Origin of the sequence: Microbacterium sp. NPDC087591, assembly GCF_044743625.1 — a bacterium.
GTDB lineage: Bacteria > Actinomycetota > Actinomycetes > Actinomycetales > Microbacteriaceae > Microbacterium.
Map to the genome: position 1 here is coordinate 338,143 of NZ_JBIUWU010000003.1, position 54,777 is coordinate 392,919.

The 54,777-nt window shown below is 68.6% G+C and carries 57 protein-coding genes and 1 tRNA gene (2 of these 58 cut by a window edge); 29 read left to right on the plus strand and 29 right to left on the minus strand.

The window, feature by feature from the left end:
• Positions 1-990: the 3' portion of a helicase-associated domain-containing protein gene (locus ACIOVG_RS16085; protein ID WP_400875629.1), read on the plus strand. 720 nt of this gene lie to the left of the window's left edge; 990 of the gene's 1,710 nt are visible here — the last part of the coding sequence; its start codon lies beyond the left edge, outside the window; it ends in the stop codon at positions 988-990.
• Between the two features lie 37 nt (positions 991-1,027).
• Positions 1,028-2,668 carry a DNA repair helicase XPB gene (locus tag ACIOVG_RS16090; protein WP_400875632.1) on the plus strand — a complete coding sequence of 547 codons (1,641 nt, stop codon included), beginning with the start codon at positions 1,028-1,030 and terminating at the stop codon, positions 2,666-2,668.
• A gap of 19 nt (positions 2,669-2,687) precedes the next feature.
• Here the strand turns inward: ACIOVG_RS16090 and ACIOVG_RS16095 are convergent, their stop codons facing one another.
• The gene (locus tag ACIOVG_RS16095) at positions 2,688-3,710 is read right to left on the minus strand and encodes a lysostaphin resistance A-like protein (RefSeq protein WP_400875635.1); all 1,023 of its coding nucleotides are present in this window, start codon (positions 3,708-3,710) and stop codon (positions 2,688-2,690) included.
• Between the two features lie 152 nt (positions 3,711-3,862).
• Between ACIOVG_RS16095 and ACIOVG_RS16100 the strand changes: the two genes are divergently transcribed.
• The 3 genes from ACIOVG_RS16100 (at position 3,863) to ACIOVG_RS16110 (ending at position 6,701) form a co-directional block, all read left to right on the plus strand.
• On the plus strand, positions 3,863-4,555 hold the full coding sequence (locus ACIOVG_RS16100; protein ID WP_141871123.1) for a response regulator transcription factor: 693 nt from the start codon (positions 3,863-3,865) through the stop codon (positions 4,553-4,555).
• A gap of 40 nt (positions 4,556-4,595) precedes the next feature.
• Positions 4,596-6,287 carry an ATP-binding protein gene (locus ACIOVG_RS16105; RefSeq protein WP_400875639.1) on the plus strand — a complete coding sequence of 564 codons (1,692 nt, stop codon included), beginning with the start codon at positions 4,596-4,598 and terminating at the stop codon, positions 6,285-6,287.
• Between the two features lie 126 nt (positions 6,288-6,413).
• Positions 6,414-6,701, plus strand: coding sequence for a WXG100 family type VII secretion target (locus tag ACIOVG_RS16110; RefSeq protein ID WP_400875642.1), 288 nt, complete (start codon positions 6,414-6,416; stop codon positions 6,699-6,701).
• A 76-nt stretch (positions 6,702-6,777) separates the two neighbouring features.
• Here ACIOVG_RS16110 and groL read toward each other — a convergent pair whose 3' ends face one another.
• The 4 genes from groL to ACIOVG_RS16130 form a co-directional block, all read right to left on the minus strand.
• A complete protein-coding gene (gene groL / locus ACIOVG_RS16115; protein ID WP_116635883.1) occupies positions 6,778-8,397 on the minus strand; it encodes a chaperonin GroEL in 1,620 nt (539 codons plus the stop codon).
• Positions 8,398-8,521: 124 nt separating this feature from the next.
• Positions 8,522-9,100 (minus strand): LytR C-terminal domain-containing protein, encoded by a 579-nt coding sequence (locus ACIOVG_RS16120; protein WP_400875645.1) that lies wholly within the window; start codon positions 9,098-9,100, stop codon positions 8,522-8,524.
• 69 nt (positions 9,101-9,169) lie between these two features.
• The gene (locus ACIOVG_RS16125; protein WP_400875648.1) at positions 9,170-9,427 is read right to left on the minus strand and encodes a DUF3263 domain-containing protein; all 258 of its coding nucleotides are present in this window, start codon (positions 9,425-9,427) and stop codon (positions 9,170-9,172) included.
• 9 nt (positions 9,428-9,436) lie between these two features.
• Positions 9,437-10,429, minus strand: a complete 993-nt coding sequence (locus ACIOVG_RS16130) for a DUF2332 family protein (RefSeq protein WP_400875651.1) — start codon at positions 10,427-10,429, stop codon at positions 9,437-9,439.
• Between the two features lie 71 nt (positions 10,430-10,500).
• Here ACIOVG_RS16130 and msrB point away from each other — a divergent pair, with 71 nt between their 5' ends.
• The gene (gene msrB, locus ACIOVG_RS16135) at positions 10,501-10,905 is read left to right on the plus strand and encodes a peptide-methionine (R)-S-oxide reductase MsrB (RefSeq protein WP_400875654.1); all 405 of its coding nucleotides are present in this window, start codon (positions 10,501-10,503) and stop codon (positions 10,903-10,905) included.
• A complete protein-coding gene (locus tag ACIOVG_RS16140; RefSeq protein WP_400875657.1) occupies positions 10,902-11,456 on the plus strand; it encodes a nitroreductase family protein in 555 nt (184 codons plus the stop codon). Before msrB ends, ACIOVG_RS16140 begins: the two co-directional genes overlap by 4 nt.
• 3 nt (positions 11,457-11,459) lie before the next feature.
• Here the strand turns inward: ACIOVG_RS16140 and ACIOVG_RS16145 are convergent, their stop codons facing one another.
• Positions 11,460-12,404, minus strand: a complete 945-nt coding sequence (locus ACIOVG_RS16145; protein WP_400875660.1) for a DMT family transporter — start codon at positions 12,402-12,404, stop codon at positions 11,460-11,462.
• Positions 12,405-12,479: 75 nt separating this feature from the next.
• Here ACIOVG_RS16145 and ACIOVG_RS16150 point away from each other — a divergent pair, with 75 nt between their 5' ends.
• Complete coding sequence (locus ACIOVG_RS16150) at positions 12,480-13,133, plus strand: SOS response-associated peptidase family protein (RefSeq protein ID WP_400875663.1); 654 nt, start codon at positions 12,480-12,482, stop codon at positions 13,131-13,133.
• 3 nt (positions 13,134-13,136) lie between these two features.
• Positions 13,137-13,520 carry an MmcQ/YjbR family DNA-binding protein gene (locus tag ACIOVG_RS16155; RefSeq protein WP_400875666.1) on the plus strand — a complete coding sequence of 128 codons (384 nt, stop codon included), beginning with the start codon at positions 13,137-13,139 and terminating at the stop codon, positions 13,518-13,520.
• 21 nt (positions 13,521-13,541) lie between these two features.
• On the opposite strand, the gene ACIOVG_RS16160 is transcribed toward ACIOVG_RS16155, so the two are convergent.
• Genes ACIOVG_RS16160 through ACIOVG_RS16175 form a run of 4 tightly spaced genes read right to left on the minus strand, consistent with a single transcriptional unit; the run spans position 13,542 to position 16,959 of the window.
• Positions 13,542-14,156: a response regulator gene (locus ACIOVG_RS16160; protein ID WP_400875668.1), complete on the minus strand. Its 615-nt coding sequence runs from the start codon at positions 14,154-14,156 to the stop codon at positions 13,542-13,544.
• The gene (locus ACIOVG_RS16165) at positions 14,153-15,244 is read right to left on the minus strand and encodes a sensor histidine kinase (RefSeq protein ID WP_400875671.1); all 1,092 of its coding nucleotides are present in this window, start codon (positions 15,242-15,244) and stop codon (positions 14,153-14,155) included. The genes ACIOVG_RS16160 and ACIOVG_RS16165 overlap by 4 nt, the downstream gene beginning before the upstream one ends.
• Before the next feature lie 9 nt (positions 15,245-15,253).
• Positions 15,254-16,015, minus strand: a complete 762-nt coding sequence (locus ACIOVG_RS16170) for an ABC transporter permease (protein ID WP_400875674.1) — start codon at positions 16,013-16,015, stop codon at positions 15,254-15,256.
• Positions 16,012-16,959, minus strand: coding sequence for an ABC transporter ATP-binding protein (locus ACIOVG_RS16175; protein ID WP_400875677.1), 948 nt, complete (start codon positions 16,957-16,959; stop codon positions 16,012-16,014). The genes ACIOVG_RS16170 and ACIOVG_RS16175 overlap by 4 nt, the downstream gene beginning before the upstream one ends.
• A gap of 177 nt (positions 16,960-17,136) precedes the next feature.
• Here ACIOVG_RS16175 and ACIOVG_RS16180 point away from each other — a divergent pair, with 177 nt between their 5' ends.
• The 6 genes from ACIOVG_RS16180 (at position 17,137) to ACIOVG_RS16205 (ending at position 23,398) form a co-directional block, all read left to right on the plus strand.
• Complete coding sequence (locus ACIOVG_RS16180; protein ID WP_400875680.1) at positions 17,137-18,048, plus strand: ABC transporter ATP-binding protein; 912 nt, start codon at positions 17,137-17,139, stop codon at positions 18,046-18,048.
• Entirely contained in the window at positions 18,045-18,857 is an 813-nt protein-coding gene (locus ACIOVG_RS16185; RefSeq protein WP_400875683.1) for an ABC transporter permease, read from the plus strand. Before ACIOVG_RS16180 ends, ACIOVG_RS16185 begins: the two co-directional genes overlap by 4 nt.
• 10 nt (positions 18,858-18,867) lie before the next feature.
• On the plus strand, positions 18,868-20,112 hold the full coding sequence (locus tag ACIOVG_RS16190) for a sensor histidine kinase (RefSeq protein WP_400875686.1): 1,245 nt from the start codon (positions 18,868-18,870) through the stop codon (positions 20,110-20,112).
• On the plus strand, positions 20,109-20,801 hold the full coding sequence (locus ACIOVG_RS16195) for a response regulator (protein WP_400875689.1): 693 nt from the start codon (positions 20,109-20,111) through the stop codon (positions 20,799-20,801). Before ACIOVG_RS16190 ends, ACIOVG_RS16195 begins: the two co-directional genes overlap by 4 nt.
• A 99-nt stretch (positions 20,802-20,900) precedes the next feature.
• Complete coding sequence (cycA, locus tag ACIOVG_RS16200; RefSeq protein ID WP_400875692.1) at positions 20,901-22,403, plus strand: D-serine/D-alanine/glycine transporter; 1,503 nt, start codon at positions 20,901-20,903, stop codon at positions 22,401-22,403.
• The gene (locus ACIOVG_RS16205) at positions 22,400-23,398 is read left to right on the plus strand and encodes a SecDF P1 head subdomain-containing protein (RefSeq protein ID WP_400875695.1); all 999 of its coding nucleotides are present in this window, start codon (positions 22,400-22,402) and stop codon (positions 23,396-23,398) included. Before cycA ends, ACIOVG_RS16205 begins: the two co-directional genes overlap by 4 nt.
• A gap of 53 nt (positions 23,399-23,451) precedes the next feature.
• Here ACIOVG_RS16205 and ACIOVG_RS16210 read toward each other — a convergent pair whose 3' ends face one another.
• The 4 genes from ACIOVG_RS16210 to ACIOVG_RS16225 form a co-directional block, all read right to left on the minus strand.
• Complete coding sequence (locus tag ACIOVG_RS16210) at positions 23,452-24,405, minus strand: aldo/keto reductase (protein ID WP_400875698.1); 954 nt, start codon at positions 24,403-24,405, stop codon at positions 23,452-23,454.
• Between the two features lie 62 nt (positions 24,406-24,467).
• Positions 24,468-24,740: a hypothetical protein gene (locus tag ACIOVG_RS16215; protein WP_400875701.1), complete on the minus strand. Its 273-nt coding sequence runs from the start codon at positions 24,738-24,740 to the stop codon at positions 24,468-24,470.
• A gap of 64 nt (positions 24,741-24,804) precedes the next feature.
• Positions 24,805-24,877: transfer RNA gene (locus tag ACIOVG_RS16220), tRNA-Thr, on the minus strand.
• Positions 24,878-24,920: 43 nt separating this feature from the next.
• Positions 24,921-25,880: a DsbA family protein gene (locus ACIOVG_RS16225; protein ID WP_400875703.1), complete on the minus strand. Its 960-nt coding sequence runs from the start codon at positions 25,878-25,880 to the stop codon at positions 24,921-24,923.
• Between the two features lie 228 nt (positions 25,881-26,108).
• Between ACIOVG_RS16225 and ACIOVG_RS16230 the strand changes: the two genes are divergently transcribed.
• Both ACIOVG_RS16230 and ACIOVG_RS16235 read left to right on the plus strand, forming a co-directional pair.
• The gene (locus ACIOVG_RS16230) at positions 26,109-27,212 is read left to right on the plus strand and encodes an ABC transporter ATP-binding protein (protein ID WP_247630947.1); all 1,104 of its coding nucleotides are present in this window, start codon (positions 26,109-26,111) and stop codon (positions 27,210-27,212) included.
• Positions 27,213-27,294: 82 nt separating this feature from the next.
• Positions 27,295-28,602, plus strand: a complete 1,308-nt coding sequence (locus ACIOVG_RS16235; RefSeq protein WP_400875707.1) for a DUF4032 domain-containing protein — start codon at positions 27,295-27,297, stop codon at positions 28,600-28,602.
• A 155-nt stretch (positions 28,603-28,757) separates the two neighbouring features.
• Here the strand turns inward: ACIOVG_RS16235 and ACIOVG_RS16240 are convergent, their stop codons facing one another.
• The 5 genes from ACIOVG_RS16240 to ACIOVG_RS16260 all read right to left on the minus strand — a co-directional run bounded on the left by ACIOVG_RS16240 (position 28,758) and on the right by ACIOVG_RS16260 (position 33,838).
• The gene (locus ACIOVG_RS16240; protein WP_400875710.1) at positions 28,758-29,399 is read right to left on the minus strand and encodes an NAD(P)-dependent oxidoreductase; all 642 of its coding nucleotides are present in this window, start codon (positions 29,397-29,399) and stop codon (positions 28,758-28,760) included.
• A 117-nt stretch (positions 29,400-29,516) separates the two neighbouring features.
• Positions 29,517-30,524 (minus strand): 23S rRNA (guanosine(2251)-2'-O)-methyltransferase RlmB, encoded by a 1,008-nt coding sequence (gene rlmB / locus ACIOVG_RS16245; protein ID WP_247630950.1) that lies wholly within the window; start codon positions 30,522-30,524, stop codon positions 29,517-29,519.
• The gene (cysS, locus tag ACIOVG_RS16250) at positions 30,517-31,920 is read right to left on the minus strand and encodes a cysteine--tRNA ligase (protein WP_400875713.1); all 1,404 of its coding nucleotides are present in this window, start codon (positions 31,918-31,920) and stop codon (positions 30,517-30,519) included. The genes rlmB and cysS overlap by 8 nt, the downstream gene beginning before the upstream one ends.
• 103 nt (positions 31,921-32,023) lie before the next feature.
• Positions 32,024-33,244 carry a 2-C-methyl-D-erythritol 4-phosphate cytidylyltransferase gene (gene ispD / locus ACIOVG_RS16255; protein ID WP_400876429.1) on the minus strand — a complete coding sequence of 407 codons (1,221 nt, stop codon included), beginning with the start codon at positions 33,242-33,244 and terminating at the stop codon, positions 32,024-32,026.
• A 111-nt stretch (positions 33,245-33,355) separates the two neighbouring features.
• Positions 33,356-33,838 carry a CarD family transcriptional regulator gene (locus tag ACIOVG_RS16260; RefSeq protein ID WP_017201416.1) on the minus strand — a complete coding sequence of 161 codons (483 nt, stop codon included), beginning with the start codon at positions 33,836-33,838 and terminating at the stop codon, positions 33,356-33,358.
• A gap of 135 nt (positions 33,839-33,973) precedes the next feature.
• Between ACIOVG_RS16260 and ACIOVG_RS16265 the strand changes: the two genes are divergently transcribed.
• Positions 33,974-34,444 carry a DNA modification methylase gene (locus ACIOVG_RS16265; RefSeq protein WP_400875716.1) on the plus strand — a complete coding sequence of 157 codons (471 nt, stop codon included), beginning with the start codon at positions 33,974-33,976 and terminating at the stop codon, positions 34,442-34,444.
• A 76-nt stretch (positions 34,445-34,520) separates the two neighbouring features.
• On the opposite strand, the gene ACIOVG_RS16270 is transcribed toward ACIOVG_RS16265, so the two are convergent.
• Positions 34,521-35,204, minus strand: coding sequence for a response regulator transcription factor (locus ACIOVG_RS16270; protein ID WP_247630954.1), 684 nt, complete (start codon positions 35,202-35,204; stop codon positions 34,521-34,523).
• Entirely contained in the window at positions 35,201-36,421 is a 1,221-nt protein-coding gene (locus tag ACIOVG_RS16275; RefSeq protein ID WP_400875720.1) for a sensor histidine kinase, read from the minus strand. Before ACIOVG_RS16275 ends, ACIOVG_RS16270 begins: the two co-directional genes overlap by 4 nt.
• A gap of 218 nt (positions 36,422-36,639) precedes the next feature.
• On the opposite strand from ACIOVG_RS16275, the gene phoU reads away from it, so the two are divergent.
• Positions 36,640-37,338: a phosphate signaling complex protein PhoU gene (gene phoU, locus ACIOVG_RS16280; RefSeq protein WP_247630956.1), complete on the plus strand. Its 699-nt coding sequence runs from the start codon at positions 36,640-36,642 to the stop codon at positions 37,336-37,338.
• A gap of 102 nt (positions 37,339-37,440) precedes the next feature.
• Here phoU and ACIOVG_RS16285 read toward each other — a convergent pair whose 3' ends face one another.
• Positions 37,441-38,190: a phosphoglyceromutase gene (locus ACIOVG_RS16285; RefSeq protein ID WP_400875724.1), complete on the minus strand. Its 750-nt coding sequence runs from the start codon at positions 38,188-38,190 to the stop codon at positions 37,441-37,443.
• 57 nt (positions 38,191-38,247) lie between these two features.
• Here ACIOVG_RS16285 and ACIOVG_RS16290 point away from each other — a divergent pair, with 57 nt between their 5' ends.
• On the plus strand, positions 38,248-39,072 hold the full coding sequence (locus ACIOVG_RS16290) for a class I SAM-dependent methyltransferase (protein ID WP_400875726.1): 825 nt from the start codon (positions 38,248-38,250) through the stop codon (positions 39,070-39,072).
• A 15-nt stretch (positions 39,073-39,087) separates the two neighbouring features.
• Here ACIOVG_RS16290 and ACIOVG_RS16295 read toward each other — a convergent pair whose 3' ends face one another.
• The 3 genes from ACIOVG_RS16295 to ACIOVG_RS16305 all read right to left on the minus strand — a co-directional run bounded on the left by ACIOVG_RS16295 (position 39,088) and on the right by ACIOVG_RS16305 (position 41,284).
• The gene (locus ACIOVG_RS16295; protein WP_400875729.1) at positions 39,088-40,218 is read right to left on the minus strand and encodes a YgfZ/GcvT domain-containing protein; all 1,131 of its coding nucleotides are present in this window, start codon (positions 40,216-40,218) and stop codon (positions 39,088-39,090) included.
• 1 nt (position 40,219) lies between these two features.
• Complete coding sequence (locus tag ACIOVG_RS16300; protein WP_400875731.1) at positions 40,220-40,822, minus strand: FABP family protein; 603 nt, start codon at positions 40,820-40,822, stop codon at positions 40,220-40,222.
• 171 nt (positions 40,823-40,993) lie between these two features.
• Complete coding sequence (locus ACIOVG_RS16305; RefSeq protein WP_400875734.1) at positions 40,994-41,284, minus strand: hypothetical protein; 291 nt, start codon at positions 41,282-41,284, stop codon at positions 40,994-40,996.
• Positions 41,285-41,357: 73 nt separating this feature from the next.
• On the opposite strand from ACIOVG_RS16305, the gene ACIOVG_RS16310 reads away from it, so the two are divergent.
• The 8 genes from ACIOVG_RS16310 to ACIOVG_RS16345 all read left to right on the plus strand — a co-directional run bounded on the left by ACIOVG_RS16310 (position 41,358) and on the right by ACIOVG_RS16345 (position 50,606).
• Positions 41,358-42,041 (plus strand): winged-helix domain-containing protein, encoded by a 684-nt coding sequence (locus ACIOVG_RS16310; protein WP_400875737.1) that lies wholly within the window; start codon positions 41,358-41,360, stop codon positions 42,039-42,041.
• Between the two features lie 52 nt (positions 42,042-42,093).
• The gene (locus ACIOVG_RS16315; protein ID WP_400875739.1) at positions 42,094-44,259 is read left to right on the plus strand and encodes an RNA degradosome polyphosphate kinase; all 2,166 of its coding nucleotides are present in this window, start codon (positions 42,094-42,096) and stop codon (positions 44,257-44,259) included.
• Positions 44,256-45,233, plus strand: a complete 978-nt coding sequence (locus tag ACIOVG_RS16320) for an NUDIX domain-containing protein (protein WP_400875742.1) — start codon at positions 44,256-44,258, stop codon at positions 45,231-45,233. The genes ACIOVG_RS16315 and ACIOVG_RS16320 overlap by 4 nt, the downstream gene beginning before the upstream one ends.
• Before the next feature lie 203 nt (positions 45,234-45,436).
• Positions 45,437-46,543: a phosphate ABC transporter substrate-binding protein PstS gene (gene pstS / locus ACIOVG_RS16325; protein WP_400875745.1), complete on the plus strand. Its 1,107-nt coding sequence runs from the start codon at positions 45,437-45,439 to the stop codon at positions 46,541-46,543.
• A gap of 90 nt (positions 46,544-46,633) precedes the next feature.
• Positions 46,634-47,584, plus strand: a complete 951-nt coding sequence (gene pstC, locus ACIOVG_RS16330; protein ID WP_400875748.1) for a phosphate ABC transporter permease subunit PstC — start codon at positions 46,634-46,636, stop codon at positions 47,582-47,584.
• Between the two features lies 1 nt (position 47,585).
• Positions 47,586-48,689, plus strand: a complete 1,104-nt coding sequence (pstA, locus tag ACIOVG_RS16335) for a phosphate ABC transporter permease PstA (RefSeq protein WP_400875751.1) — start codon at positions 47,586-47,588, stop codon at positions 48,687-48,689.
• A 30-nt stretch (positions 48,690-48,719) separates the two neighbouring features.
• Entirely contained in the window at positions 48,720-49,499 is a 780-nt protein-coding gene (pstB, locus tag ACIOVG_RS16340; protein ID WP_247630968.1) for a phosphate ABC transporter ATP-binding protein PstB, read from the plus strand.
• A gap of 276 nt (positions 49,500-49,775) precedes the next feature.
• Positions 49,776-50,606, plus strand: a complete 831-nt coding sequence (locus ACIOVG_RS16345) for a DUF559 domain-containing protein (RefSeq protein WP_400875754.1) — start codon at positions 49,776-49,778, stop codon at positions 50,604-50,606.
• Positions 50,607-50,773: 167 nt separating this feature from the next.
• Here ACIOVG_RS16345 and ACIOVG_RS16350 read toward each other — a convergent pair whose 3' ends face one another.
• From ACIOVG_RS16350 to sigK, 4 genes are all read right to left on the minus strand, one after another.
• Positions 50,774-51,658 carry an aminodeoxychorismate lyase gene (locus ACIOVG_RS16350; RefSeq protein ID WP_400875756.1) on the minus strand — a complete coding sequence of 295 codons (885 nt, stop codon included), beginning with the start codon at positions 51,656-51,658 and terminating at the stop codon, positions 50,774-50,776.
• Positions 51,659-51,828: 170 nt separating this feature from the next.
• Positions 51,829-52,458, minus strand: coding sequence for a DNA-directed RNA polymerase subunit beta (locus tag ACIOVG_RS16355; RefSeq protein WP_400875759.1), 630 nt, complete (start codon positions 52,456-52,458; stop codon positions 51,829-51,831).
• A gap of 29 nt (positions 52,459-52,487) precedes the next feature.
• The gene (locus ACIOVG_RS16360) at positions 52,488-53,288 is read right to left on the minus strand and encodes an anti-sigma factor domain-containing protein (protein ID WP_400875762.1); all 801 of its coding nucleotides are present in this window, start codon (positions 53,286-53,288) and stop codon (positions 52,488-52,490) included.
• Entirely contained in the window at positions 53,285-53,884 is a 600-nt protein-coding gene (gene sigK, locus ACIOVG_RS16365; RefSeq protein WP_188895256.1) for an ECF RNA polymerase sigma factor SigK, read from the minus strand. The genes ACIOVG_RS16360 and sigK overlap by 4 nt, the downstream gene beginning before the upstream one ends.
• A 250-nt stretch (positions 53,885-54,134) precedes the next feature.
• On the opposite strand from sigK, the gene ACIOVG_RS16370 reads away from it, so the two are divergent.
• Positions 54,135-54,777: the 5' portion of a fasciclin domain-containing protein gene (locus ACIOVG_RS16370; RefSeq protein ID WP_400875766.1), read on the plus strand. 14 nt of this gene lie beyond the right edge of the window; the window shows 643 of its 657 coding nt (coding positions 1-643); it begins with the start codon at positions 54,135-54,137; its stop codon lies off the right edge, out of view.

A 54,777-nucleotide genomic window follows, 5' to 3' on the forward strand; every position in this document is an offset into this window, starting at 1 on the left:
GACTGGCCGCACGCGCATCCGTGGGATCCCGCGTGGGCGGAGCGCAGCCGCGTGCTGCTCCAGGCCGCCACGCTGCTCGGGGTCATCGCCGAGGGCGGAACGGAGCCGGTGTGGTCGATCCCGTTGCGGAAGGGCGAGCCCGCTGACGCGACGGAGCTCGCGCGGCTGCTGCCTGCGGAGGTCGACAAGATCTTCCTCCAGAACGACCTCACCGCGATCGCCCCCGGCCCCCTCGCGCCCGCGCTCGATGTGCGGCTCCGCACGATCGCCGCACGAGAGTCCGCCGCGCAGGCGTCGTCGTACCGGTTCACGACAGAGTCGATCGCCCGCGCGTTCGGCGCGGGCGAGAGCGCGCAGTCGATCCTGGAGTTCCTGGGCGGGATCTCCCTCACCGGCATCCCCCAGCCTCTCAGCTATCTGGTGGCGCAGACGGCGCAACGGCACGGCCTGGTACGCGTGTCCACCGATGACGAGACCGGACGCACGCGCATCGAGAGCACCGATCCGCATCTGATCGAGGCGATGGCGATCGATCAGAGCCTGCGCCCCCTCGCACTGACGAAGCACGTCGACTCGTTGACGACGCGCGTCGGCCGCGACACCGTGTACTGGGCACTCACCGACGCCCGCTACCCGGCGACCCTGGTCGGAGCCGACGGTTCCGCGCTGGTACGTGAACGGCACCCGGCCGCGCCGACCGAGGCCGACACCGCACCGTCGAGCGACCTGCTGCCGCTGGTCGCGCGTCTGCGCTCTCAGCAGGGTCCCGACGCCGATGCCGCGTGGCTCGACCGCGAACTCGAGGCCGCCGTCCGCGCCAGAGCGGTGCTGCGCGTGACCGTCGGCATGCCGGACGGCTCGACCAGGGAGCTGCTGCTCGAAGCGACCGGACTCGGCGGAGGACGACTGCGCGGGCGCGATCGCGCCGCCGACGTCGAACGCACCCTGCCCGTATCGAGCATCCGCGCGGCCAGCGTCGTCGCCCCCTAGCGCCCTCGCCCTCCTGCGCCCGGTAAACTGGACAGCTATGTCTGATGGCCCCCTGATCGTCCAGAGCGATCGCACCGTCCTGCTCGAAGTCGCGCACGCCGATGCGGAGAGCGCCCGTCACGAGCTGGCGATCTTCGCCGAGCTGGAACGCGCGCCCGAGCACATCCACACGTACCGGATCACCCGTCTGGGACTGTGGAACGCCCGTGCCGCTGGCCACACCGCCGAAGACATGCTCGAGACCCTCGACCGCTGGTCCCGCTTCCCCGTACCTCCGTCGGTCGCCGTGGACCTGCGCGAGACCGTCAACCGGTACGGACGCCTGGTGATCGAGCGCGACGACGAGGGGACGCTGATCCTGCGCTCCTCCGACCCCGCCGTTTTGACCCAGGTCGCGAACAACAAGCGCATCCAGCCGCTGCTGATCGGCCACCCCTCGCCGACGACCTTCGTGGTCGACGCCTGGGCGCGCGGACAGATCAAGCAGGAGCTGCTCAAGATCGGCTGGCCGGCGGAGGACCTCGCCGGATACACCCCCGGCACCCCGCACGAGATCGAACTGGCCGAGGACGGCTGGCAGATCCGCCCCTACCAGCAGGACGCCGTCGACGCCTTCTCGAAGGACGGCTCCGGAGTGGTCGTGCTCCCCTGCGGCGCCGGAAAGACCATCGTCGGCGCGGGCGCCATGGCCGCCACCAAGACCACGACGCTGATCCTCGTGACGAACACCGTGTCGGCACGGCAGTGGCGCGATGAGCTGCTCAAGCGCACGAGCCTCACGCCCGAGGAGATCGGCGAGTACTCCGGCCAGGCCAAGGAGGTCAAGCCGGTCACCATCGCGACCTACCAGATCCTCACGGCGAAGCGGAAGGGCGAGTACGCCCACCTCGCCCTGCTCGACGCGCTCGACTGGGGTCTGATCGTGTACGACGAGGTCCACCTGCTCCCCGCCCCCGTGTTCAAGCTCACGGCCGACCTGCAGGCTCGCCGCCGCATCGGTCTCACGGCCACGCTCGTGCGCGAGGACGGTCGCGAGGGCGATGTGTTCAGCCTGATCGGTCCCAAGCGGTTCGACGCCCCCTGGAAGCAGATCGAGGCGCAGGGCTTCATCTCCCCCGCCGCCTGCTACGAGGTGCGCGTCGACCTCCCGCCGGACGACCGGCTGGAGTACGCCGCCGCGACCGACGACGAGCGGTACCGCCTCGCGGCATCCGCTCCGGCCAAGATCGACACCGTGAAGGAGCTCATCGCGAAGCACCCCGACGAGCGGATCCTGGTGATCGGACAGTACCTCGATCAGCTCGAGACGCTGTCGGAGGCGCTGAACGCACCGCAGATCACCGGAGCCACCCCGGTGGATGAGCGCGAAGAGCTGTACCGCCAGTTCCGCGAAGGCGAGATCTCGCTGCTCGTGGTCTCGAAGGTCGCGAACTTCTCGATCGATCTGCCGGAGGCATCCGTGGCGATCCAGGTGTCCGGCTCCTTCGGCTCCCGCCAGGAGGAGGCCCAGCGTCTGGGCCGTCTGCTGCGCCCGAAGCAGTCGGGGCACACCGCGAGCTTCTACACGCTGATCGCCCGAGACACGATCGATCAGGACTACGCGCAGAACCGCCAGCGCTTCCTCGCCGAGCAGGGGTACAGCTACACGATCCTCGACGCCGACGCCCTGGCGGCCTGAACGCGCCGATGCCGCGGACTCAGCCCCGCAGCACTGGATCCAGGTGATGTGTTCCGCTGGGGGCAGATGCGGCGGCGGGGATGCGAATGGTGCGGGTGCGAATGACGCCGATCCGACGCGCCCACCGGTCGGCCAGCAGCGCGAAGACGACCATCGCCACGGCCGAGGCGATCAGATCCACCGGCGTGCCCGACGTGGCGTTCGCGTCGACGACCGCAACGGACCCCAGCAGGAAGATCAGCACGTTGTTGACGATGTGCAGCGAGATCGCGGCTTCGAGTCCCCCCGTGCGCCACGTGAGCCAGGCAGCCACGACAGCGAACACCCCGACACTCGCCGCGCCCGACACGTCGTAGCCGTGCCCCAGGATGAACAACGGCACCGGCAGCAGGATGGCGAACGCCGGGTGACGCAACCAGCTCCCCACCAGCTGCATCAGATAGCCCCGGAAGACGTACTCCTCAGCAGCCGCCTGGAGCGGGATCAGCAGCAGCACGAGTGCGACCATCACCCAGAGGCCCGGAGAGGCGAAGTCCGGCGACACGGCCTCCCCCATCGCCGCGGACCATCCCAGCATCACGGCGAAATACACGACGAACACCGCGAGCGCGAGCACGAGGCTCCTGCCCAGCCACCCCAGACGCAACCGTCCGACCACCGACGAGAGGAGTCCGACGCCGCGCCCCTGCACGATGCGTGAGGCGGCGAACAGCGCAGGGATCATCAGGATCAACGGGAGCACAAGGGCGACCAGCAACCAGGGCCGCTCCAGATCGAAGTACTGCACCGTCGTGAACAGCGCGTCCAGCTCGGCGCCCCACGCGGGCACGATCATGGCGGCGATCGCGAGCGGCACGACGAACAGCAGGATGATGATCAGGTAGAAGGCGATGCCCAGGACTCCGGTCAACAGCAGCGACCACCAGCGATATCTCTGGCGCTCGCGTGCGAGACGATGGAACGGGATCTGCGCGGGGTCAGGGGCCGCGTCACGCGCGATGACGGATGCGGGGGCGGGGACGGCGTCCTCGGGCGAACTCATGAATCGATCCTCTCGGATCAGGCCAGTGCATCCGTTCTCCGCGGCGCGATCCCCCATAACTAGCCCCGATCCCGGGCTCGTCGCATGGTCAACACCGCGCCATTCCGAGCGATCATCAGCATCATCATCGACGAAGTCACCATAATGGGGTCATGACTGCTGCGCGCATCCTGGTCGTCGACGACGAACCCAACATCCGTGACCTGCTCTCCACCGGTCTCAGCTTCGCCGGGTTCCAGGTGAAGACGGTCGCCAACGGAGCCGCGACCATCTCCGCGGTCCTGGAGGAGGAGCCCGACCTCATCATCCTCGATGTGATGCTGCCCGACATGAACGGATTCAGCGTCACCAAGCGCCTCCGCGGAGCAGGCTTCACCGCCCCGATCCTCTTCCTCACGGCGAAGGACGGCACGGAGGACAAGATCGAGGGACTCAACGCCGGAGGCGACGACTACGTCACGAAGCCGTTCAGCCTCGACGAGATCGTCGCCAGGGCTCAGGCCATCCTCCGCCGCACGATGCAGGCCGACGAGGAGTCGATCATCCGCGCCGGCGAGCTGGCGATGGACCAGGACACCCACGACGTTCACGTCGGCAAGGAGCCGATCGAGCTGAGCCCCACCGAGTTCAAGCTGCTGCGCTACCTCATGCTGAACCCGAACCGGGTGCTCTCGAAGGCGCAGATCCTCGACCACGTCTGGGAGTACGACTTCAACGGCGACGCCGGCATCGTCGAGAGTTACATCTCGTACCTCCGCCGCAAGATCGACCCGCACACCGAGGAATCGCTCATCCAGACCAAGCGCGGTTTCGGCTACATGCTGAAGGTCGGCAAGTCGGCCTGATCGCCGCCTGTACCGTACGACGCCGAACCGGGAGGACCGCATGGCGCACAAGCCGGATGCGGTCACCAGCTGGTGGCGGCGCATCAGCCTTCGCGCGAAGGTCACCGGTGTCACGGTCGGCGTCCTCGCGCTGGGCCTGCTGATCGCCGGCCTCGGCACCGTCCCGATCCTGCGCACGGCTCTGGTCACGAACATCGAGACGCAACTTCCGGCGCTCGTCTCCTCCGGCGACCTCATCGATCGCTACTTCGACACCACCATGGTCGACGGCGACCCCGTCTACACCCGCAAACCCGAGCAACCCCGTGACTTCTTCTTCGCGATCTACGATTCCGAAGGTGTGCTGCAGGCGACGGCCGGCAACTCCTCTGCAGAGGCGCCGGAGTTCCGAGAGGTGTTCCCGCTCGCCGAGGCGAAGAGCAGCGAAGACACCGTGATGCCGCTGGTCGGCGAAGACGGCGCGCAGTTCAGCTCATCGGTCGCCGTCCTGACCTCGGAGGGCGGGGCTCTGCGCAGCCAGGTCGTGGCGGTTCCGCTCGCGCCGGCGGATCGGATCGTCGGACAGTATTTCAGCATCTACATCACGATCGCGTTCATCACGATCTTCATCGCCGCCCTCCTGACCCGCTTCCTGGTGACGCTGACCTTCCGTCGCCTCGGACAGGTGGAATCGACCGCGATGGCCATCGCCGCCGGCGACTTCAGCCAACGTCTGACGGACCTGGAGCCCACCACCGAGGTCGGCCGCCTGAACTCCGCCATCAACACGATGCTGGACCGCGTCGACGGCTCGCTTGCGCAGCGCGATCGCACCGTGCAGCACATGCGACGGTTCATCGGCGATGCCAGCCATGAGCTGCGCACGCCCCTGGTCAGCGTGCGCGGCTACGCCGAGCTCTACCGCATGGGCGCGATCAAGGGCGATGAGGACACCGCCAGGGCGATGGAGCGCATCGAGAAGGAGGCGATCCGGATGGGCGTGCTCGTCGAGGATCTGCTCGCGCTCGCCCGGCTGGACGAGGAGCGCGAGCCCGAGATCGTGGCGCTCGACCTGCGTCCGATCGCCCGCGACGCCGCCCTCGACGTGCGTGCGGCCGCTCCCGGTCGCACCGTGACCATGATCGACCTCACGATCGAGAGCGTCACCGCCCCCACACGCAGCATCCCGAAGCAGGAGCCGGAGCAGCCCGCTCCCCGTGGCCTCTCGCGCGCCGCGCTGTCGCGCCTGCGCCGTCGCCCCCGCGCGACGCCGGAGGATGAGACGCCCGCATTCGACTTCTCCGAGGCGCCGGACACCCCGGTACGCACGCCTCCGATCGTGCTCGGCGAGGAGAACAAGGTCCGCCAGGTCGTGACGAACCTGCTCGGCAATGCGCGCCGATTCTCCTCCGAGGACAGCCCGATCGAGATCGTGGTCGACTCGGACCGCGTGCGCGGTACCGGCAGTATCGCGATCGTCGACCACGGCGAGGGCATCCCCCCGCAGATCCGCGAGCAGATCTTCGAGCGGTTCTGGCGGGCAGACACCTCCCGTGCACGCGAGACCGGCGGTTCGGGACTCGGCCTGGCGATCGTCTCATCGATCCTGAAGGCTCTGCACGGCTCGGTCGCCGTCTCCGAGACGCCGGGCGGTGGGGCGACGTTCACCGTCACTCTCCCCCTCGCGCCGTCCCGGGCGACCCCGGCACATCTGCTCGAGGAGACCCAGCCGATCGAGCCGCTGGATCTCTGAGGATCGTCCCTGCACGAGACCGGGATTCACCGCGTTGTGCACACGCCACGCGACCGGGTCCGCTGCAGCCGCCCGCCTCGGACCGCCCCCTCCTAGCCTCGGAACTCCATCACAGAAGGAGTTCCCATGTCTGTCTTCACCGTCGACACCGAAGCCGTCCAGGCCGCGCACGGAGCCGCCCGCGCCACCATGGAGCGCCTGCAGAGCGAGTCTGCGGCCCTCAGCGCGCAGCTGACGCAGCTGCAGTCCTCGTGGGTCGGCGCCGCGTCGAGCGCCTTCCAGAGCTGCGCTGAACAGTGGCACGGCGCTCAGCTGCACGTCGAGCAGGTGCTCGAATCGATCGGCACAGCCCTCGGATCCGCCGCCGCCCAGTACGCGGACGCCGACCAGTACTCCGCGAGCCTGTTCCGCTGAGCCGTCCGCAGCCCGCCCGCAACGCAGAAACGCCCCGGCCGAAGCCGGGGCGTTTCTGTTCAGCCTGTGGAGTGGATCAGAAGTCCATGCCACCAGACGGGTCACCCATCGGAGCCGCAGCCTTCTCGGGCTTGTCGGCGACGACGACCTCGGTCGTGAGGAAGAGAGCCGCGATCGAAGCGGCGTTCTGCAGCGCCGACCGGGTCACCTTGGCGGGGTCGATGATGCCTGCGGCGAACATGTCCACGTACTCTCCCGTGGCCGCGTTCAGGCCCTGGCCCGAAGGAAGCTCGGAGACCTTGTTCGCGACGACACCGGGCTCGAGACCGGCGTTCAGCGCGATCTGCTTGAGCGGAGCCTCGATCGCGACGCGCACGATGTTCGCACCGGTCGCCTCATCACCCGTGAGGCTGAGGGCGTCGAGAGCCTTCGTGCCCGACTGGATGAGCGCGACGCCACCACCGGGGACGATGCCCTCCTCGACGGCTGCCTTCGCGTTGCGGACGGCGTCCTCGATGCGGTGCTTGCGCTCCTTGAGCTCGACCTCGGTCGCAGCGCCCGCCTTGATGACGGCGACGCCACCGGCGAGCTTCGCCAGGCGCTCCTGCAGCTTCTCACGGTCGTAGTCGCTGTCGGTGTTCTCGATCTCGCGACGGATCTGCGTGACGCGACCCTCGATCTGGTCGGCCTCGCCGGCACCCTCGACGATCGTGGTCTCGTCCTTGGTGACGATGACCTTGCGGGCACGACCCAGCAGGTCGAGCGTGGCGTTCTCGAGCTTCAGGCCGACCTCTTCGGTGATGACCTGACCACCGGTGAGGATCGCGATGTCCTGCAGCTGCGCCTTGCGGCGGTCGCCGAAGCCGGGAGCCTTGACGGCGACCGACTTGAAGATGCCCTTGAGCTTGTTCAGCACCAGCGTCGCAAGGGCTTCGCCCTCGACGTCCTCGGCGATGATGACGAGCTCCTTGCCGTCCTGGATCACCTTGTCGACGATGGGCAGAAGGTCCTTGATGTTGGAGATCTTCTGGTTCGCGATCAGGATGTAGGCGTCCTCGAAGACGGCTTCCTGGCGGTCGGGGTCCGTGACGAAGTACGGGTTCAGGTAGCCCTTGTCGAAGCGCATGCCCTCGGTGAGCTCGAGTTCGGTGCCGAAGGTCTGGGACTCCTCGACGGTGACCACACCCTCCTTGCCGACCTTGTCGATCGCCTCGGCGATGAGCTCGCCGATGGCCGGGTCAGCGGCGGAGATGGACGCGGTCGCGGCGATCTGCTCCTTGGAGTCGATCTCCTTGGCGCTGGCGAGCAGCTCCTCGGTGATCGCGGCGACGGCCTTCTCGATGCCGCGCTTCAGCGAGATCGGGTCGGCGCCGGCTGCGACGTTGCGCAGGCCCTCGCGCACGAGCGCCTGAGCCAGGACCGTCGCGGTCGTGGTGCCGTCACCGGCGACGTCGTCGGTCTTCTTGGCGACCTCCTTGACGAGCTCCGCGCCGATCTTCTCGTACGGGTCGTCGAGCTCGATCTCCTTGGCGATGGAGACACCGTCGTTCGTGATCGTGGGGGCGCCCCACTTCTTCTCGAGCACGACGTTGCGGCCGCGCGGGCCGAGGGTCACCTTGACCGCGTCGGCGAGGATGTTGAGGCCGCGCTCGAGGCCGCGGCGGGCCTCCTCATCGAAAGCAATGATCTTTGCCATGAGTTTTTTCGTCCCTCCTGGACGTAGACGTTGGGTTTAGCACTCAGAGTATGAGAGTGCTAACGCCATTCTGGCACTCGACCCCTCCGAGTGCAAGCTGCCGGAGCGGGCTGCCGATCGTGCGTCAGGAGGCGGGATCGTCGGTGGGCGTCGCGGGAGCCGTGGTGGAGCGGTCGAGGCCGATCACGACGGTGAGCTGCTCCCCGTCGGTGCGGTTGAGGCCCGCGTAGACATCGCTCTGCTGCACATCGGCGCCGCCGATGAGGTTCGCCAGACCAATGGCCGCGAGCTCGTCGTCATCCTCGACGTAATAGACGGTCGTCGTGGCGAAGTCCGTGCTGTCGCTGTCGCTCGCATAGACCGTGTCGGCGCTCCAGCCCTTGTTGATCAGGAGGTCGCGCATCTGCTCGTCGAGACCCTCGTCCGGCGTCGCGTTGAGGATCATCACCGAGAACGCGGTGTCGACCACCCCGGTCTCCTCCGGCGTCGGTGCGGCGCTCGGCGCGGATTCGGGGAACAGATCGATACGCCCCATGACCACGAGCGATCCGAAGATGCCGGCGATGATCAGCACGAGCGCGGCGACGAAGGACCACAGCAGCACCACCCAGCCGTTCATTCCGGGGGCTTCTGCGCGGTGCGCCCCGACGCGGCCGGAGGTGCGAGGGACATCATCGAAGCGATCGCGGGTGGGCTTTGACACCCCTCGATGCTAGCGGCACACGCCTGGCAATCCGCATCCGCATCCGCAGACGCGCGGAACGGCGGGCTCTCAGCCGACGAAGCCCGGGGTGCGCATGGCGCGATGGGAGGCGCGGGAATCGCGAAGTCGGCGCAGACGGCGCACCAGCATCGGGTCGTACTCCAGCGCCGCCTCCGACTCCACCAGGCGGCCGAGCAGCTGGTAGTACCGCGCGGCGCTCATGCCGAGCTGAGCGCGGATGATCTCCTCCTTCGCCCCGCTGTGGCGTGGCCAGGCCGCCTCCAGGTGGAGGACAGCGCGATCGCGCTCCGTGAGGTCTCCGAGCATGGCTCCAGGTTAGGACTCGTGCGCCTCGGAGGCGCCGCGCCACTCCCAATGACGCCCGAGTGGATCCGCCGATGCGCGGACCTCGCCGTCCAGGGCGACGACGAAGCCCGGCCCCGTCTCGACATCGACCGCGGGTGTCCAGATGTCGAGCAGGCCGGGAGGGTCGATCGTGACCCATCGGGCGGACATGGCCCTGATGCGCTCGACCAACGCCGTGCGATCCGCGCGTGGGATGTGCACGAGCACACCCGGCGTCGTGATCACGAGGGTCGCGTCCGCCGGGGCCTGGGCGGCGAGCGCGTCCAGCTGTGCCAGCGCGTCGCCGGCGACGAGCAGGGGCGGCTCGGCGGCGACGATGGACGCGGCGGCCTCGATGCGCTCCTCTCGCCCCGACTCCCCCGGCCAGACGAGACCGCGCAGCCAGCGTCGGTCGCGCTCGTCCGCGACATCCAGGGGTGCGAGGTCGATTCCCGCGCGCCACACCACCTCCGGCAGGCGCACCCGCGGCAGCGTGCCGGTCACCCGACTTGTCAGCACGACGGTCGACTCCCCCGAGACCGGATCGAGCCCGGCGCGGAGGTGTCCGTCTTCGCCGACGAACCGATACGAGTACCGATCGGGGTACAGGCACAGCCCGCCGGCGGCGCCGAGCTCGAGCAGCGCGAGGGGCCCGTCGATCTCCGACAGCACCGGCAGCAGAGCGGCGAGCCGCAGCGGCTCGTTGGTCTGGAGCGAGCGGATCGCGCACTCCGCGACGACGTCATCCGCGTGACGGAGCACGAAGTCGCGCCAGTGCGGGTATCCGTCGAGCGGCGCACCGAGCAGACGGGTCACGGCGAACACCAGCGGAGGCTGACGGCGGTTCTCCGGGATGCGGGCGAGGACCTCCCGGATCTCGGCGTCGTCGGCGACACCGTGCGCCCACGCCTCGTACAGGGCGCTGCGGCCGGGAGCCTCCTCCGCGGCGAAGCGGGCGTAGCGCAGCTGCACGGCATCCGTCATACGCCCATTGTCGCCCGACGCAGCCGTCGGCCCGTCGAAGGAGGGAGAATGGAGAAGACCCAGGAGGACGCATGGCCTACAGCGTGGACAAGACCGAAGACGAATGGCGCGAGGAACTCGGCGCTGAGCAGTACGCCGTGCTGCGTCAGGCGGCGACCGAGCGCGCCTGGACCGGAGAGCTGCTCGACGAAGGCCGCGCCGGCCTCTACACCTGCGGCGCCTGCGGGGCAGAGCTCTTCCAGAGCGGCACCAAGTTCGACTCCGGATGCGGATGGCCGAGCTTCTACGAGTCGATCCGCCCCGAAGCGGTCGAGCTCATCGAGGACACGACCCTGGGCATGGTGCGCACCGAGGTGCGGTGCGCGAGCTGCGGCTCTCACCTCGGCCACGTCTTCCCCGACGGCTTCGGCACACCGACCGGCGACCGCTACTGCATGAACTCGATCGCGCTGAACTTCACCCCCGAAGCGTCGTGACCGCGCTCGACGCCGTCCGCGCGCGCCAGTCCTGGTCCAAGGTCGACGACACCGCACCCTCGCACGAAGAGCTGCTCACCCTCGTCGCCGCGGCAGGACGCGTCGCCGATCACTCCTCGCTGCGCCCGTGGCGGCTGATCGAGCTGCGGGGATCCGACCGCGAGGTCCTGGGCGCCGCGATCTCGAAGGCTCAGGGAGACAAGTCACCGTCGACGAAGCCGCTGCGCGCCCCGCTGCTGATCGCCGTGGTGGCCAGCTACCGCAAGAGCGACAAGGTTCCGCGCTGGGAGCAGGAGGCGGTCGCCTCGGGCGTCGCGCACATGCTGAGCCTGCTGCTCGACGACGCCGGGTGGGGCGTGCTCTGGCGTACGGGGCACTACACGCGGGCGAAGGCCGTCGCGAAGGCGCATGGACTCGACAAGAACGAAGAGCTCCTCGGCTGGCTCTACGTCGGCGGCAAGCCTGCGGGCAAGAAGCCGGGACGACGCAAAGCCGTCGACGCGCGCAAGCTCGTCAGCCGCATGCCGAAGCCGAAGCCGAAGAAGAAGTAGCCCTCAGGCTCGGCGACGACGACGCGGCAGAGCCACGGCGACGGATGCCGCGGCCACGACCACCATCCCGATGATCTGCCAGGCGGCGGGGCCGGATGCCGGGGGCCAGAGCAGGTCGATCACGACGGACGTCGTCAGCTGTCCGAGCACGGATCCGAGTCCCATCAGCAGCACACCGGTCTGGCCGACGATGAACGCACCGAGCAGGATGTAGGCGAAGCCGAGGAACCCGCCGAGATACAGCCAGGGTTCGGTCGGGAGGGCGTTCGGAGCACCGCGCAGGGCGATGCTCACCCCGGCAGCGAGCAGCAGCACGACGGTCCCGGCGATGAAGCTCATGAGCGTCGCGACGATCGGCGACTGCACCCGCTGCGCGAGGCGGCCGTTCGTCGCGGCCTGCCAGGCGATTCCGACACCGGCGGCGAACGGCAGCAGCAGCATCCACAGCGGCGCCGTCGCCAGCACGTCTCCGCTGAGCGAGATGCCGACCGCGGCGAGCGCGAGCAGTCCGCCGAGCACGCGTCCCGGCGTGACCGCGACCATCCCGGCCGGACCGAATCCGATGCGATCGAGCACGAGACCGTGCAGCGTCTGCCCCGCGACCACTCCGACCGTGAAGAGGGAGACGCCCAGCACACCGGCGGTGAGGCCCTGGGTCGATACGGTGAGCGCGCCGCACGCCCCGCCCAGCAGCATCCACACCGGGATCGTGCGGGCTCGGACGCCGCGCTGCAGCCGCCCGACGCCTCGTCGGCCGGAGGGAAGCGCGGCGACCACGACCACGAGCGCGAGCAGTCCGACGCTGAAGGACACGAAGCCGGCGACGATGCCGTCGTCGAGACGGACTCCGAGGACGCCGTTGATGCGCGCCTGGATCGCCGTCATCACCCCGATCGCGACCGCTCCCCCGAGTGCGACCGGAGCGGGGAGCACGCGGGTCTGGGTCACCTGTCGAGCCTACCGGCGCGGATGGTGCGGCCCGGCGGCCGCCCGGATGTCGGCGACCGGGGCTACGCTGACGGCATGTGCGCGAGCTATGGACTCGATCCCCGTTTCTCCGATGCGGAGCTCCTCGCCGCGGCCGATGAGTCCGTGCTCGAGGGCCTCCGCCTCTGGGCGCAGGAGAATGCGGGCGAGACCGTGCGTCCCACCGGCAAGAACCTGCGCAATCTGAACCCGATCGTGGTGCAGCCCGAAGAGGCGCCGACGCTCGAGCCCGCCTGGTGGGGATTCCTGGTCGGAGGGGAACCGGCGAAGTTCCCCTCGATCAACACCCGTTCCGAACGCCTGCAGGAGCGACCGGGCGGTCTGCGCTCCCGCGCGCTCGTGCCCGCGACCAGCTGGTACGAGATGCAGAAGCCGTCCCGCCAGTGGCACCAGTTCCTCGTCGACGACGGCGCTCTGTTCGGCATGGCGGCCGTGACGCAGCGAGGCAAGACCACCGACGGCACCTGGTTCACCTGCTACTCGATCGTGATGCGCCAGGCACCCGCGCATCTCGCCGGCATCCACGACCGCATGCCGGTGCTCATCCCCACCACGTTCGCGCAGGAGTGGCTGACCGCGGAGGGGGGCCGCGACGTGATCGACGACGCCCTCCTCGCGGCCGCGAGCCTCGACGATCGCGTCGCCGCGGTGCCACGCGGCGACGATAAGAATGCAGATCGGCTGTTCTGACGCATGAACTCGAAAGAGCTGACCTCGACCGCGGCGGCGCGCGCCGAAGAGCTGCCCGGTTCCGAACGTGAGAACCCGTTCGGCCCGGAGTGGGACGTGTACAAGGTGCGCGGCCGCGTGTTCCTGCTGTTGCCGGTCGACGGCACCGGCCGTGTCACGCTGAAGTCGCATCCCGACGACGCCGTCGCACTGCGCGAGACGTTCGCCGACATCGTGCCCGGCTATCACATGAACAAGAAGCACTGGATCACGCTGAACCCCGGCCCCTCGCTGGAAGAGGGGCTGGTGACCGAGCTCGTCACCGAGTCGTATCTGCTCGTGGTCGAGAAGCTCCCCCGGGCACGACGCCCTGTCGACCCCGCCCTGTTCGGTCGCCGGGAGGAATGAGCGGAGCGGAGCGGCGACAGCTCAGATCCACCCCTTGTCCCGCGCCATCCGCGCCGCCTGCGCGCGGTTCTCCGTCGCCGTCTTGCCGATGGCCGACGACAGATGGTTGCGCACCGTCCCCGCAGAGAGGAAGACCTCGGCCGCGATCCGCGAGATGGGCCGCCCATCGGCCGACAGCCGGAGGACCTGCTGCTCCCGCTCGCTCAGCGGATTCGCTCCCTCGAAGAGCGACGCCTCGGCGAGTGCGGGATCGACCACGCGCAGTCCCTGGTGCACGCGGCGCACGGCATGCGCGAGATCGGCGGCGGGCGTGTCCTTGGCGATGAAGCCGCTCGCGCCCGCGTCCAACGCCTGCCGCAGATATCCGGGTCGGGCGAACGTCGTCACGACGAGCACTCGGGTCCCGGGGCTCACCTCGCGCACGAGACGGGTCGCAGCGATCCCGTCGGCTCCGGGCATCTGGATGTCCATGAGGCAGACGTCAGGGCGCTCCTCACATGCGCGTTCCGCGGCCTGCGCCCCGTCGCCGGCCTCGGCGACGACCGTGAGATCATGCTCGAGCTCGAGCAGGGCGCCCATGGCACCGCGCACCAGCGCCTGGTCGTCGACGAGCAGCAGTCGGATCGGATCGGTCACCAGGTCACACTCACTCTCGTGCCGCCACTTGCGGTCTCCTCCACGGCCAGAACGGCACCCGCCGCGGCCGCCCGCTCCGACATCCCTCGCAGACCGCTGCCTGCCGGCCCCCGCACACCACGCCCGTCGTCTTCGATCGCCACCTCGCCCGGCGCCATCGTGATGCGTACGTGCTGGGCGCGGGAATGCCGGAGGATGTTCGTGGTCGACTCCCGCACGATCCATCCCGCCGGCAGCGACTGGGCGGGCGACAGCGCCGACGGGTCGCCCTCGACCTTCACCTGGAGACCGGCGGATTCCAGCGCGACCGTGCTCGCCTGGACCTGCTCCGACAGGGCAGCCGCCCTGATCCCGGTCACGGTGCTGCGCACGCCGGCGATCGCCTCGCCCGTGAGGTGCACGATCTGCGCGAGCTCGGCCTTCGCACGATCCGGATCGACGTCGACCAGGCGCTCGGCGAGCTCCGCCTTCAGCTTCACCGCCGTCAGGGTGTGTCCGAGCAGGTCGTGGACGTCACGCGCGATCGACGCCCGTTCATCGCTGGTGGCGAGTTCCATGCGCACCTTGTCGGCGTCGACCGAGCGACTGATCAGCCACGTGTTGACCGTGTTCACCACCGCGATCAGCACCACCACGACCAGCAGTTGAAGATGCCCCTCCAGGCGCCCGCTGAACAGCACGACGGCGGCGGCCAGCGCGACGCCGCTGATCGTCGTCGCCCAGTGCCACCTCCCGCGCAGGCCGTAGCTGGCGTACGACATCAGGTACGGAAGGAAGCTGAGCGCCTGCGTCTCGATCGCCGGGATCGTCGCGATGGCACACGCGATCTGCACCCAGAACAGCGTGCGCACCACAGGGCGCGGCTTCCCCCAGGACGACCGCATCCCGATCACGAAGCCGATGACGTAGACGACGGCGAAGGCGACCAGCGCCGTCCACCCGAGCACGATCCAGCCTGGCGCGGCATCCGACCGCAGTAGCGACAGCACCGGGTAGACCAGGAAGACCATCCATACGACCGCCATCAGCCATCCCCAGCGCTCCCAGGGCCCTGTGTGCGCCTCGGCCTCCGGCCGCTCGGTCGTCATCCGCTCAGCCTAACGACGCCGACGCGAGCGCATCACGCCCAGTCGCACGAGAGCCGCGAACAGGATCGCCCAGACGACGACGTTCAGGAGCACGGCCCACAGGGGATCCGCGCCGCCGGCGACCAGCGTCCCGTCCGTGGCCGGCCAGCGCACAAGGGCGACGTAGCCGTACATGGGAGTCCACTTCGCGATGTCGAGCATCGCGCCGCTGAGCGGGATGAAGACGTTGCCGAAGAACCCGAAGAACGTGATCGAGATCGAGGCGAGCGCGGCAGCGGAATCCGAGTTGAAGGCCAGACCGACACCGAGACCGAACAGGCCGAAGACGAGACCGAGCCCGAGCGTGATCCCGGCGGCGGCGAACCAGCGCCACGCGTCCTCCGCCTCGGCACCGGTGGCGAGACCCGCCACGTACACGAACACCACGGCGAGCGCGGCGAACGACACCGCGGCGAGCACTTTGGTCACCGCGTATCCCAGAGTCGTCAGCGGGGTGAGAGCAAGCTGCCGCCCCCATCCCTGACCGACCTCGGACGCCGCGAGAGAGCAGAGCGAGCTCATCGCGGTCGCGGTGCCGAACGCCCCCATCGAGACCATGACGTAGAACGAGACGTTCGCATGACCGACGCTCTGCGTCGCGTACGACATGCTCGCCCCGAACAGCAGGTACATGGCCACCGGCATCGCGAGGGTGAACGCGAGCGTGTACGGGTTGCGGATCTGCCGCACGAGCTCCGTGCGGTACAGCGCGGGGGCGACGAGCGTGGTCATGACTGGTCCTCCGTGAGTGAGGTGAATGCGGATTCGAGAGTCGGCGCGACGATCTCCAGGTCAGTCGCACCGAAAGCCAGGAGTCGTCCGGCGAGGACGTCGGATGCCGCGGTGCGGACCATGAGCCGGTCGGCATCCGCCGACACCTCGCCTACCGCCGGATCCGTGCGGAGTTCGTCGACGAGCGCAGCGATGTCGGCGGGAGGCACCGTCGCCGAGACGGTGCGTCCGCCGAGCGAGGCGCGCAGACGCGCGGTGGCGCCGTCCGCCACGACCCGTCCGTGATTCATCACGACGGTGCGCCGGGCGAACTGCTCCGCCTCCTCGAGGTAGTGCGTGGCGAACAGGATCGTGCGACCGGCGTCGGCGTCGGCCCGCATCGCCTCCCAGAATCGGCGACGTGCTGTGACGTCCATCCCCGCGGTCGGCTCGTCGAGCACCAGCACATCGGGATCGGGCAGCAACGCGAGCGCGAACTTCACCCTCTGCTTCTCGCCGCCCGAGCACTTCCCGACGCGGCGACGGGCGATCGCACCGAGGTCTGCGCGTTCGATCACCTCGGCGATGCGGCCGCTCGCGCCGTGCAGACCCGCCACGACCGACACAGTCTCGCGCACGGTGAGGTCGGAGAGCAGACCACCCGTCTGCAGCACCGCGGCCAGTCGCCCGGCGGCCACAGCCTGGTGCGGGTCCGTTCCCAGCACCTGCGCGGTTCCCTCGTCGGGCGCGGAGAGCCCGAGCAGCACGTCGACCGTGGTCGTCTTCCCTGCACCGTTCGGCCCGAGCAGCGCGACGACCTCTCCCCGCTCGATGCGCAGGTCGACGCCGTCGACGGCGACCACGCGGTTCGCGCCGTGTCCGAACCGGCGGACGATGCCGGTCAGCTCGACGGCGGGGGTGTCGGGGTGTGGATGTACGGTGACGGCGATCGCGGGTCGGCTCATGCATCCAGCCAACCGTGCGCCGGTCGGTGACGCCGGAGGCGGATGTCACAGACTCGGGATGACATCCGTCATGTCCACTGTCGTTCTCGGAGTCCGTCGGCAGGATGACACCCGAGGACGAGGAACGGTACCCGGGGAGGACGCGCCGCTGCGGACCCGCTCCGTAACGTTGTCCACATGATCACAGCAGAGGGCCTCACGAAGAGGTTTGGAGACAAGACAGCCGTCCAGGACGTGTCGTTCACGATCCAGCCGGGAACCGTCACCGGCTTCCTCGGGCCGAACGGTGCCGGGAAGTCCACCACGATGCGGATGATCGTCGGCCTCGACCGGCCGACGTCCGGTCGCGCGACCGTCGCGGGCCGGGAGTACCGCAAGCTGCGCGCTCCGCTCAGCGAGGTCGGCGTGCTGCTCGACGCCAAAGCCGTGCACACCGGTCGCACCGCCCGCAGTCACCTGCGCGCCATGGCTGCGACCCACGGCATCCCGGCGTCGCGTGTGGACGAGGTCATCGATCTCGCGGGGATCACCTCCGTGGCCCGCAAACGTGCGGGTAAGTTCTCGCTCGGGATGGGTCAGCGTCTCGGCATCGCCTCGGCGCTGCTCGGCGACCCGCACACGCTGATCCTCGACGAGCCGGTCAACGGCCTCGACCCCGAGGGTGTGCGCTGGGTGCGTCAGTTCGTACGTCATGCCGCCTCGGAGGGCCGCACGGTGCTGCTGTCCAGCCACCTGATGAGCGAGATGGCGCAGACCGCCGATCACGTGATCGTGATGGGCCGCGGTCAGGTGCTGGCGGATGCCCCACTCGACGAACTCGTGCGGGCCTGGACGCGCAACACCGTACGCGTGCGCACTCCCCGCGCCGCCGACCTCGCGGCAGCCGTCGGAGGGCCCGAGATCGAGATCGTGAGCACCGCGCCCGATCTCCTCGACATCGTGGGGCTGCCGGCCGCACGCATCGGAGACCTCGCCGCCGATCGCGGCATCCCGCTGCACGAACTCACCCCGACCACCGGTTCCCTCGAAGATGCGTATCTCGCGCTCACGGGCGATTCGGTCGAGTACCGGACCAAGGAGATCTCATGACCACCCAGGCCCCGCCTCTCACGCGCGCCCGCGTCGACTCTTCGCAGCGCCTCACATTCATCCGCGCCGTGCGCAGCGAGTGGATCAAGCTCGCCACCGTCCGCTCCACCTGGTGGTCGATCGGCATCACCGCTCTGCTGACAGTCGGCATCGCCGTGCTGATCGCCCAGGCCGTCGACATGCCCGGGTTCGAGCCGATCCAGGCGGTCGTCTCCCCGATCCAGTTCACGATGCTCCTCGCGGGCATCCTCGGCGCGATCGCCGTCACAGGCGAGTACTCGACCGGGATGATCCGTTCCACGCTCGCCGCCGACCCGGTACGCGGCTCGGTCCTCACGGCCAAGGCACTCGTGCTCGCCCTGTTCATGTTCGTCTCCTCGCTGGTGATCTTCTTCAGCGCCGCACTCGCGGTGTCGCTGGTGGTCGCCGGGCGTGATCAGAGCATCGACTGGTCGGATCCTGCCGCATCCTTCCTGCCGATCCTCGTGGCGTCGTTCGCGATGGCCGTCTTCGCCATCATCGGCGTCGCATTCGGTTTCATCCTGCGCTCCGGTGCGGGAGCGATCGCCGCCACCGTCGGCCTGCTGTTCGTGCTGCCGATCATGACCAACTTCTTCTCCTTCGCCGGAGAGAGCTGGAAGTGGGTCATCGAGATGGCCTCCTACCTGCCGTCCTCCGCCGCGCAGAGCATCATCCTGCCCAGTGAGGGCGCGATCGTCGACGGCCCCACCGGCTACCTCACGCTCGGATGCTGGGCCGTGGGCACCCTGCTCGCGGCGTGGGCCGTGCTGCGCACGCGCGACGCGTAGAGTCAGCCAGGTGATCAGAACGCGAAGCCGCAGCACCTCGGTCCGTGAGGACGAGGAGCTGCGGCTTCCGCGTCCCCCCGGGGTGTTCCGTCGCTTCTGGGCGCGGCATCCGCGCGTCGCGGACGTGCTGATCGCCCTCGTGTGCCTGTTCCTGTCACTCACTCCCGCGACGCGGATCAACCCTGCCCTTCCCACTCCCGTCTCGATGATCCTGGCCGTGCTGCTGCCCGCCGCCGTGGTCGGCGCGTGCGTGACGCTGTTCTGGAGACGGCGCGCACCGCTCGTCCCCTTCGTGGCCTCCTTCTCCATCGAGGCCGCCTTCCTCTTCATCGAGATGCCGGTCGGCACGCCGCTCGTCCTCGCCACGTGTTATTCCCTCGCCGTGTACGGGTCGAGCGCCGCCGCATGGAAGGGCTTCGCGATCGCGCTGGCCTCCCTGACCGCGTTCGCCGGACTCCTCACCGTGACCGGCGTGATCAGTCTGCAGATCGCCGCGAACTCCGTCATCAGCTCGCTCGCGCTCGGCCTGATCGGCACCCTGATCGGGGTCAACGTCGGCGGGCGCAAGCGGTATCTCGCCGCGGTGATCGACCGCTCCCGGCAGCTGCTGGTCGAGCGCGACCAACAGGCGCAGCTCGCAGCGGCAGCCGAGCGGGCACGCATCGCCCGTGAGATGCACGACATCGTGTCGCACTCGCTCACCGTGATCGTGGCTCTCTCCGAGGGCGCCGCCGCCACCTCCGACCCGGCGCAGGCTCGCGCCGCATCGACGGCATCCGCCGAGACCGCGCGCAGCGCCCTCACCGAGATGCGATCCATGCTCGGCGTGCTCCGCGCCGACGACGACTCCCTGCCCCTCGCCCCGCTGGGAGCGCCGTCACCACACGAGACCGTCGCGACGGCACAGCGTGCGGGCTTTCCGGTGTCGCTCACGGTGACCGGGTCGGCCGATCTGCCCGTGGCCGTCGCCCATGCCGTCTCGCGAACCGTGCAGGAAGGAGTCACGAACGCCATGCGTCATGCGCCGTCTCTGACATCCATCGCCGTGCAGCTCGTCCACGAGAGAGACGGCGTGACCGTCGAGGTGACCAACGACGGCGTGACCGCATCGACCGAGACACCCGGGTTCGGGTTGCGCGGACTCTCGGAGCGAGTCGCGCATGTGAACGGAAGCATCGCGTACGGCCCCTCCGATGGTGGACGCTGGTCGCTGCGTGCCCAGATCCCGACCGATGAGAGGGTGGAGAGACCATGACGACCGAACCGATCCGAGTACTGCTCGTCGACGACCAGCAGCTCATCCGTCTCGGCTTCCGGATGGTCCTCGAGGCCGAGGATGACATCCTCGTGATCGGCGAGGCGTCCGACGGCCGCGAAGCCATCACCCAGGCGGCCGTCCTCCGCCCGGACCTGGTGCTGATGGACATCCGGATGCCGGGACTGGACGGCATCGCCGCCACCGAGGCGATCGTGCGCGCGCACCCGGCGACCCGGGTGCTCGTCCTCACGACCTTCGACCTCGACGAGTACGCCTTCGGAGCGATCCGCGCCGGAGCCAGCGGCTTCCTGTTGAAAGACGTGCAGCGCCACGAGATGCTCTCCGCGCTGCGGGCCGTGCACCGGGGCGACGCCGCGCTGTCTCCGCGGATCACGCGCTTGCTGCTGGAGCATGTGACGTCGTCGCTGCCGTCGTCGGAACCGAGTGCCCACGCCGACCTCGCCGCCGAGCTGACCGATCGCGAACGTGACGTCTTCCTGGCGATCGGCCGCGGTCTCACCAACGCCGAGATCGCGCAGAGCCTTTTCGTGAGCGAGTCGACGGTGAAGACGCACGTGGGGCGGGTGCTGGCGAAGCTCGGCGCGCGGGACCGCATCCACGCCGTCATCCTCGCGCATCGCCTCGGTCTCGTGGACGACGACGGGCCGTTGCCGACCGAGGCGTGACGGCCGCCGGAGTCCTCGACCCGCGGTCGTCGGTTCCGACCTCGACGTCGTCGTCGACTAGCCTGCATCAGCACGCTGCAACGACCGGAGGGGGCCGCAGTGACGAGCCAGGAACAGGAAAGCCGCGATACGACCGCCGCACAGTCGGCCGCCCATGAAGGCGCAGCGGGCGGCGACGAACAGCAGCTCCGACGGGCGTTGAGCAACCGTCACATCCAGCTGCTCGCGATCGGCGGGGCGATCGGTACCGGTCTGTTCATGGGGAGCGGCAAGACCATCTCGGTCGCCGGCCCCTCGGTCATCTTCGTGTACATGATCATCGGCTTCATGCTGTTCTTCGTCATGCGGGCGATGGGCGAGCTGCTGCTGTCGAACCTGAAGTACAAGTCGTTCAGCGACTTCGCGAGCGACCTGCTCGGGCCCTGGGCGGGCTTCTTCACCGGCTGGACGTACTGGTTCTGCTGGGTGGTCACCGGCGTCGCCGATGTCATCGCGATCGCGGGCTACACGAACACGTTGATCCCGGGGATTCCGCTGTGGATCCCGGGTCTCGCGGTCATCCTGATCCTGCTCGCGTTGAATCTGCCCAGCGTCGCCGCGTTCGGCGAGATGGAGTTCTGGTTCGCGCTGATCAAGATCGTGGCCATCGTCGCGCTCATCATCACGGGTCTCGTGATGATCTTCACGGGATTCCAGCACGATGCCGGAACGGCCAGCTTCGCGAACCTGTGGAACCACGGCGGGATGTTCCCGCACGGCTTCATGGGGTTCGTCGCCGGATTCCAGATCGCGGTCTTCGCGTTCGTGGGCATCGAGCTCGTCGGCACCGCGGCCGCCGAGACCAAGGATCCGACGCGCAACCTCCCCAAGGCGATCAATGCGATCCCGATCCGCATCCTGCTGTTCTACGTAGGCGCGCTGGTCGTGCTGATGGCGGTCACCCCGTGGACGGAGTACGTCGCCGGCGAAAGCCCCTTCATCGCGATGTTCGCGTTGGCCGGCCTCGGCATCGCCGCGACGGTCGTGAACCTGGTGGTCCTCACCTCCGCCATGTCGAGCGCGAACTCCGGCATCTACTCGACCTCTCGCATGGTCTTCGGCCTTGCGCAGGACGGCGACGCCCCACAGCTGTTCGGCCGGCTGTCGAGGCGCCGTGTGCCGCAGAACGCCCTGTTCCTCTCCTGCATCCTGCTGCTCTCCGGAGTCGTTCTCCTCTATGCGGGCAAGGACATCGGAACCGCCTTCGACATGGTCACCACCGTCTCGGCCGTGTGCTTCATGTTCGTGTGGACGATCTTCCTGCTCAGCTACGTCGTGTACCGCCGGAAGCGTCGAGAGGAGGCAGCGCGCTCGACCTTCCGGATGCCGGGTGGCGTCGTGATGGTCTACGTGGTGCTCGCGTTCTTCGTGTTCATCCTGTGGGCGCTGACCACGCAGCCCGACACGCTCACCGCGCTGCTGGTGACGCCGATCTGGTTCGCCGTGCTGTGCGGGGCCTGGCTGTTCGTCCGGCGCTCGACCAACCACCTCGCCCGGCATGCGGCGCACATCGCGTATCTGCGCGACGACTCCGCGGCAGCAGACGAAACGGAAACGGCATGAGCTACCAGCGACCCGGTACCGCGCAGCGCACGAGCGGACTGTCCATCGTCTCCCTCGTGCTGGCCGTGCTGGTCCCCGTGGCAGGGTTGATACTCGGCATCGTGGCGCGTGTGCAGGCGAGACGCACCGGAGCTCCGACCGCGATCGCCACCGTCGCCGTGGTCGTCGGCGCTGTTCTCAGCGCGATCTGGACGATCTGCATCGCATTGGTGGTCTGGGGCGGCCTGACGCTGTATTACACAGACGAGACTTCCTCCGGCGAAGCTGTGGAGATCGCCGTCCCCGACTCCGCGAAGTCCGTTGTGCTGGAGCTGACGGCCGAGGACGATCTGGATGCCGAGACGCTGGCAGCCGCGCGCGCCGTCGTCGAACAGCACGCGACGCAGGCGGGCATGGCGGTGCTGGCGGTCAACGCATCGGACGAGGACTCCCTGGTCGTGTCGTTCGATGAGGACACGGCGGATGAGCTCATCGCCCAGTTCGGGCAGTCGCTCGCCTCGCCGCCGGCGAACGGGTTCTCACAGGTCCTCGCGGTGGTGCCCGGAGACGGCGGACAGGTCGACAGTATCGATGAGATGTCGCCGTCGTGCGTGGACCTGCCCTTCGGCAGCGCGCGGTGGAACGAGCTCACGGTGGTGTGCGATGACACCGATGAGACGCAGTACCTCTTCGCGGACGGACCGCGGGTACCGGGCTCCGACATCACCGAGGTCATCGTCTCCGGCGACATCCTGGCAGTCACGCTCTCCCCGGATGCAGCCGCGGAGTTCGAGGAGTGGACCGGACAGCTCGCCGCGCAAGCGGATGGAGGCCGGATCGCCATCGTGGACGCCAACGGCGTGTTGAGCGCACCGGTCGTGCAGGCCGCCATCGCCGGGGGCGAGTTCCAGATCTCCGGCGGCGGTCCGGACTTCGACGCGCAAGTGACCGCAGACCGGCTCCGGGTGCTCAGCGCCGGCGTCGCGTTCAGTGTGGCGGGGGCGAAGGCGGGCTGAGCGAGGAGTGGGCCCGGGCGCGATGCCGGGCCCACTCGACTCGGTTCTTCGTCTCAGGCCTGAGCGGGAGTCCACTCCGAGACGCGGTTCAGCGCCTGCACCTCATCGGACGTCAGCTCGAGCCGGGCGCCGGCGAGCAGATCCGGCACCTGCTCCACCGTGCGCGCGCTCGCGATCGGCGCGGCGACCGTGGGCTGCGCGCGGAGCCAGGCCAACGACGTCGCCGCGATCGACGCGCCATGGGCCTCGCCGATCTCCTCCAGTGCGTCGATGATGCGGAGTCCGGCATCCGTCGCGTACTTGGCGGCGCCCTGCGCGCGCGGCGACGACTGGCCCGCGGCATCCGTGGAGCGATACTTGCCCGTCAGGAACCCGCTCGCGAGCGAGTAGTAGGGAACGAGTCCGAGGCCGAACTCCTCCGCCACCGGGATGATCGTCTCCTCGACCTCGTTGCGGTGCACGAGGTTGTAGTGCGGCTGCACCGCGACCGGCACCGCGACTCCGGTCCGCTGCGCGATCTCGATCCACTCGCGGATGCGCGCGGTCGAGTAGTTCGACACGGCGACGTGGCGCACGAGGCCATCGGTCACGAGCTGTCCGAACGCCGCCACGGTCTCCTCGAGCGGAACCGTCTCGTCGTCGAAGTGCGCGTAGTACAGGTCGATCGCGTCGACGCCCAGGCGCGCGAGCGACGCTTCGGCGGCCTTGCGCACGTTCGCACCGGCGAGTCCGCGGAAGTCGGGGTGCTGGCTCACCTTGGTCGCGACGACGACGTTCTCGGGCTTCCGGGATGCCAGCCACTCCCCGATGATCGTCTCGCTCTCACCACCCGAGTTGCCCGGCACCCACGCGCTGTAGGAGTCGGCGGTGTCGATGAAGTCGCCCCCGCCTGCCACGAAGGCGTCGAGGACGGCGAAGGAGGTGTCGCGGTCGGCCGTCCAACCGAACACGTTGCCGCCGAGCGAGAGCGGGAAGACGTCAAGATCACTGGTTCCGATACGAGTCATGATCGTGACAACGGGGAGCCGCGAGGCCGCATTCCCCGATGACGGCGTGTTGCAGGGAACCCCTAGAGCTTCCACAGCGAGAGCATCCGCCAGCCCTCCGGGACCTTCGCCTCGAGTCCTGCCATGTCATCCGCCTGGATCTCGGTCACGCCATCGCGGCGCTCGAACTTGCCCTCGACGATGCGGATGCCGCCGGGCTTCATCTCGACGTGGGCCGAGACCATGTCCCAGCCCTCGGGGACCTCGCTCATGAGCTCCGCGCGCAGCTCCGGGATCTCGAGTCCCTCGACGGTGGCCGTACGCGATTCAACAGGACGGATCAGAGCAGCGAGCATGACCCCAGCCTAGGAGTGTTCCCGGCTGGGTGGCGCCAAGACGGAGTGAGCATGATGACGTGAGAGCCGACTACGGGACTCGAACCCGTAACCCCCGTATTACAAGTACGGTGCGCTACCAATTGCGCCAAGTCGGCGGGTGCCACCAGCTTAGCGATGGTGGCGGCACTGCTCGAAACCCTACTTCGCGGGAGTCTCGGTCGGCGTGGCCGTGGGGGCAGGGGTCGGCGTGGCCGTCTCCTGGTAGTACGCGTCGCTGGCGACGGTGAGCACGAACTGCGAGAACTCGGACGGGTCGTCGAGCGCTCCGACGTAAGCCTCGCCGTTGGCGACGATCATCGGGGCCGACGTGAGCACGAGGTCGTCGGAGCCGGCGAGCGGTCCGTCCAGCGCGCGGGTCGTGGCCTCCTTGGCCCAGGTCACGAAGTCCGCGTCCTCGATGCAGGAGCGCACGGCCTTGGTGTTGTCCACCCCGACCGCTCCGGCGACATCAGCCAGCTCGACGTCCGAGAGGCCGTCGCTGCCGACCTTGGGCTGGTCGTCGAGGAGATCGTGGTTGAAGGCGTAGAACTGGTCCGGCGAGTGGGTGGCCACGCACGCGGCGGCAGCGGCTGCGCGCAGGGAGTACTTGGTGCCGTTGGAGCTGGCGGTGAGGAGCGCCACCGGGTGGTAGCTGACGGTGACGGCGCCCTCGTTGATCCAGTTCGCGAGCTGACGCGCGTTCGCGCGCTCGAACTCTCCGGCATCCGGCGAGAGGTAGTCGACGTAGATGTGGATGTCGACGCGCTCGGAGGCGGTGGGCTCCGGGGTCGGCGTCTCTTCGGCGCCGGCATCCGAGGCGTCCGGAGTCGGGGTCGCGAGCGTGTCGCCGTTGGTCGCGCTGGGAACGAGGTTGGTGACGATCACTCCGTCGCCGTCCATGCCGGTGGGCGAGAGCTGGGGCTTGGACACCTGAGCCGAGACCGCAAGGGTCACGGCCGTGCCGATGGCACCCACGGCGACGACCGCGATCGCGCCGATGATGATTCGTCGCATGAGGCGCGCCCTGGACTGCTGGGCGTGGACCTGCTGTGCCTTCTCCCGCACAGCCTCGCGGGAATTGCGAGGCGTGGGGACGTTCGGCGTTTCGTCGCTCGACATCGTTCCTCTTGAGTCTCAGGGGGGCAGGGTGGCCCCGATCATCGCTGCGACGACGATCGCCGCATCAAGCGGCCGTGTTCGATGTTAACCAGTGAGGCTGAGAAATACCCAGGTGCCGCTGTTCGTGTCATACTGATTCCGACCCAGAGTCGGGTCACGGCGGGTCACTCCGCCGCTTCCATCACAACGGATCGTCCGGCACGTACCTGCCGGTGAAGGAGAAACACCATGGCATCTGTCACTTTCGATGACGCCACCCGTCTGTACCCCGGCGGAACCCGCCCGGCCGTCGACAAGCTGAACCTCGAGGTCGGAGACGGCGAATTCCTCGTCCTCGTCGGACCTTCCGGTTGCGGTAAGTCCACGTCGCTGCGCATGCTCGCCGGCCTCGAAGAGGTCAACGCCGGCCGCATCCTCATCGGCGACCGCGACGTCACCGACGTCCCGCCGAAGGACCGCGACATCGCGATGGTCTTCCAGAACTACGCGCTGTACCCGCACATGACCGTCGCCGAGAACATGGGCTTCGCGCTCAAGATCGCCGGCGTCGGCAAGGAGGAGCGCGCCGCTCGCGTCCTCGAGGCCGCCAAGCTCCTCGACCTCGAGCCCTACCTGACCCGCAAGCCGAAGGCCCTCTCGGGTGGTCAGCGTCAGCGTGTCGCCATGGGCCGCGCGATCGTGCGTCAGCCGCAGGTCTTCCTCATGGATGAGCCGCTGTCGAACCTCGACGCCAAGCTCCGCGTCCAGACCCGTACGCAGATCGCGTCGCTGCAGCGTCGTCTCGGTGTCACCACGGTCTACGTGACCCACGACCAGACCGAGGCTCTGACCATGGGCGACCGCATCGCGGTTCTCAAGGACGGTCTGCTCCAGCAGGTCGGCTCGCCGCGCGACCTGTACGAGAAGCCGAACAACGTGTTCGTGGCCGGCTTCATCGGCTCGCCCGCCATGAACCTGTTCCCCGCCGACCTCGCCGACGGCGGCATCCGGTTCGGCTCTGAGATCGTTCCGCTCGACCGCGACACGGTCGGTCGCGCGAACGGCAGCCAGGTCACGGTCGGCGTGCGCCCCGAGGACATCACGGTCGGACCGGCCGACGGCAAGGGCCTCGCGGTCACCGTCGACCTGGTCGAGGAGCTCGGCGCCGACGGTTACCTCTACGGTCACACCGAGATCAACGGCAAGCGCAGCGACATCGTCGCCCGCGTCGACGGTCGCAACCACCCGAACGCCGGCGAGACGGTCACCCTCGCGGCGAACCCGGGCCACGTGCACGCGTTCGACATCGAGTCCGGCGCACGTCTGAACGACAAGCCGGTCGTCTCCGCCTGATCGGATCCACAGACGCGGCGCAGGCTGACCTCGGTCACCTGCGCCGCGTCTCTTTTTCGCCCACTCACCCTTCGGGAGCGCCATGCAGGATTCGCTGCGGATCACCGCCAGCAAGATCGACCCCGGGCTGCTCTCCCTTCCCTGGTCCACGACGCTCGCGAAATGGCCGTCCGAGCACATCGTGTCGCTCCCCAAAGGCCTCTCCCGTCACCTGGTGCGGTTCGCGGACCTCTCCGGTCGCGTGATCGCCGTGAAGGAGACCACGGCCGAGATGGCGCAACGCGAGTACGACATGCTCGGCAACCTCGCCCGTCTCGACGTGCCCTGCGTCGACCGCGTCGCGGTGATCGCCGGACGCACGGATGCCGACGGCGAACCGCTCCCCGCCGCCCTGGTGACCTCGCACCTGCGCTTCTCGATGCCGTACCGCGCGCTTTTCACCCGTGTGCTGCGCCCCGACACCGCCAACCGGCTCGTCGACGCCCTCGCCCTGCTGCTCGTGCGCCTGCACAACGTGGGCTTCTATTGGGGCGACGTCTCGCTGTCGAACACCCTGTTCCGGCGTGACGCGGGCGCCTTCGCCGCCTATCTGGTGGATGCCGAGACCGGCGAGCTGCACGAGGAGGGGCTGACCGACGGGCAGCGCGCCTACGACCTCGACCTCGCCCGCACGAACATCGCCGGCGAGATCATGGACCTCGCCGCCGGCGGACGACTGGAGCATGGCGTCGACGCGATCGCGATCGCCGACGGCATCGTCTCGTCCTACCGCTCGCTGTGGGCCGAGCTCACCGCCCAGGAGTCGTTCTCGTCCGCCGAGACCTGGCGGATCACCGAGCGCGTCGAGCGTCTCAACGCCCTGGGTTTCGACATCGACGAGATGTCGATGTCGACCACGGCCGACGGTACCGTCGTCGAGATCCAGCCCAAGGTCGTGGATGCCGGCCACCACCAGCGACGCCTCATCCGTCTGACGGGACTGGATGTCGAGGAGAACCAGGCCCGGCGTCTGCTGAACGACCTCGACGAGTTCCGCGCGCGCTCGACGAAGCAGTGGGCCGACGAGGAGATGTACGCGCACGAGTGGCTCACGCGCGTGTTCGAGCCGGTGGTCCGCGCCATCCCCTACGAGCTGCGGGCCAAGCTGGAGCCGGCGGAGGTCTTCCACCAGGTACTGGAGCACCGGTGGTACCTGTCACAGGCGCATGGGCGCTCGGTGCCGCTCGCCGAGGTGCTCACGAGCTACATCAACGAGGTGCTGCGCCATCGCCGCGACGAGGCCACCATCATGGGACCGCCGACCGAGACCATGAGCCTGCCCGTGATCACCGGTGCGACACCGGTCGCGGATGACGACGATGACGAGGTCGACTGGCGCGACCTCGTCTGAGCGGGGCTGCACACTGCGCGCCGCCGGGCGGGCGCTGGGCGGCGAGTGCACGGGTTTCCGCCGAGTGCACGGCATCCGTGCGTCGGCAACCCGTGCACTCGGCACGATCCCGTGCGGTGGGCGTCCGACGGAACGCGCGCCCACTGCAGCGAGGCTCAGTAGCCGACGGTGAAACGCTCGCGGTGGTGGTTGCCCTGCTCGATCTCGTCGACGACCGCGACCGCGAAGTCGGCACCGGAGATGTACGACTTGCCCTCGTCGTCACGCACGAGCACGTCGCCGCCATCGCGGTAGTGCCCGGTGCGCTCTCCCTCGGCCCACGGACCGAACACCTCAGCCGGGTGCACGAAGAACCAGTCGAGACCGGCATCCGTGCCCTCGAGCAGCGCGAGCGAGTCGATACCCACCTGCGCCTCGTGCTTGTACTCCTCGGGGAAGTCCTGGTCGAACAGACGCGGGCCGCCAGGAGCGACGAGGCTGCCGCCGGCGCCGCCGATCACTCCGAGACGCGTCTGCGTGCCGGTGAGCCGGTCGGCGAGATCGCCCAGCGCCTCGAGCACCCTGTCCTCCATGTCGCCACGGGGCGACAGTGCAGAGACGACGGCGTCGGCCCCCTCGAACGCCTGCGCGAGCGAGTCGAGATCCAGTGCCGAGCCCTGGAGGTAGACGGCTCCGGCGACCGGATCCTTCGGCTCGGATCGGGAGAGCGCGATCACCCCATGACCGCGCGACACCGCCTCCGAGACGATGTGACGACCGGCGTAGCCGGTTCCTCCGAGGACGACGATGCGAGCCATGCGGTTTCTCCTCTGTTCAGACGTTCAGACGTTCAGTGTTGCGGACGTGCGCTGGTGCTACTTCGCGGCGCGGAGCGTCACGACGTTCTACTTCGCGGCGCGGAGCGTCGCCACGTTCTACTTCGCGGCGCGGAGCGTCGCAACCTGGTACAGCGCCACGGAGGTGGCGATACCCGCGTTCAGCGACTCGGTCGCTGCGGAGATCGGGATCGAGACGATCTGATCGCAGGTCTCGGCGACCAGACGCGACAGCCCCTTGCCTTCGGAACCGACGACGATCACGACCGGACGGTCGGCCAGCTGCAGCGCGGGGAGTGCGATGTCTCCGTCGCCGTCGAGGCCGAGCACGAACACGCCCTGCTTCTTGAACTCCTTGAGCTGCGTGGTGAGGTTCGTCGCGAGGGCCACGGGCGTCCGCGCGACCGCGCCTGCGCTGGTCTTCCAGGCGGCGGAGTTCACCCCGGCCGAACGACGCTGCGGCAGGATGATGCCGTGGCCGCCGAACGCCGCAGTGGAGCGGATGATCGCACCGAGGTTGCGGGGGTCGGTGATGCCGTCGAGCGCCACGAACAGCGGCACCTGGCCGCGGTCGATCACCTGTTCGAGCAGGTCCTGCGGGTGCGCGTACTCGTACGGCGGCACCTTGATCGCGACGCCCTGGTGCACGCCGTCGAAGCCGGCCATGCGGTCGAGCTCCGGACGCGTGACCTCCATCACCGGGATGCCCCGGTGCGTGGCGATCGACAGCATCTCCTTCACGCGGTCGTCCATCTCGACGCGCTGCGCGATGTAGAACGCGGTCGCCGGAATCTTCGCGCGCAGGGCTTCGAGCACCGAGTTGCGACCCGTGACGTTCTCGGTGTCATCCCCCGCCTTGGCCTTGGGCGCACGGTTGCCACCGCCACCGGAGCCGGGGCGGCTGCCGCCGGGACGACCCTTGCCCCCCGTCGCGGCGGCGTAGCGCTCGGCTGCAGCCTTGCGCTTGCCTGCGGGGTGCCAGGCGCGGTCCTCCGCCTTCGGGGTGGGTCCGCGGCCCTCGAGCGCCTTGCGTCCGAGTCCGCCGGTGCCCTTGGTGGGGCCCTTCTTCTTGCCGTTGCTTGCGCCGGGGCGCCCTGGCTTAACCATCAATACTCCAATGAGTTCCGTCTGCGGTGTCTTCGAGGACGATGCCGGCCGCCGCGATGGCATCGCGGATCCGATCGGCGGTCGTCCAGTCCTTGTCGGCTCGCGCCTGCGCGCGCTGGCCGATCATCGTCTGGACGAGAGCGTCCAGGGTCCTGTGCTCGGCGAGATCTCCGCCGCTGCTCATGAGCGCGTCGAGGCCGAGCACACGCACCATCGCGTCCACCTCGACGAACGCGGCCCATGCCTGTTCCTGTTCACCGGCGTCGATCGCCGAGTTGCCACGACGCACGGTCTCGTGCACGACCGCGAGAGCCTGCGGGACCCCGAGGTCGTCATCCATCGCCGTGGCGAACGCCTCGGGCACCACGCCGATGCCCTGCTCCTCGGGAGCTCCGGGAAGGGTTCGGCGTACACGGGCGATGAACGTGCCGATGCGGCCGAGCGCGGCATCCGCCTCATCCCACGACGACGCGGTCAGGTCGAGGCTGGATCGGTAGTGCGCCGCGGCGAGGGCGTAGCGCACCACGAGGGGATCCCGCTCCGAGAGCACGTCGACGGCGAGGGTGAAGTTGCCCCGCGACTTCGACATCTTCTGGCCGTTCACTGTCACGAGGCCGTTGTGCACCCAGTACTGGGCGAATCCGTCGCCGGCCGCGGTCGACTGCGCGAGTTCGTTCTCGTGGTGCGGGAAGCGCAGATCGAGCCCTCCCCCATGGATGTCGAACGCGCTGCCCAGGTAGCGCTTCGCCATCGCCGAGCACTCGATGTGCCAGCCGGGGCGACCGGCGCCCCACGGCGACGCCCAGGTCGCATCGGCGGGCTCATCGGTCTTGGCCCCCTTCCAGAGGGCGAAGTCCTGCGGGTTACGCTTGCCGCGGGGGTCCGCGTCCTCGGCAGCTTCCATGGCGTCGACCGACTGATGGGTGAGCGCACCGTACTCGCTCCACGAGCGCACGTCGAAGTAGACGTCCCCCGATCCATCCGCGGCGGGATACGCGTGGCCGCGCTCGATGAGCGTGCCGATCAACTCCTGCATCTGCGGGATCGACGCCGTCGCACGGGGTTCGTAGGTCGGCGGGAGGATGCCGATGCCGGCATACGCCGCGGTGAACTCCTGCTCGATCCGGTAGGCCAGCGCCCACCACGGCTCGGTCGCGGTGGCGTTCGCGAGCACCTTGTCGTCGATGTCGGTCACGTTGCGCACGAAGGTGACGCGGCCGTAGCGGTACTCCAGCCACCGGCGCAGCAGATCGAAGCTCAACGCCGCCCTGACGTGTCCGATGTGCGGGCCCGACTGCACCGTCGGACCGCAGACGTACATGGTGACGTTCTCGGGGTCGAGCGGCACGAAGTCGCGCAGTTGCTGCGCGCGGGTGTCGTGGAGGCGGAGTGTCACCGCTCAAGCTTACTGGGGGACGGCTGAGCAGCAGCCGTCAGGCGACGAATCCCGGACCGTGTGACGAATCCCGGACGGATCGGGGGAAAAGTTCTGCGATCCGTCACACGTTCCGTGAATCGTCCGGCACCACCGTCGCTATCGCCGTGACCGAGATCCCCTCGCCGCGACCGGGGAAGCCGAGCCCGTCCGTCGTGGTGGCCGTGAGGGAGACGGGGGCTCCCCCGAGCGCCGCGGACAACACCCCTTCGGCCTCGGCCCGGCGCGCGCTGAACCGCGGACGATTGCCCTGGAACTGCGCCGACACGTTGCCGATCACGAAACCCGCCTCCGCGAGCAGCTGCCGGGTGCGGGCGAGGAACACCTCGGCGTGCGCCCCCGCGTACTCCGGATGCGCGGTGCCGAAGTGCTGGCCGATGTCGCCGAGTCCGGCGGCGCCGAGCAGCGCATCCACGATCGCGTGCGCGACGGCGTCACCATCCGAGTGACCCGACAGCGCGGGCTCCCCCGGCCATTCGAGTCCGGCGAGCCAGAGGTTCCCCTCGCCGCCGAACGCGTGCACGTCGGTGCCGATGCCGACCAGGGGCAGGCCGCCGCGCGCGTGATGGGTCGGAGCGGAATGCACCTCGCCTGCCCCCACCAGCAGGTGACGGGCACGCTCGAGGTCGGAGGGGGTCGTGATCTTGAACGCACGGGCCGCGCCGTCGATGTGACGCACGAGATGACCGGCGGCGGCGAACAGGGCCGCATCATCGGTGTACTCGACGCCGGATGACAGCGCAGCCGCGTACGCCGACTCGAGAAGCGCGCGCGGGAACCCCTGCGGGGTCTGGGCGGCCGCGAGCTCCGACCGGTCGACGGCGCCGACCACTGTGCCGCCGTCGACGCGCTTCAGCGTGTCCACCACCGGCAGCGCGGGGATCACACCGACCTCGGCTGTCACGGCGGCCACGACGGCGTCGATCTGCGCGGGCGGCGTGAGCGCGCGGGCGGCATCGTGCACCAGCACGGTGGTGACGTCTCCCCACAGCGCGGCCAGCCCGGCCGAGACGGACTGCTGGCGGGTCGATCCGCCGGTCACGACGCGCACGAGATCGACGCGGTCACCGGCCGCCTCGCGCGCCTCGGTCTCGACATCGCCTTCGAAGCCGGCAGGGGCCACGACGATCACCTGCGCGGGAGCCGCGGCGAAGACACCGTCGAGGGCATGCCGCAGGATGGAACGGCTGTCGATGCCGACAAGGGCCTTGGGCGCTCCGGCTTCGAGACGGGTGCCGGAGCCGGCGGCGACGACGATGATCGCGGTGTCCGGAACGGGGAGCATGGTCACCCCCTCACGCTACCGTCTCGCGGGAACGAGAAAGGGGCGGATGCCGTCAGCATCCGCCCCTTCGTCTCGACCCGTCGTTCATCACGACCGGGGCCGATAACAGATTCAGGAAGCCAGGACCTCGTCGAGCAGAGCGCCCGCTTTGTCCTCGTCGGTCTTCTCAGCGAGCGCGAGCTCGGAGATGAGGATCTGGCGAGCCTTCGCCAGCATCCGCTTCTCTCCCGCGGACAGACCGCGGTCCTGATCACGACGCCACAGGTCGCGGACGACCTCGCTGACCTTGATGACATCGCCCGAGGCGAGCTTCTCAAGGTTCGCCTTGTAGCGACGAGACCAGTTGGTGGGCTCCTCGGTGAACGGCGCACGCAGTACCTCGAACACGTGGTCGAGGCCCTCCTTGCCGATCACGTCGCGAACGCCGACCAGGTCGACGTTCTCCGCAGGAACCTCGATGATCAGATCACCCTGGGTGACGTTGAGCTTCAGGTACTTCTTCGCCTCACCCTTGATGATGCGCTCCTTGACCTCGATGATGGTCGCAGCGCCATGGTGGGGATAGACGACTGTTTCGCCAACCTCAAAAAGCATAAAAACGTGTCCTTTCGGCAACCTCAAGGATACCACAGGCAGGATGCGCTAAGGTTCGCGCCCCCGCGTCTCCGATGCGCCCGGCGCATACCCGTAGAATGGATGCCGATACCCCGTCGGACCTCAGGAGGACCCGTGAAATCGCGCCTTGTTGCGTCTGCCGCCATCAGCGCCCTCGTTCTTCTCGGCGCGACCGGTTGCACGTTCATCACGCCGCAGTCGACGAAGATCGAATACTCCGGCTCTGACGGCGTGAACATCTCCGACGAGGACGGCCCCCTCGCGGTGCGCAACGCCTTCATCGTCGCGAACGAGGACGGCACCGTCGGCAACTTCATCGGCGCGGTCGTCAACCCCACCGACGAGCGGGCGACGCTGACCATCGTCGTCGGCAACAACGACTTCACCGTCACGGTGCCCGCCGGCGACCGCGTGAGCTTCGGCGCCGACGCCGAGCCGCTGCGCATCGTCGACCTGAACGCGAAGCCCGGCTCCACGATCGAGATGCACTTCCAGTCGGGAGACTCCCTCGGGGTCAAGACGCAGGTGCCCGTGCTCGACGGCGCACTGCCCTACTACGCAGATCTCGTCCCCACCGGTTCCTGATCCGCACCACGACCGCAACGGCTGAGGCCGGGCATCCCCTGGGGGCGCCCGGCCTCAGCCGTCCGTGCGTCGGTGCTCAGCCCTCGAACCGATAACCCAGTCCGCGCACGGTCACGAGCATGACCGGTTCGCCGGGGTTCTCCTCGATCCGCGAGCGGATGCGCTTGATGTGCACGTCGAGCGTCTTCGTGTCGCCGAAGTAGTCGCTCCCCCACACCCGGTCGATCAGCTGGCCCCGCGTGAGCACACGGCCCGAGTTGCGCATCAGCACCTCGAGGAGCTCGAACTCCTTCAGCGGCATGTTGATCACCGACCCCGCGACCGAGACGGTGTGGCGATCGATGTCGAGCGACACCCGTCCGCCGTCCAGCACCCGCTCGTCGAGCTCGCTGTCTGCCTGCACGACTCGCCGCAGCACCGCTCGCATGCGGGCCAACAGCTCGCGTGAGGAATAGGGCTTCGTGATGTAGTCGTCGGCGCCGAGCTCGAGCCCCACCACGATGTCGACCTCGGAGTCCTTGGCCGTGAGCATGATGATCGGCACGGCGGAGGTCGATCGGATCTGCCGGCACACCTCGGTACCGGGCATCCCCGGCAGCATCAGGTCGAGCAGCACGATGTCGGCTCCGCGCTCGCGGAACGCCGAGAGCGCCCCCGGACCGTCTTCGGCGATCTCGACCTCGTACCCCTCGCGGCGCAGCAGATAGGCCAGCGGGTCGGCGAGATCGGGCTCGTCTTCGACGAGAAGGATGCGGGTCATGCTTTCTCTCCGTTTCGTACGCGCGCACCCGCGGACTTCTCCGCTTTGCGCGCGCGCTTCTTCTTGCGCTTCTTGCCCGCGTCCTCGACCGGCGGGGCGTCGATCTGCGGGAGGCGGACCGTGAAGGTGGAGCCGCGGCCGGGCCGCGACCACAGCCGCACCTCGCCGCCGTGGCGTTGGGTGGCGTGCTTGACGATCGAGAGGCCGAGCCCCGTGCCGCCGGTGCGGCGGGAGCGTGCCTCATCGGCGCGGTAGAACCGTTCGAAGATGCGCTCGCGATCGGCCTCGGAGATCCCGATGCCCTGATCCGAGACCGCGATCTCGACGACACCGTCAGCCGCCTTCACGCCGACGCCCACACGGGATCCTCGCGGGGAGTAGACGATCGCGTTGGCGACGAGGTTGCCGATCGCCTCGATCAGGATCTGGGCGTCGCCGCGCACCCAGGCGCCGCGGTCTCCCCCACGCGTGAGATCGACACCGGCGGAATCGGCCTGGACGACGTGGGCCTCGATGGATGCCGCGATCACCTCGTCGATCGAGACGGGGTCCACATCGGTGAGCCCGTCGTCGGCCTGGAGCCGCGACAGGCTCATGATGCGCCCCGTGAGCTGACCGAGACGCCCGGCCTCCGCAGAGATGCGGGCGGCGAAGATCCGCACCTGGGCGGGGTCGTCGGCGGCGGATTCGATGGCCTCGGCGAGCAGGCTCACCGCACCGACCGGCGTCTTGAGCTCGTGACTCGTGTTGGCGACGAAGTCACGGCGCATCTGATCGAGGCGCTCCTGCTCGGTGATGTCGCGGATGATGACGAGCGCCATCCGCGCACCGATCACACTCGCCCGCGCCGAGACGAGGCGGGGATCGAGGCTGAGTCCGCCGCGCGTGATGCGCAGGGTCTCGGTCTTCGTTCCGCCCACCGCCCTGACGCTGCGCACGAGCTGGCGCAGCTCAGGATTCTCGAGGGTCGCGCCGACCTCGATCCCGAAACGCGTGGCCGCGTGCGATCCGGCCAGGACCAGTCCGGAGGAGTCGACGACGCAGGCGGCGTCGTCCATGCTGTCGAGGACATCCGTCATCCCGTCGGGAACGATGGTCGACGTCTCCAGCTCGACCTTCGCCCTCGCCCGGTAGGCCCAGACGATCAGGAGCGAGAGCCCGACACCGATCAGCACGCCCACGGCGAGTGCGATCAGCGCGATCTGCGGCAGGGTCATGACACCAGCGTAGAGTGCGTTCACCTGCGCTCCGGCGGGTTCGCCCGCCCTCGCGGCGAGGAGAGAAGTACTATTCACGTGCTGGGCACCGTTCGTTAACCTTCGGAGCACACAATCGCATCGGGCCTGTGCGGGAGTGCAGACCTGCTCTCGTGCGGACGACCCGCCGTCTCGCGCTGACACACAGTCGAGATTCCAATGAAAGGTTGCGCCCCAACATGCGCGAAGTCTTCCACCAGTCCCTCGAGGACCTGCAGAACCGCCTCGTGGAGATCGCCGACCTCGTCACGGTCTCGATCGACAAGGCCACCCGCGCCTTCGCGACGAGCGACGTCGCACTGGCCGAAGAGGTGATCGCCGACGACGCGAAGATCGACGAGCTGGCCGTCGCCCTCGACGAGCAGGCGATCGAGATCCTCGCCCGCCAGCAGCCGGTCGCGCGTGACCTGCGCATCGTCGTCAGCGCGCTGCGCGTGAGTGCGTCCCTCGAGCGCATGGGCGACATGTCCGAGCACATCGCACAGCTCGCGCGACTCCGCTTCCCCGAGCGCGCCATCCCGAAGGGCCTCAAGAGCACCTTCAAGCGCATGGGCGAGCTGGACGTCGAGATCGCCCGCACGCTCAGCGAGCTGCTGCGCACGCAGGATCTGCGTCTGGCGGACGCCATCCGCAACTCCGATGACGATGTCGACGAGCTCCACGTGAACGTCTTCGACAAGGTGCTCAGCGACAACTGGAAGGGCGAGGCGACCGCGACCGTCGACGCGACCCTGGCCAGCCGCTACCACGAGCGTTTCGCCGACCACGCCGTCGCCGTCGCCAAGAAGGTCGTGTACCTCGCGACCGGAGACTGGCAGGTCGACGAGGAGGACATCGCCCTCGCCGTCGAGCAGCAGCAGGAGCTCGGGCACGCCTGACCCCTCCACGGCCGCTCCCTCTGCATGACGAAGCCCCTCCTGATCCAGACGGATCAGGAGGGGCTTCCTCTGTGAGCGGGGTGTCGGCCGAGCCGACGCTGCCTACTTCTTGCCCTGGGCGGCGACCGCGGCCGCGCCCGCGGCTGCGGCCTCGGGGTCGAGGTAGCGGCCGGGGCCGGTGGGCACGTTGTTCTCGTCGAGCTCGTAGACGAGCGGGATGCCGGTGGGGATGTTGAGCTCGGCGATGTCGTCGTCGCTGATGCCCTCGAGGTGCTTCACGAGGCCGCGCAGCGAATTGCCGTGGGCGGTGACGAGCACGGTCTTGCCGGCTTCGAGGTCGGGAACGATCGCGCTGTCCCAGTAGGGCAGGAGGCGGTCGATGACCAGCTTGAGGGACTCGGTGCGCGGCACCTCGCCGTCGATGCCGGCATAGCGGACGTCGTGGACCTGGCTGAACTCGCTCTCGTCGTCGAGCACGGGCGGCGGCACGTCGAACGAGCGGCGCCACAGCTGGAACTGCTCCGGGCCGAACTCCTCGAGCGTCTGCGCCTTGTCCTTGCCCTGCAGGGCGCCGTAGTGGCGCTCGTTCAGACGCCAGGAGCGCGTCACGGGGATCCACAGCCGGTCGGCCGCGTCGAGGGCGATGTTCGCGGTCTGGATGGCGCGGCTGAGCAGCGAGGTGTGCAGCACGTCGGGCAGGATGCCGGCCTCGGCCAGCAGCTCCCCGCCACGACGGGCCTCGTTCCTGCCCTGCTCGTTGAGGCGGACATCCACCCAGCCGGTGAAGAGGTTCAGTTCGTTCCACTCGCTCCGGCCGTGGCGGAGCAGGATGAGGGTGCGCGTCGCAGTCATGCCGCCAGTTTATCCGGGGCGGTCCTGCGCTCGCTCCCGGACTGGAAGGATTGACGCATGGCGTCATCTCCCCTGGGTCGTCCGACGCGCGGCACGACCGGGACCAACCGGCTGCGGCGCAACGATCGGTGGATCGCCGCGAGCGATGCGTTCCGACGCGCCGCCGACCCGCTGGTCATCGACCTCGGCTACGGCGCGAGCGGCGTGACGGCGTTCGAACTCGCGACCCGGCTGCGCGCCGTGCGTCCGGACGCCGAGGTGCGCGGGCTCGAGATCGATCCCGCCCGCGTCGCCACGGCCACCGCGCAGCTGGAGGAGGTGCGTGCCGGCAGGACGCCGTTCGCCCGCGACCTGCCCGTCTCCTTCGCGCGCGGCGGATTCGAGGTACCACTGCCGGCCGGTCGACGTGCCGCTGTCATCCGCGCCATGAACGTGCTGCGCCAGTACGACGAAGCGGATGTGGCCGAGGCCTGGCGGACGGTCGCGGCCCGACTGGCTCCGGGTGGGCTGCTCATCGAAGGCACGTGCGACGAGATCGGGCGGGTGTCGAGCTGGGTCGACGTGCGGCCGGACGGCACCCCGGCGCGCTTCACGCTCTCGCTGCGGCTCGCCGGACTCGAACAGCCGAGCATCGTCGCCGAGCGCCTGCCGAAGGCGCTGATCCACCGCAACGTCGCCGGTGAGCGCATCCACGCCCTGCTCGTCGATCTCGACCGCGAGTGGGATCGGGCGGCGTCGCTGTCGACGTTCGGCGCGACGCAGCGGTTCCTCGCCGCGGTGACGGCGCTGCGCGGGCAGGGCTGGCCGGTGCTCGGCGGTCGCACACGCTGGCGTCTGGGCGAGCTCACGCTGCCGTGGGACGCGGTGGCACCTCTCCCCTGACCGGACCGGAACCTCTCAGAGACCGCCGCTCGCGGTGCGGGGGTCCGGTGCCGCCGGACGTCGCGAGAGCCGGGTGAGCCGGGGGATGTCCGCGGTGGCACCGGCATCCGCCGGCACGATGACCTGCTGAGCCGCAGCGATATCGATGCCGTCGGCCCGCACCGTGAGGTCGCCCACCGGTGCACGGCGCGAGAGGATCGCCAGCGCGATCGGGCCGTCCTCGTGGTGTCGCGCGGCGGATGTGATGTGCCCGACCTCGTCGTCGCCGGCGAACACGGGTGATCCGGCCGGCGGGAGCACCGCATCGCTGCCGTCGAGCTGCAGCGCGGCGAGGCGGCGAGGCGGGTGTCCGAGGTTGTGCACCTTGGCGACCGTCTCCTGTCCTCGGTAGCAGCCCTTGTTCAGATGCACCGCACTGCGGAGCCAGTCGGATTCGTGCGGTAGGGAGCGCTCATCGACCTCGGCGGCCCACCGCGGACGCCAGGCGGCGATGCGCAGCGCCTCGGCGGCGAGCAGCCCGGCCGCGTCCCCCGGATCGAGCGAGTCCGCCAAGGCGGCCGCCGCATCGTTCGTGAGGATGCCGACCCGCCAGGCGAGCGCTGCCCCCGGATGCTGGGAGATCTCGGCGTACTGATGGCCGCCGGCGGTGACGTGCTGCCACGGATCCGCCCAGATGAGCGGAGTCCCCTCGGAGGCGAGCGCGGCCGCCGCGACCGTCGCTGCGGCCGAGGCGCCGTCGACGAATCCGACCAGCGTCAGGTCCGTGCGGCGTTCGACCGTCGCCTGCGTGCGGAACTTCATCCGCGTCAGCCATGAGGCCAGGGCATCGGCGTCACCTGCGTCGGCGATCAGCCAGGTCGATGATCCGTCGTCCACCACCCCGGCGGCGTGCTCGACTCGGCCCTGAGGATCGAGCACCAGGAGCTCGGTGCTCTCACCGGGGGCCAGGCGGCCCACCGACTGCGACGTGATGGAGTCGAGCCAGCTCAATCGCTCCGGACCGGCCACCTCGATCACCGCACGGTCGTCGAGCGGCGCGATGGCGGTGCCGGCTGCGAGACGGCGCTGCTCCCGGAACGGATCTCCGAAGTGCGAGATGCCCGTGTCGTCGGAGACAGCGCCAGGGATGCCGGAGAAGGCGCTCATGTCAGACCTTCGCCAGGCGTGCGGACGCGTGCGACCGCAGCGGCGTCCCCAGGGCGGCGATGTCCCACGCCCACAGCAGGTGACCGTCGACGAGACCGTAGAGGCGGGTGGCGGCGCCGTAGTCCTTGCCACCGGCTCCGCGCACGATCGCATCGGAGGCCAGGTCGATGCGAGGCCCCTTGATCTCACCCAGGTAGAGCTCGAGCATCCCGTCGGAGTGTGCGAGCGAGACCTCGATGGGGAAGGCTCCGTTGTCGCCGCGCAGCTCTTCCACGTCATCGACCGTGCGCGGTGCGGCCTCCGCCTGCGGAGGAAGCAGCGCCGGACCCGCGTCGGCATCGCCGGCGGGACGGGAGAGACGCCAGAAGCCGATCTCGGAGACCAGTGGCAGCGACTGCTCGCCGTCATCGCCGAGGAGCGTTGCGGTGCTGGAGTAGTTCAGGAAGGAACCGCCGTCATGGCTGAAGCTCACGCGGTGCGCGAACTCCCCCTGCAGTCGCTCTTCACCGACGGGGAAATCGATGACACCCGTTCCCTCCCACACTCCGATCAGCCACGAGAGCGGGGCGAGATCTGCGGGGAGGTCGGTCGGCAGCTCGAGCACGATGCGATCAGCGCTGGCCGCGGAAGAGGTTGCGCAGAACCACGGCTGAGACGAAGACGATCGCGAGGCTCGCCAGGCCCAACAGGCCGATGAAGAAGAATTCGAGCGCGATGAGGTCCATGACCTCCACATTACCGCTCTCCGGCGATGATGTCAGCGGAGCGGCGGAGGTCAGGCGGGGATCAGCGCCGCGATCCCGAAACCCACCGAGATCAGGCCCATCAGCATCAGCGCCCCGGTGACGCTGCCTGCGACCCGGAAGATGAAGCCCTGCGTGCGTCCGTACCAGAGCTGCACGGCGAAGGAGGCGAGCACCACTCCTCCGAATGCGGCCAGCATCCACGGGACGCGCCACTCCTCCGAGACGAAGATCCCGACCGCGACGGCGGCGAGGAAGGCCGCGATCCATACCCCGACCACGCCGATGAGCGCGTTACGCGGTGCGAGAGCTGGTTCCGACATGACTCCATTGTTGCGCATCCTCTCCCGGTATCATGGCGGCACGGCGTCAACCCGGTGCCGGTGAGGAGTGCGTGTGGCCCAGGTCCTGGTTCTGACGAACGCTCCCGTATCAGAGCAGGTGCTCCCTGCGCTCGAGCTGCTCAGCCACCGCGTGCGCCAGATCCCCGCCGAACCGTCGCAGCTGGTGAGCGCTCCGGAGTACGACCTCGTGATCGTCGACGGTCGACACGATCTGGTCGGGGCGAAGTCGCTGTGCCGTCTGCTGCGCGTCGCCGGACAGGATTCCCCGCTGCTGCTCGTGGTCACCGAGGGCGGCATGAGTGCGCTCTCGGGAGACTGGGAGATCGACGACGTCATCCTCTCCACCGCGGGTCCGGCCGAGACCGATGCCCGCGTGCGCCTGGCTCTCGCCCGGCGCGACGATGTGGCGGAGCCGACCCGCGTGCAGGCCTCCGGCGTCACGATCGACGAGCAGTCCTACTCCGCGAAGCTGCGCGGCAAGCCGCTCGACCTCACCTACAAGGAGTTCCAGCTGCTGCACTTCCTCGCCACGCACCCCTCGCGCGTCTTCACCCGCGAACAGCTGCTCAGCGAGGTGTGGGGCTACGACTACTTCGGCGGCACCAGGACGGTCGACGTGCACGTGCGACGTCTGCGGGCGAAGCTCGGCGACCAGGAGCAGATCATCGGCACGGTGCGCAACGTCGGCTACCGCTTCAACGTGTACGACGACGAATCGGTCGTCGCCGCGGGGTAACGGAACGGCTCCGTTCACACACGCGTCACTTCGCGGTGATTAGATGTACCCCATGATCGATCCCGCACTCGCCGACGCTGGTCTCGGCGACGCCGAAGACGACGACTTCGACGCGAACGAGTCGCCCGACGCCCTGCTTCCCGACCACCGCTACTTCGATCGCGAGCTGAGCTGGCTGGCGTTCAACCAGCGCGTGCTGGAACTCGCCGAGGACGCCTCGCTGCCCGAACTGGAGCGCGCGAACTTCCTGGCGATCTTCGCGAGCAACCTCGACGAGTTCTTCATGGTCAGAGTCGCCGGTCTCAAGCGCCGCATCATGACAGGCCTGGCCGTGCCGACGAACATCGGCCGCTCCCCCGTCGATGCTCTCGCCGACATCTCCCGCGAGGCGCACGCGCTGCAGCTGCGTCACGCCGAGGCGTGGACGTCGCAGGTGCGTCCGGCTCTCGCCGACGCCGGCATCGAGATGAGCTCCTGGTCCGAGCTCACGGAGTCCGAGCGGTCGGCACTGTCGGAGTACTTCCAACTCCAGGTCTTCCCCGTGCTGATGCCTCTGGCCGTCGACCCTGCTCACCCATTCCCGTACATCTCGGGCCTCTCGCTGAACCTGGCGATCCGCATCCGCAACGCCCGCACCGGTCGCCAGGAGTTCGCGCGCCTCAAGGTGCCGCCGATGCTCCCGCGCTTCGTCGAGGTGCCGGGGACCAGCGAGATCACGCGCTACCTGAGCCTCGAGGAGCTGATCGCGAACCACCTGGGCGATCTCTTCCCCGGCATGGAGGTGCTCGACCACCACGCGTTCCGCCTGACCCGCAACGAAGACGTGGCGATCGAAGAGGACGAGAGCGAGAACCTCATCCAGGCCCTCGAGGCCGAGCTGCTTCGTCGGCGGTTCGGCCCGCCGATCCGCCTCGAGATCACGGACGACATGGATGCGGTGACGCTGGAGCTGCTCGTGAAGGAGCTCGACATCACCGACCAGGAGGTCTACCGCCTCCCCGGACCGCTCGACCTGCGCGGCCTGTTCGGGCTCTCCCGCATCGACCGTCCCGACCTGCGCTACCCACCGCACCTGCCGACGACGGCGGTCGCCTTCCAGCCCGGCGACAGCAACACCCGCGCCGACATGTTCAAGGCGATCCGCAAGTCCGACGTGCTCGTGCACCACCCGTACGAGTCGTTCACGACGAGCGTGCAGGCCTTCCTCGAGCAGGCGGCCCGCGACCCCCATGTGCTGGCCATCAAGCAGACGCTCTACCGCACCTCGGGCGACAGCCCCATCGTGCAGGCTCTGATCGATGCGGCCGAGGCCGGCAAGCAGGTGCTCGCACTGGTCGAGGTCAAGGCGCGCTTCGACGAGGCGAACAACATCGTCTGGGCGCGCAAGCTCGAGAAGGCGGGCGTGCACGTGGTCTACGGCCTGGTCGGTCTCAAGACGCACTGCAAGCTGGCTCTCGTCATCCGCGAGGAAGAGGGCACGCTGCGCCACTACTCGCACGTGGGCACCGGAAACTACAACCCGAAGACCAGCCGCATCTACGAGGACTTCGGCCTGTTCACCGCCGACGCCCAGGTCGGCAAGGACCTGACCCGCCTGTTCAACGAGCTCAGCGGCTACGCGATCGAGAAGAAGTTCAAGCGCCTTCTCGTCGCGCCCCTGCACCTGCGCAAGGGCCTGGTCCGTCAGATCGACGCGGAGCGCAAGAACGCCGAAGCCGGCAAGCCCGCCCACATCCGCATCAAGGTGAACTCGATGGTCGATGAGGAGATCATCGACTCCCTGTACCGCGCGAGCGTGGCCGGGGTGAAGGTCGAGGTGTGGGTGCGCGGCATCTGCAGCCTGCGCACCGACCTCGACGGGGTCAGCGACAACATCACCGTGCGCAGCATCCTCGGCCGCTACCTGGAGCACTCGCGGATCTTCGCGTTCGAGAACGACGGCGATCCGCAGGTGTACATCGGCAGCGCCGACATGATGCACCGCAACCTCGACCGCCGTGTCGAGGCGCTGGTGCGCGTGACCGATCCCGCGCACCTCCAGGAGCTGCTGACGTTCTTCGACCTCGCGATGGACCCTGGTACGACCTCGTGGCATCTCGGCGCCGGCGGGGTATGGGAACGCCACGCCGTGGATGCCGACGGCAAGCCCCTGATCGACCTGCAGGATAAGACCATGGGGTTGATCCAGCGGCGCCGCCGCGCACGGGCGGTGCGATGACACTTCGACAGACGCAGGACGCGCCCCGCGCGAAATGGACCGACAAAGCGGTGTACGCCGCCGGTGCGGTCGTCTGGCGTCTCGTCGACGGAAAACTGCGCATCCTGCTGATCCATCGCACGAAGTACCGCGACATCACCCTCCCCAAGGGCAAGGTCGACCCCGGAGAGATGCTCGCCGAGACCGCCGTGCGCGAGGTGCATGAGGAGACCGGCATCCGTGTCTCCCTCGGCGTCCCCGTGGGCGTGAGCCGTTATGTGATGGCCTCGCGCAAGCAGAAGGTCGTGCACTACTGGGCGGCGGAGGCGACCGACGAGGCGATCCGCGCGTCGGCTTTCGTGCCCAACCGTGAGATCGCCGCCCTCGAATGGGTGAGCGTCAAGAAGGCCCGATCGCGGCTCAGCTATCCGGTCGATCTGGAGATCCTCGACTTCTTCTCCACGCTCGTCGACGACGGCGTGCTGCGCACGTTCCCCGTGATCGCGCTGCGGCACGCGAAGGCGCTCCCGCGATCGGAGTGGGACGGATCCGACGCCTCGCGTCCGCTGACCGAGCGCGGCCGCACCCAGGCGAAGTCCCTCGTCGGTCCGCTGCGTGCGTTCGGCGTGCGCAAGATCGTCACCAGCGACGCCGAGCGGTGCGTTCGGACCGTCGCGCCGCTCGCGAAGGCGCTGAACCGCACACCGGTGAAGACCGAGAAGATCAGCCAGGACGCCTGGGAGGACGGCACCGACGACCTCCGCGCGGTCGTCGGACGCCGGGTGCGCTCGGGCAAGCCCGCGGTGCTGTGCAGTCACGGCCCCGTGCTGCCAGGGCTCCTCTCCGAGATCTCGCTGGCGACCGGGACCATCCAGGGCTCCTACCTCAGCAGCGCCTCGGACCTCGAACCGGCCGCGTTCTCGGTCGTGCATCTGTCGGCGACCAACCCCGGCTCCGGCATCATCGCGATCGAGACGCACGTCCCGAAGGTCTGACCCTCTCCCCCGACCTCGCTCCGCCGCATCCGCGGTGTCGAGTCGATCCGGCGACCCTACGGGCGACAGGAGCGCACCCCAGAGAGTCGCCCGTCGTTCACCTGCCGTTCACCTGTGCGGGAGAGTCTCGTTAACCGCCGCACATAGCGTCACTGTGTGCCCTGCACCGGGCCTCAACCCATCCACGATCGAACGGATCCACAGTGAAGATCTCCCGAATCGCTCGCATCGGCGCCATCGGCGCCGTCGCCGCCCTCGCTCTCGCCGGCTGTGCCGCGAACGAAGGCAGCACCGGTTCCACAGACGCTCCCACCTCCGACGTTCCTGCCATCAGCGGCTCGCTGGTCGGCGCGGGCGCCTCCTCGCAGCAGGTCGCCATCCAGGCGTGGACCGCCGAGTTCCAGAAGACCAACCCCGACGCTCAGGTCGAGTACGACCCCCAGGGCTCCGGCGGTGGCCGTGAGTCGTTCCAGCAGGGCGCCGTGAACTTCGCCGGTTCCGACCGTGCGTTCAAGACCGATGAGATCGCCGCCGGTGGCTTCGGCGCCTGCGTCGACGGCTCCGACATCGTCGAGATCCCGGCGTACATCTCCCCGATCGCCATCGTCTTCTCGCTGGACGGCGTGGACGAGCTGAACCTCGACGCCAAGACCATCGCGTCGATCTTCGCGGGCAAGATCACCAACTGGAACGACCCGGCGATCGCCGCGGACAACCCCGACGCCACGCTCCCCGACCTGGCGATCACGCCCGTCCACCGCTCGGACAAGTCGGGCACCACGGGCAACTTCACCGACTACCTCGCGCAGACCGCGGGCGACGTGTGGACCGCGGGCAGCGTCGAGGAGTGGCCGTCCGACCTCGCCGGCGAGTCCGCTGAGAAGACCTCGGGCGTCGCCAACGCCGTCAAGGGCGGACAGGGCCTGATCGGCTACATCGACTCCTCGCAGGCAGCCGACTTCTCGGCCGTCAACGTCAAGGTCGGCGACAACTTCGTGCCGCACTCGGCCGAGGGTGCAGCCGCGACGCTCGACGCGTCGAAGATCGAGGAGGGCCGCACCGCCGGCGACCTCGCCTTCGCGATCGACCGCACCACCACCGCCGAGGGCGCCTACCCGGTCCTCCTGGTCAGCTACCTCATCGGCTGCGCCGAGTACGAGGACGAGAACGTCGCCGCACTGACCAAGGCGTTCTTCACGACCGCGATCAGCGCCGAGGGCCAGGACGCCGCGGCGACCAACGCCGGCAGCGCCCCGATCTCGGACGACCTGCGCACGCAGGCACAGGCAGCGATCGACCTCATCAAGTGATCACGCGACGGTCTCCGGGATGCTGCGGCATCCCGGAGACCGTCTGCTCGCGTCAGACACCCGATCTCCACTGAGCAGGAAGCAGCTCCCATGACAGCCACGACTGTGCCGGCGCAGACGCGCATCGTCGCGAAGAAGCGCGCCGGCGACATCTGGTTCTCCGGCACGGCGGTCGCCGCCGGATCCATGATCATGATCACGCTGGCCGCGGTCGCGATCTTCCTCATCGTGCAGTCGATCCCGGCCTTCGCCGCGACCGCCGAAGATGCGTCGCTCCTCAAGACCAACTTCTGGGACTACGTCGGTCCCCTGCTGTTCGGCACCGTGTGGGCGGCTTTCCTCGCGCTCCTCCTGGCCGTGCCGCTCTCGCTCGGCGTGGCCCTGTTCATCACCCACTACGCTCCCCGCCGGCTCGCCCAGGGCCTCGGCTACGTGGTCGACCTGCTCGCCGCCGTGCCCTCGGTCGTCTTCGGCCTCTGGGGCATCCTGGTGCTGGCGCCGGCCGTGCAGCCGATCTACGTCTGGCTGAACTCGAACGCCGGCTGGATCCCCTTCTTCGGCGGTGTCGTCTCCCCGACCGGCCGCACGATCCTCACCGCCGCCATGGTGCTCGCGGTCATGGTCGTGCCGATCATCACCGCCATCTGCCGCGAGATCTTCCTGCAGACTCCGGTCCTGCACGAGGAGGCCGCCCTCGCACTCGGCGCCACCCGCTGGGAGATGGTGCGGATGGCGGTGCTGCCGTTCGGACGCTCCGGCATCGTGTCCGCCTCCATGCTCGGCCTCGGACGCGCGCTCGGCGAGACGATGGCCGTCGCCATGGTGCTCTCCGTCAGCAAGGCCGTCACCTTCGAACTGCTCACCTCCACGAACCCGTCCACGATCGCGGCGAACATCGCACTGACGTTCCCCGAGGCGTACCAGATCAACATCAACATCCTCATCGCGACCGGTCTGATCCTGTTCGTCGTGACGTTCGCGGTGAACGCTCTCGCACGCTGGTTCGTGAACCGCCGCAAGGAATTCTCGGGAGCGAACTGACATGACCCTGACCGCCCCCGAATCCGCGCGAGCCGTGGCCGCCTCCCGCTCGACGGCCTCTCTCAGCTCTGGTCATCTCCCCCGCTGGTCGCCGTGGGCCCTGCTCGGACTCTCGTTCGTCATCGGCGCCACTCCGTTCGCGATCCAGGCCCTGGCCTCCGGATCCGACTTCAACATCGCCGGCTCCGTCATCCTCGGCGCCGTCATCTACCTGGTCCTGATCTACGTCCTGTCACGCATCATCGAAGGCTCTCGCAAGGCCCTCGATCGGCTCGTCACCGGTGTGGTCACCGTGGCGTTCGCGATCGCGATGGTGCCACTGGTCTCCGTCGCCGTGACCGTGGTCGCCACGGGCCTCGCGCGCTTCGACGGACTGTTCTTCTCCTCGTCGATGCGCGGTGTGCTCGGCGAGGGCGGCGGCGCGCTCCACGCCATCATCGGAACCCTGCTGGTCACGCTCGCCGCGGCCATCATCTCGATCCCGATCGGTCTGATGACCGCCGTCTACCTGGTCGAGTACGGCAAGAACGGGCGGATGGCGCGCACCATCACCTTCCTCGTGGACGTGATGACAGGCATCCCCTCGATCGTCGCCGGCCTGTTCGCCTACGCGGTGTTCGCGCTGATCTTCGGACCGGGCGTGCGCATGGGTATCGCGGGTTCCGTCGCCCTCGCCGTGCTCATGATCCCGGTGGTCGTGCGCTCGAGCGAGGAGATGCTCCGCCTGGTGCCGAACGAGCTGCGCGAAGCCTCCTACGCACTGGGCGTGCCGAAGTGGCTCACGATCGTCAAGGTGGTGCTGCCGACCTCGATCGCCGGCATCACCACGGGTGTGATGCTCGCCATCTCGCGCGTGATCGGCGAGACCGCTCCGCTGCTGCTCACCGCCGGCTTCACCGACGCCATGAACTACAACCTGTTCAGCGGCCGCATGCAGACGCTGCCCGTGTTCACCTACTCGCAGTATGCGTACCAGGGCATCCCCGCCGAGGCGTATGTGGAACGCGCCTGGGCGGCCGCACTGACCCTCATCATCATCGTCATGGTGCTCAACCTGGTCGCGCGCCTCGTCGCGAAGATCTTCGCACCCAAGACCGGCCGCTGAGCCGTAGACCCGACAAGCAAGGAAACTGCCGTGTCCAAGAGCATTGAAGTCAACGACCTGAACGTCTACTACAGCGACTTCCTCGCTGTGGAGGGCGTGTCCCTCAACATCGAGCCTCGCAGCGTCACCGCATTCATCGGTCCGTCCGGATGCGGCAAGTCGACGTTCCTGCGCACGCTGAACCGCATGCACGAGGTCATCCCCGGCGCGCGCGTCGAAGGACAGGTGCTGCTGGACGGAGACGACCTCTACGGCCCGTCCGTCGACCCGGTGACCGTGCGTCGCCAGGTGGGCATGGTGTTCCAGCGTCCGAACCCGTTCCCCACGATGTCGATCCGTGAGAACGTGCTCGCCGGCGTGAAGCTGAACAACAAGCGCATCTCGAAGTCCGACGCCGATGCGCTGGTCGAGAAGTCCCTCCAGGGCGCCAACCTCTGGAACGAGGTCAAGGACCGTCTGGAGAAGCCCGGCTCCGGCCTCTCGGGTGGACAGCAGCAGCGTCTGTGCATCGCCCGCGCGATCGCCGTCTCCCCCGACGTGCTGCTGATGGACGAGCCGTGCTCGGCCCTCGACCCGATCTCGACCTACGCGATCGAGGAGCTGATCGGCGAGCTCAAGACCGAGTACACGATCGTCATCGTGACGCACAACATGCAGCAGGCCAGCCGCGTCTCCGACAAGACCGCGTTCTTCAACATCGCCGGTACCGGCAAGCCGGGCAAGCTCATCGAGTACGACGACACGACCTCGATCTTCACCACCCCGTCCGTGCAGGCGACCGAGGACTACGTCTCCGGCCGCTTCGGATGATCACGGGTTCGTGATCGGGAGGGGCTCGGGTGCTGCGGCATCCGGGCCCCTTCTGTGTGTCGGGCTGACACCGTCTTGATTCGCGTGCACAGCTTCGGAGATCGCATCCGACTCGCCGTGCGTTCAGGCGTGTGAACGGGGTGTCGGATGCCATCTCCGAAGTTGTGTACACGGCCCGGCCTCTCCCACCTCTCCTCCACACCCGGCCCTGCCGACTGATCGTCCACAGGGAGATCAAGGGACGGCAGAGCGGTCGAGGATGCCCATCATGGGGCGATGTGCCGTAGCGAAGGAACGCAGGTGTGGACGTATGCCGCCCTGGGCCGGAGTCTCAGCCGTCGGCAGATCTCGCGACGAACGGATGCCGGATCGCTGGTCCGCGTTCGACGCGGTGTGTACGCCACCCGTGAGGCATGCGACGAGGTCGTGGCGGCCGCTGCGCACGGCGGAACTCTCGGATGCGAATCCGCCGCACGGCACCACGGGCTCTGGGTGCTCGACGAGGGAGCCGGCCTCCACGTGTGGATGCACGACGACCGTCATCAGCATCCGCATCCCGACTGCTCCTGCACAACCCATTGGGACGGGGGCTCATCCGCTTCGGCTTTCTCCTTGCCGTCGATTCCGAAGGTCCTCCTGCAGATCTTCCGCTGCCGCGGCGCGGAGAGCTTCTTCGTGGCGCTGGAATCCGCCCGACGGCTCGAGCTCATCGATGCTCGTGACCTGCGAGCTCTTCGCTCGGCCATCGGGGCAGCAGGACGTGACCTGATCGACTTCTCACGGGACGACTCCGACAGCGGGCTCGAATCGCTCGTGCGCCTCCGCACGCGCCGGTTCGGGTGGAAGGTGCGCACGCAGGCACGGGTCATCGCGACAGGCGATGTCGACCTCTTGATCGAGGACTGGTTGATCGTGGAGACGGATGGCAGACAGAACCACGACTCGCCCGCACACCGCCACAAGGATCTGGTGCGCGACGCGAACGCCGCGGCCTGGGGACACGTGACGCTTCGATTCGACTACGCGATGGTCGTGCACGACTGGGACCTCGTCGAGCGAGCCATTATCGGGACCCTGGCGCTGCATCCGTCCCGACGCCACGTCTGAAGGCTTCCTCCTGCCGGGCTGTAGCGGCCTCTGCCATGCACAACTTCGGAGCCCACGGGCGCCTCACCGCCAGACGGCACCGCCTCCCGGCGGGTCCAGCACCATCTCCGAAGCTGTGCCCGCCAGGACCGGGCAACCTCCGAAGCTGTGCCCGGGCCCGCGCGGACTCAGTCCCGGGGTGAGAGCAGGTACGCGTTCAGCTCGGCCGTCAGCGTGTGATCGACTGCGACATCCACGCCGTCGATCGCGGTGATCGGGGCAGCGAGACGCACGCTCGAGACCAGCCAGGCGGCATCTGCTCGTGCGAGATCGGATGCCGGGATGCGGTCGTACCCGACCTCGAAGCCGCGTGCCGCGAGGTGGTCGTACATGCTGAGCTGCGTGGTGCCGTGCAGGATGCCACCGTTCGGGGCCGGGGTGACGAACCGGTCGCCGAAGCGCAGGATGAGCGACGCCGTGGGCGCCTCCAGCACGAAGCCGTCGCTGGACAGGAAGATCGCGTCGTCCGCGCCGCGCCTGTGCGCCTCTCGCAGTGCCGCCATGTTCACGGCGTACGACAGCGTCTTCGCACCGAGCAGCAGCCAGGGCGCCCGCTCGGCCGCCCCCAGGTCGTAGCCGCGGTCGAGCGTCACCACACGGATGCCGTTCTCGCGCGGGGCGCTGAAGTCCGCGGCGGGCGCCGCGGTGACCCAGGCCGTCGGAGTCGGGCCGTGCTCCACTCCCCGGCTGAGGATCAGCTTGATGACCGCCTCGCCCTCTCCGCACTGCTCCGCTGCACTGTCGATGGCCTGGTGCCACTGGTGCGCGTTCGGCACCGGCAGGTCGCAGAGCCGCGCGGAATGCGCCAGACGCTCCAGGTGCGGCACCACTTCCTGAGCGTGCCCGTCGACCACGCCGATCGACTCGAAGACGCCGTCACCGCGCTGCGTACTCAACTCCCCCACGCTCAGCGCTGGTGCCGCCGCATCCACCGTGGTGAAGGTGTCGGAGTAGTCGTCGCGGACCTCATCCGCGGCGACGGGATCGATCATCAATGCGAAGCGCCGGTTCATGTTCTGAGCCTAGAGGTCGGGAATAGGCACCGCGCGTCCGCGTTACAATGGAGTGGCCGGGCCGCATAACCCCGGGCTCCATTTTTCGCCGCTGCGAGCGGCCTTCCGCCGAGAGGCGTTTTTGCGGCCCGGTCTTCTCATATCCGCAGCGCCCACGCGTGCGGGCGGTCTCAGCTCAACGTTCCCGAACGCCACAGCGTGGACGCCGCGGACAGGTCGTGCGCGTAGCTGCTCAGGCGGAGCGCCCTGGTCGTGAGCTCCGTCGCGCGTGCCGGTTCGGTCGACTCGTAGTCATCGGCCAGGTGTGTGGCTCCGGAGGCCTGGATGCGGCAGAACGCCGCCGCCCGCTCGAGCGCCACGGCGAAGTCACCGCGGAACGCTCCGCGAAGGATCGTGTCGATCAGGGCGACGAGCTCGTCGGGGTTCGCCGGCACCGGCGCTCCGGCGATAGCGGCATCGACGGAGGGCAGCTCGACGCGGCCGCGCTCGTACAGCAGCGCCGAGGTCTCGGCGTCGGCATGGATCGCCAACTGCAGCAGATACAGGCGCCAGAGCGCCCCCGGCAGCGTCCGCGGCGCGGCCTTCGACCACAGCTCAGCGATCTCGTCGATGCCGTGCTCGGAGGTGAATGCCACCAGACGGTCGGCGCTCACGCCGCTCTCGTCTGCGCGCACCCTGGTCAGGAGAGCGGATGCCGTGGCGTGCGCGGCGCGCGTCTCCTCGGCAGGATCGTGTGCGCCGACGATGTTGTCGAAGGCGCTGGACGGTCGCCGCACGGGGCGGTGGTGCTGCTCGGGCATCGCACCAGGCTACCCGCGTTCGCTGCGCCTCAGGCCGTGGGGATCACGATGAACGGGTCGGAGGTCGGCTTCCCCGTCGGGGATCCGCCCTCCTGCTCGACCGTGACCGCGATGACATCGCCGGCATGCATGTCGCCCGAGAGCGCCGCCGTGGCGGTGCCGCCTTCCACATCGAACACGCCGGCCGAGATCGGAGTCTCTCCGCGCACGAACCAGAGTTCGTAGCTCTCGCCCTTGGCCGCAGCGGGGATGCCGTCCGTGACGAGCACAGCGGCCCCTTCGGACGCGGACCAGTGCGCGGTCGCCGTTCCGCCGTCGTCGAGCGTCACGGTCGCCTGCTGCGCATCATCGGCGGACTGGATCTGCTCCAATGCGACGACCGCAGCGGGGCGGTTGAGGTAGCCCCCCAGGGCCGCGGCGCCGAATCCGACACCGACCACGAGCGCGAGGCATGCGGCGAGCGCAAAGATCGTTCTGGTCCACCGGCGCGGTGCGGCTGCTCGTGGCTGCGACTCAGCGCTCTGGCCGGTCGCCGCTGCGGATGGGGCATCGCTGAAGCCGGATGACTCCGCGTGGTGCGCGACGGAGTCGTCATCACCGTGCTGCGGTGTCGACGCGATCTGCGCCAGCAATGTGGCCCGCAGATCCAGCGGCGGGAACTCCGGTGCCGCGACGGCTTCGAGGGACGCGACCGTCTCGACATCGTCGTCGACGAGATCAGCCCACTCCGGATGCGCTGCGAGTGCGTCGTGGAACAGACGCTCGTCGGCAGGCGACAGCGCATGCAGGGCGGCACCTGCCGCGAGTTCTGCGAAGTCCTTCTCGTTCATGCCGTCACCCCCATAGCTGCGCGGAGACGGGTGAGCCCGTCTCGCATCCGTGTCTTGATAGTCCCCAGCGGCGCTCCCACGAGCGCCGAGATTTCGTTCTGACTGTAACCGCCGTAATACGCGAGCACGATCGCCTCACGCTGCACGTCGGGAAGAGTGGAGAGAGCTCCGACGACCTTCTCGCCCTCGATGCCCAGTTCCACCTGCTCGGCGACACTGTCGTGCGCCACGCCGATGTCTCTCAGCCCTGCCCGTACATCACGGTCCGTGCTCGACTGCGACGCACGCACTCGATCCACGGCCCGACGATGTGCGATCGTCATCACCCATGTCCGTCCTTGACCTCTGTTCGGAGCGAAGCGGGAAGCGGATTGCCAGATCTCGAGGAAGACCTCCTGCAGCACCTCTTCACTCTGAGAGCGGTTCACGAGCACGCGCAGGATGAGCCCGAACGCGCGCGAGGAGAGCATGTCGTAAAGCGCTGCGAAGGCAGCCTGATCACCGTCGGCGATGCGCAGCAGCAGCTCGGCTGCGGCGTCGCTCGCGGTCCCGTCTTCCGGGACGTCCATTCCGTCGATGACCATCTCTACAAGCATGCCGCATCTCCTCTCTGTTCCCGTGCAGCGCATCACCCGCAGGTGAAGGAGGAAATCAGCATCCGAGGCTCCCCTCGCTCACACGTCTTCTCTTCGCGCCCGCGAGGGGAACGGATTGGATCAGCGTCGAATCACGCGGAATCACGCGGATCTGGAACAAAATCGAAGTTTCTCCCATCCGTTCCCCGAGGGGCTCCGAACACAACTCGACGCCACGGAGAGGCCGTGGCTCAGTTTGAAGGAGCTCGAGATGTTCAGCACCAAGAAGAAGGTCACCGCAGCCCTCACCCTCACGCTGGCGAGCGCATTCGTGCTCTCCGCATGTTCGATGGGCAGCACCACCACGGACGAATCGTCGGCGCCGACGGCCCCCGAGACCTCGGAGTCCACGCCCGAGACGATGGACCCGGCTGCCAACCTGGTCGGCCCCGGATGCGCGGCATACGCCGAGGCAGTGCCGGACGGCGCAGGTTCGGTTGCCGGCATGGCCGCTGACCCCGTCGCGGTCGCCGCATCCAACAACCCGCTGCTGAAGACGCTCACCGCGGCGGTCAGCGGTCAGCTCAACCCCGACGTCGACCTCGTCGACACGCTCAACGGCAGCGAGTTCACCGTGTTCGCACCGGTCGACGATGCCTTCGCCAAGATCGACCCCGCCACCATCGACGCGCTCAAGACCGACAGCGCCACGCTGAGCTCGATCCTGACGTACCACGTGGTCCCCGGTCAGATCGCACCGGACGACATCGTGGGCACGCACGCGACCGTGCAGGGTGCTGACCTCGAGGTCACCGGCAGCGGAGACGAGCTGATGGTCAACGACGCCAACGTCATCTGCGGTGGAGTCCAGACCGCCAACGCGACCGTGTACCTGATCGACACGGTTCTGATGC

Coding starts and splice junctions, on each gene's coding strand:
- ACIOVG_RS16090 (WP_400875632.1), top strand. CDS start 1,028: ATGTCTGATGGCCCCCTGATCGTCCAGAGCGATCGCACCGTCCTGCTC.
- ACIOVG_RS16095 (WP_400875635.1), bottom strand. CDS start 3,710: ATGAGTTCGCCCGAGGACGCCGTCCCCGCCCCCGCATCCGTCATCGCG.
- ACIOVG_RS16100 (WP_141871123.1), top strand. CDS start 3,863: ATGACTGCTGCGCGCATCCTGGTCGTCGACGACGAACCCAACATCCGT.
- ACIOVG_RS16105 (WP_400875639.1), top strand. CDS start 4,596: ATGGCGCACAAGCCGGATGCGGTCACCAGCTGGTGGCGGCGCATCAGC.
- ACIOVG_RS16110 (WP_400875642.1), top strand. CDS start 6,414: ATGTCTGTCTTCACCGTCGACACCGAAGCCGTCCAGGCCGCGCACGGA.
- groL (WP_116635883.1), bottom strand. CDS start 8,397: ATGGCAAAGATCATTGCTTTCGATGAGGAGGCCCGCCGCGGCCTCGAG.
- ACIOVG_RS16125 (WP_400875648.1), bottom strand. CDS start 9,427: ATGCTCGGAGACCTCACGGAGCGCGATCGCGCTGTCCTCCACCTGGAG.
- ACIOVG_RS16130 (WP_400875651.1), bottom strand. CDS start 10,429: ATGACGGATGCCGTGCAGCTGCGCTACGCCCGCTTCGCCGCGGAGGAG.
- msrB (WP_400875654.1), top strand. CDS start 10,501: ATGGCCTACAGCGTGGACAAGACCGAAGACGAATGGCGCGAGGAACTC.
- ACIOVG_RS16150 (WP_400875663.1), top strand. CDS start 12,480: ATGTGCGCGAGCTATGGACTCGATCCCCGTTTCTCCGATGCGGAGCTC.
- ACIOVG_RS16155 (WP_400875666.1), top strand. CDS start 13,137: ATGAACTCGAAAGAGCTGACCTCGACCGCGGCGGCGCGCGCCGAAGAG.
- ACIOVG_RS16165 (WP_400875671.1), bottom strand. CDS start 15,244: ATGACGACCGAGCGGCCGGAGGCCGAGGCGCACACAGGGCCCTGGGAG.
- ACIOVG_RS16170 (WP_400875674.1), bottom strand. CDS start 16,015: ATGACCACGCTCGTCGCCCCCGCGCTGTACCGCACGGAGCTCGTGCGG.
- ACIOVG_RS16175 (WP_400875677.1), bottom strand. CDS start 16,959: ATGAGCCGACCCGCGATCGCCGTCACCGTACATCCACACCCCGACACC.
- ACIOVG_RS16180 (WP_400875680.1), top strand. CDS start 17,137: ATGATCACAGCAGAGGGCCTCACGAAGAGGTTTGGAGACAAGACAGCC.
- ACIOVG_RS16185 (WP_400875683.1), top strand. CDS start 18,045: ATGACCACCCAGGCCCCGCCTCTCACGCGCGCCCGCGTCGACTCTTCG.
- ACIOVG_RS16195 (WP_400875689.1), top strand. CDS start 20,109: ATGACGACCGAACCGATCCGAGTACTGCTCGTCGACGACCAGCAGCTC.
- ACIOVG_RS16205 (WP_400875695.1), top strand. CDS start 22,400: ATGAGCTACCAGCGACCCGGTACCGCGCAGCGCACGAGCGGACTGTCC.
- ACIOVG_RS16210 (WP_400875698.1), bottom strand. CDS start 24,405: ATGACTCGTATCGGAACCAGTGATCTTGACGTCTTCCCGCTCTCGCTC.
- ACIOVG_RS16215 (WP_400875701.1), bottom strand. CDS start 24,740: ATGCTCGCTGCTCTGATCCGTCCTGTTGAATCGCGTACGGCCACCGTC.
- ACIOVG_RS16225 (WP_400875703.1), bottom strand. CDS start 25,880: ATGTCGAGCGACGAAACGCCGAACGTCCCCACGCCTCGCAATTCCCGC.
- ACIOVG_RS16230 (WP_247630947.1), top strand. CDS start 26,109: ATGGCATCTGTCACTTTCGATGACGCCACCCGTCTGTACCCCGGCGGA.
- ACIOVG_RS16235 (WP_400875707.1), top strand. CDS start 27,295: ATGCAGGATTCGCTGCGGATCACCGCCAGCAAGATCGACCCCGGGCTG.
- ACIOVG_RS16240 (WP_400875710.1), bottom strand. CDS start 29,399: ATGGCTCGCATCGTCGTCCTCGGAGGAACCGGCTACGCCGGTCGTCAC.
- rlmB (WP_247630950.1), bottom strand. CDS start 30,524: ATGGTTAAGCCAGGGCGCCCCGGCGCAAGCAACGGCAAGAAGAAGGGC.
- ispD (WP_400876429.1), bottom strand. CDS start 33,244: ATGCTCCCCGTTCCGGACACCGCGATCATCGTCGTCGCCGCCGGCTCC.
- ACIOVG_RS16260 (WP_017201416.1), bottom strand. CDS start 33,838: ATGCTTTTTGAGGTTGGCGAAACAGTCGTCTATCCCCACCATGGCGCT.
- ACIOVG_RS16270 (WP_247630954.1), bottom strand. CDS start 35,204: ATGACCCGCATCCTTCTCGTCGAAGACGAGCCCGATCTCGCCGACCCG.
- ACIOVG_RS16275 (WP_400875720.1), bottom strand. CDS start 36,421: ATGACCCTGCCGCAGATCGCGCTGATCGCACTCGCCGTGGGCGTGCTG.
- phoU (WP_247630956.1), top strand. CDS start 36,640: ATGCGCGAAGTCTTCCACCAGTCCCTCGAGGACCTGCAGAACCGCCTC.
- ACIOVG_RS16285 (WP_400875724.1), bottom strand. CDS start 38,190: ATGACTGCGACGCGCACCCTCATCCTGCTCCGCCACGGCCGGAGCGAG.
- ACIOVG_RS16290 (WP_400875726.1), top strand. CDS start 38,248: ATGGCGTCATCTCCCCTGGGTCGTCCGACGCGCGGCACGACCGGGACC.
- ACIOVG_RS16295 (WP_400875729.1), bottom strand. CDS start 40,218: ATGAGCGCCTTCTCCGGCATCCCTGGCGCTGTCTCCGACGACACGGGC.
- ACIOVG_RS16305 (WP_400875734.1), bottom strand. CDS start 41,284: ATGTCGGAACCAGCTCTCGCACCGCGTAACGCGCTCATCGGCGTGGTC.
- ACIOVG_RS16315 (WP_400875739.1), top strand. CDS start 42,094: ATGATCGATCCCGCACTCGCCGACGCTGGTCTCGGCGACGCCGAAGAC.
- ACIOVG_RS16320 (WP_400875742.1), top strand. CDS start 44,256: ATGACACTTCGACAGACGCAGGACGCGCCCCGCGCGAAATGGACCGAC.
- pstC (WP_400875748.1), top strand. CDS start 46,634: ATGACAGCCACGACTGTGCCGGCGCAGACGCGCATCGTCGCGAAGAAG.
- pstA (WP_400875751.1), top strand. CDS start 47,586: ATGACCCTGACCGCCCCCGAATCCGCGCGAGCCGTGGCCGCCTCCCGC.
- ACIOVG_RS16345 (WP_400875754.1), top strand. CDS start 49,776: ATGTGCCGTAGCGAAGGAACGCAGGTGTGGACGTATGCCGCCCTGGGC.
- ACIOVG_RS16350 (WP_400875756.1), bottom strand. CDS start 51,658: ATGAACCGGCGCTTCGCATTGATGATCGATCCCGTCGCCGCGGATGAG.
- ACIOVG_RS16355 (WP_400875759.1), bottom strand. CDS start 52,458: ATGCCCGAGCAGCACCACCGCCCCGTGCGGCGACCGTCCAGCGCCTTC.
- ACIOVG_RS16360 (WP_400875762.1), bottom strand. CDS start 53,288: ATGAACGAGAAGGACTTCGCAGAACTCGCGGCAGGTGCCGCCCTGCAT.
- sigK (WP_188895256.1), bottom strand. CDS start 53,884: ATGCTTGTAGAGATGGTCATCGACGGAATGGACGTCCCGGAAGACGGG.